Below are 57,671 nucleotides of genomic sequence, written 5' to 3' on the forward strand. Positions count from 1 at the left end.
AGGCTGGCAACGCCCGGATTCTCGGCGATCGCACGCATCGCGCGGCCCAGCCTGGTCTTGTGAACCAGCAGCAGCAGGCCGCCCATCACGAGGAACGCCACCACGATGATCACGATTTCAGTCATCGATATCACGGCGCCTGGCGTCGTGTCGGTGGCCTTGATCACGTTGATCGGGTCGGTGGGCAACAGCTGCGGGAACGGCAGCGGGTTGCGCGACCAGATCATCATCGCGAGCGTTTGCAGCAGGATCGACACGCCGATCGCGGTGATCAGCGGGGCGAGGCGCGGCGCTTTACGCAACGGCCGGTAGGCCACGCGCTCGATCGTGTAGCCGACCAGCGAGCAAACCACTGCCGCGATGATCAACGCGATGATGAGCGTCGGCACATTGCCGAGGCCGGGGAAGTGGTTCTGCAGCACGCCTATGGCCGAGAGCGCAACCATCGCGCCCACCATCAACACATCGCCGTGCGCGAAGTTGATGATGCCCAGGATGCCGTAAACCATCGTGTAGCCCAGTGCGATGATGGCGTAAACGCTGCCAAGCACTAGCCCGTTGAGGACCTGCTGGATAAAAGTGTCCATGGCTCCTTCTCCTTATATCTACTTGAGCCTTCGTTCCTGTGACGCCGAAGCGCTGCAAACGTGTCCGAAATGCCCATTGAAATCGCCGCGTCATAAAAAAGCGGCACAGGGATCACGCTCCCGTGCCGCTCAGCAACGACAAGACTGGAAACAGGTTGAAACGGGTACAACAACTACCGCCAGGACCTGTCTATTTCTCCACGACGTCGACCAGCGCCTGCTTGCCGCCGACGTACTTGTACAACGAAATCACGCCGTGCCGCAGATCGCCCTTCGAATCGAACTGCGTTTCGCCGAGCACCCCCTGATGATTGGTCGCAGGCATCGCGGCGAGGATTTTCGCTGGCTCGGTTGATTGCGCGCGCTTCATCGCATCGACGATGACACCCACCGCGTCGTACGCAAACGGTGAGTTCAGAACCGGTGCGTAACCGAAGCGTTTCTTGTAGCGCTCGACGAACGCCGGACCTTCGGCCATCTTCAGCAGGGGCGCGCCCGCGATCGAGCAGATTACGTTATCGGCTGCATCGCCGGCGAGTTTCGCGAGGTCGTCGGCGCACAAGCCGTCTCCGGCCAGCACTTTCACCGCGATACCCAGCTGCTTGGCCTGTTTCGCGAACGGGCCACCCGTGCCATCGAGGCCGCCATACATGATCACGTCCGGCCTTTCGCCCTTGATCTTGGTGAGAATCGCGCGGAAATCGACGGCCTTGTCGGTGCTCGCGTCGTGCGACAGGACCGTGATGCCGTTGGCTTTTGCCTGCTTTTCGAATTCGACCGCAAGGCCCTGGCCGTATGCGGTCGAGTCGTCGACGATGGCGACCGTCTTTGCTTTCAGCGTTTTCGCTGCGTAGTCGGCGAGCGTCGGCCCTTGCTGTGCATCGGTGGCGACTACGCGATACGCAGTCTTGAAGCCCTGCTGCGTATAGGCTGGATTCGTCGCGGACGGTGACACTTGCGCGATGCCTGCGTCGCTGTAGATCTTCGACGCCGGAATAGTCGAGCCGGATTGCATGTGGCCGACCACCGCGACGACCTTGTCATCCACCAGCTTCTGCGCCACCTGGGTGGCCTGACGCGGGTCGCCCGCATCATCCTGTGCGTCAAAGACCAGCGTCACCTTCTTTCCGCCGATTACCAGGCCCTTCTGGTTGATCTCCTCAATCGCGAGGCGGGCGCCGTTCTCGGTGTCTTTGCCGAGATATGAGGCCGGCCCCGTCACGGGCGCCGCCTCGCCGATCTTCACCATCTCGTCGGCACGGGCGACGCCGACTGCAGCGGCCGCCAATGTCCCCAGAATGCCGACGGTCGCCATGCCGCGACCCAAGGTTGTGCTTTTGCTCATGCTTTCACCCCAAAAAAAGAGTTGTGGTTGGCCGGGGGTGGACAGCCATGGCCGTCCACCGATCGGAAACACTCGGCCGTCTGCCGCTGAAATGCCGGCAGTGTTCCTGCCATCGCCGGATCGTTTGTGTCTCACAATGCGGCGCCGGTCGTTAGCGGGTTGAATTTATGCAGCCACAATACGTTGGGATTGCATCGATCTGCCGGAAAATAGAAGAATTGCGGCAAGGCCGCAGGGCAGCGATTCGCAATGCGCCACCGTATAATCCATGCTATCCGCCCACGAGTTTGCGCATGCCGACTGCCGCCGATCCCACCCGAGTGACCGATACTGCTCACGATCTGGTCGAACAACTGGATGCATTGCCGCGTAGCCTTGAGGCTCGGGCGAGCCGTTCGGGCGCGGAACTGAGTGTCGGCATCCTGTTGTGGCCGCGCTTTCCGATGCTGTCGCTGGGCGGCCTGTGTGATGCGCTGCGTCACGCAGCCGATCGTGGCGATCAGAGCCGCCAGCTGCGCTGTCTCTGGACGATTGTCGGCACACAGGGCGAATTGATCGAAGCGAGCTGCGGCATTGTGGTAAAGGCGCAGTCCACGTTTCCAGAGGTCGCGCAATTCGACTATCTCATCGTGATCGGCGGCCTGCTGCCGCATCTCGATCAGGTCGACCGGCGCTACTGGGACTACCTGAAACAGGCTGCCGACGCGGGCATTCCGCTCGTCGGCGTGTGCACCGGTAGTTTCGTGCTGGCGCGCGCGGGTCTGATGGAAGACCACGTTGCCTGCGTGCACAGCTTCCACCTCGACGATTACCGGGGTATGTTTCCCGCGCTGCGCGTAATGACGCATGCTGATTACCTCATGGACGGCGCCCGCATCACCTGCGCGGGCGGCATTTCCGTGGTGGAAATGGCCGCGCGCCTGATCAGCCTGCACTGTGGGCCCGACCGTGCATCGAAAGTGATTCATCAGATGACGGTAAGCCGCCAGGGCGGGTCGTCGTTCGTCGAGCGGCGCGCGGCGCTCGGTTACCTGTCGGTCGAAGATGCAACCGTGCGCCACGCGGTGCTGCTGATGGAAGAAAACCTCGAAGCGCCGCTAAATATCACCGTCATCGCAAAGATGATCGGCACCAGCGTGCGCAATCTCGAGCGCGCGTTCATGGCCGAGATGAACGCATCACCGAACGAATTCTACCGGCGCACGCGCCTGCGCTACGCGCGCTGGATGCTCGTCAATACAACCCGCAAGATCACCGACATCGCCTACGAATGCGGATTCGCGGACGCCGCGCATTTCATCCGCGTGTTTCGCGAGGCGTACGGCGTGACACCCGGCAAGCTGCGCACATCGCGAGGCGCTGCCGCAGCATGATCCATCGGGTTGGCTCAACGCCGACCCTCAACGCCGACCGTCATGTTTCGCACGTGCCTGTCGCGATTCTTCTACTTTCCGGCAGATCGATGCAATCCGGCACGTCGGCGGCCCCGTACAGTCCGATCGACGGGCTGATGACGCGTCTGCGGCAAACGGCCTCCATGCAAACACACGACGAAAAGCGGGTACGGCAGTATGCGGATATTGATCCTCGGTGCAGGCGTCATTGGTCTGTCGAGCGCGTATTACCTGAGCCGGGCCGGCCACGAAGTCACGATCGCGGACCGGCATGCGGAGGTGGCGAGCGAGACCAGCTCCGGCAACGGCGGCCAGTTGTCGTACAGCTACGTTGCGCCGCTGGCCGGCCCTGGTGTGGTCTCGAAGCTGCCGCGCTGGCTCACGCGCGGCGACTCGCCGGTGCGCTTTCGCCCGAAACTGAGCACCGAACAGTGGCGCTGGTGCTTTCAGTTTCTGTCGGCATGCACGCGCGAACAGAGCGAACTCACGACGCGCAAGCTGCTGTCTCTGTCGTTCCTGAGCCGGGCACTGCTTCACGAACTGATCGCCGCCGAACCCTCACTCGACTTCGATTTCGTCCGCTCCGGAAAGCTCGTGCTGCATCGTGACGCGGGTGCGATGCAGAGCGCGGTCAAACTGCTTGAATTCCAGCGTACGCTCGGCTGCGAACAGCAGGCCTTGAGCGCCGACGCGAGCGTCGAACTCGAACCGACGCTCGCGCACCTGCGGCCTTCTCTCGCGGGCGGCATTCATACGCCAAGCGAGGACACGGCCGATTGCCAACGGTTCTGCAAGAGCCTCGAAGCGTTACTGCGCGCTCGCGGCGTGCAGTTCCTGATGAACACATCGATCGATTGTCTGAGGCCTGAATCGGGCGGCCGTGTCGAAGCCTGGAGCGGCGGTGCGCCGCTCTCATCCGATCATGTCGTCGTCGCCTCAGGCGCGGCTGCGGCCCGGTTACTGAGGTCTGTCGGCATCCGTGTGCCGGTCTATCCGCTCAAAGGCTACAGCCTGACGTTCGACCTGCAACCGCAAACGGCTGCGCCACACATAAGCATCACCGACTTCAGCCGCAAGGTAGTGTATGCGCGGCTCGGCAAGCGGCTGCGAATCGCGGGCATCGCCGATATCGACGGTTATTCGCTCGAACCCGATCCCACACGCCTTGCGACGCTGAAAGCAGAGGCGGCTGCAATGTATCCCGACATCGTCAGATCCTGTACGGGTAGTGAATGGATCGGGTTGCGCCCCGCGACGCCGCGTGGCACACCGATCGTCGGACCGACACCCTACGGCAATCTGTGGCTCAACGTAGGCCATGGCGCGCTCGGCTTCACGCTTGCCATGGGTTCAGCTGCACTGCTGGCACAGTGGCTGGCAAGCAGCAACGGCGAGGAACTGCGGAGCATATTTGCTCTTTCGCATTGAACCCGCGCGGCGATACGCTTCGTGACGTGCTCACTTTCCCAACATCATCGACATCGCATGACAGAAAAGGCCAACATCATCGTTATCGGCACAGGCGGCACGATTGCCGGTCAGGGCAAGGCCGCCAACAACATATCCGCATACGAGTGTTCGGTGCGTGGCATCGATGAAATTCTCAGCACGATTCCCCATGCCTGCGCGCTGGCGAATCTGCGCACGGAGCAGTTGCTGCAAAACGGCTCCGAGAATTTCAGTAACGAGCATCTGCTCACGATCGGTAAGCGCGTGTCCACACTGCTCGCGCAAGACGACGTCGATGGCGCTGTGATCGCGCATGGAACCGACACGATCGAGGAGACCGCGTACTTCCTTCATCTCACGCTCAAGAGCGCCAAGCCCGTGGTGGTGGTTGGCTCGATGCGTCCGCCGTCGGCGATGAGTTCCGACGCGGCGCTGAACCTCTACGATGCAATCGCGGTCGCTGCGCACCCATCGTCGGTTGGCCTCGGCACACTCGTGTTCGCCAACGACGAAATCCACACCGCGCGAGACGTTGCGAAGAGCAACAGCTTCAAGATCGAGGCGTTCCGCTCACCGTACGGCCCGCTAGGTTGCGTGATCGAAGGTCAGCCACGCTACTACCGTCATCCATCGCGTGCCCATACGCTCGCGACACCGTGGTCGATCGAGACGCTCGGGCCATTGCCCCAGGTCGACATCGTCTACGCCTACGGCGCGCTTGAAGCGGAGGTAGTGAGCGCGATCACCGCCCGTGCGCAAGGGTTGGTCTATGCGGGCACCGGCAACGGCAACGTCGCAGCGCATCTCATTGAGCCGCTGCGCGATGCTGCCCGGCGAGGCGTTCATGTCGTTCGCGCATCGCGCACTGGCAGCGGAATCGTGTTGCGTAACGGCGCGCAACCCGACGACACCTATGGCTGGCTCACCGTCGAGGATCAGATTCCCTCAAAAGCCCGCATCCTTCTGACGCTCGCACTGACACAAACTTACGACTTGCAAGCGTTGCAAGCTGTCTTCGAGCGCTACTGAAGCGCGCGCTCCTTTACAACCGCCCCCATCAGAAGCACACATCATGTACTTCATTGCCGACGACGATGTGCGCCGCCTCATCACGATGCGCGACGCGATTGAGGAACTGCGGCTCGCGCTGGAAGAACATGGCAGGGGCCAGGCACGGATTCAGCCACGTGTCAGAACCAGGGGCGACGACAGTAGCGGTGACGGTAGTCTTCTTTGCGCTTGGCTGACGCAGCGGCGGGAGCCTCGACGCCGAGCAGTTGCCGACAGGTAGCGAGCCTGTCAGACCGGTGGCAGTTGGCCGTCCATCCGTAGCTGCGGATGCGCTTGACGCCCTCGGGCAGCACATGCAGCAGGAAGCGGCGAATGAACTCATCGGCCGTGAGCGTCATAGTCCTTTGTCTGGCCTCCTGCCGGTAGTCTTTCCAGCGGAACTGCACGGTGTGCTCGTCGAAGGCAAGCAGCCGGTTATTGGAGATGGCGACGCGATGGTGTAGCGGCCCAGGTAGTCGAGCATGTGTTCGGCGCCACCAAATGGTGGTTTCACGTAGACGACCCACTCCGCGTGAGCAGCGGGCGCGAGCCAGGCGGCGAACGCTCGCGGGTCACGCAACGGCTCAAGCTGGCCATGGAAGTGCAGCGCGCCGGCGTGAAACGCGCGGCGGACATGGAAGTACTCGACCGATGAGAGGAGTTCCGCGCGCCGACGGTCGAGCCATTGCGCAGTGGCGAGCGACTGGCACTTCGGGCAGGCGCGATGCGGGCACGAGTAGTAGGTGATACGTTGATGTGAGCACGTATTGCACTGCTCGAGATGGGCGCCGAGCGCGGCGGTACGACACAGTTCGATGGCGCTCATCACGCGACGCTGGGCACGACTGGGCCCCTCGGCATGGGTTTGCCGATACTGAGTTCCGCAGTGGCGGAAGATGTCTGCCACTTCGATCGCCGGCCGCATGACTGCGTTCAGACGTCCTCTGGCACAGCCGGCGCAGACGGATGGGTGCGGGATGCGGAAGCAGGTTCGAAGGGGCTGGTGGTAGAGCACACGGTGCTCGTGGCCACCGTCAAGTACCGGGAAGCGGTGGCAAGGGACTAATGGCCCATGAGCAGCTGGATCTTGCGCACATCAGTACCGGCTTCGAGCAGATGAGTGGCGAACGCGTGCCTCAGGACATGCGGCGTAATCGGCTTCTGGATGCCGGTGCGCTGCCGTGCCCTGTTGCATGGCTGCCAGATCGCGGCAGTGGAAAGCGGGTGTCCGGGGATCTCGCCGGGAAAAAGCCAGTCGCGAGGTGAGCATTGAGCCAGTACGTTCGCAGGATCTCGAGCAGCCGTGTTGAGAGCATGACGAAGCGACCCCTACGGTTCTTCCCCTGGTTCACGCGGATGACCATGCGCTGGCTGTCGATATCGGTGGTCTTCAGGTGCGCCACTTCTGAAATTCGAAGACAGGCGGCATATGCGGTCATCAGAATGGCGCGGTACTAGGCCCGTATCTCCTCGGGACCCCCGTAACTCGGGCGAACAACGGAAGTGCCGGGCGAAGCTTGAACCTTGAAGAAGATAGGACCGCTGAGTATTTTCCGCGAGATTACGGATCTGCATGTCGTGTAACATCCGTTGACGCAGTGGCGTCATAGCGTACCTCCCGGAAGCAATGATGAAAGAAGGACCGGATGGTCTGTCACGTCAGCTATGCATTCAATCTGGCAGCGGCCCCTGGCAAATTCATCGGGCAGGTGGCCTCACTGCATGCCAGTGAGGACCCATGGGCGCTCCCCGAGCGGTGGTGCGGGGCGCCCCTGATCTCATCCTGCAGCGCTCGCCGACCATCGGGTGCATTCGTAATCTGGAAATTCCCGGATGGACGGTCGACTGACGATCGCAGCGCCGCAAGTTCGATGGCGCGGCGCTCCGACGTGCGTAACCGGGATTGTTTCGTTCTTATAATCCATCTGCAGGAACAGGAGAAACGACTACACGGCGTGTGGTTGTCCGGCAGTCGCCGGTGCATGGAAAGGGAGTGTTGGCGCTGCGCACGCTGAAAACCGGTGAACGGATCCTCGAATACAAGGGCGAAACCGTTCATGGCGCAAGGCGACCGCGCAGCACAGGCGCGCGGATGTTGAGGTACACACGTCTTTTCTTCTGGCTGGAAGACGGCCGCGTCATCGACAGAGTCGTGGCGGCAACAGCGCACGCTGGGTGAACCACGCGTGCGAGCCAAACTGTGCTGCCACTGAAGACGCAGGGCGGGTTTTCATTCACGGCCTCCGCGAAATCAGGACGCGCGAAGAACTTTCATTGACTACTGCTGCAAGCCGACGCGGCTGTCGATGACGCCGTGCCGGCTGAATATGCCTGCCGGTCCGGGGATCGCCCGATTGCCGTCAGACCATGCTGGGGGACGAATGACAGGAAATGACGTCACAGCCGGAAAGCAACGTCAGAATTCCCTGACCGGTCGGCAGTCACCGACGTCCCTGAATGGTTTATTCGGATTGGCGACCATGTCGTGTTTCACCTGGAGAGGATCAGGGCGTCATTGCCTCCGGCCGCAACATCGGATCGCGCCGGAGGCGCGGGGAGGCGACAGATGTCGCCAGGTCTCGACGACGGATCAGCACGTCGGCGCCGGTGCTCGTCGTTGGCGCAGTGTGAACGGTTCCATGCAGAAGCAGGCGATTGAACATCCAACTCAGCGAAACGCGGTAGGCGGAAATTTGGTGGCGTTGCTGGACCGGCTCGAACTGCCCTTGAGCGGCATGCCAGCCCGCAGATCCCTCTGCCGGGCCCTGTCGGACCTGAACCGGTGCCTCGGCTCGACCCCCGCGCGCATGCCGGCGCGCGAACCCGGCGACCATTCCCCTTCACATCCGAAGCAAGGTTCTCACGTTCCCTACCGAAGCCTGTATTGAGCTCGTGCCACCTATACACCGACTGCCGACGGGCCCGTAAGCAGCTGTGTCCCGACTGATGCCGGAGGTACCTGACGCCCCCGGTTTTGACAGCACTTCAGAAACTAACGATGCGCCATCGGACGATTTGCTTTCGCTCAACTTCTCAACACGTACCTGACATCTTATCGACGCCTTTTTCCACAGTCGCTCACGACCGAGTCTTTCGGGCGCAGCCCCAATGGGCGGTTTGAAAATCTCCTCCTGCAAGCGGATGTCGGGAGGCCGACTCCCATCTTCGGTACAGCATCGCAGACTTCCGTCTGCGTTCGTGACGCACTCAGATACGTCTCGTCAACCGATAACCGGTCATCGATGGTTGCGCGATGCTGGGAGGAAACACGCACCAGCAGCCGTCATCGTGCCGAAAGAAAAAGATGGCACGCGAGCCGCTCGGAGCCCACGCCTCGACATGCACGTAGCGCCTCCGGTCATCTCGCATACGACCAAGCTGAACCACACGGATCCGCACGAACGGAGCGGGTGCAAGCCACTTTTCGACCACGTAATGCAGGGACTTCTCGGCGGTGTTCATGACCCTCTCCTTCGACTTCGCCCCGGTCACGCTGCCGGCAGCTCGAGCGCGGCGAGCGAGGCGCGACGTGAGGGGACGATTAAAGAATAGGACCATCTACAAATTTACGATAGTTAATGATCTTCATGACGACGATAAGCAATAACGTATCTTGACCCGGCGAGCTTAGGGTTAGCGCTAACCGATCGGGCCACGCATGCATCTCAGATGCACGAAGATGTTCAAACCGGGCCGCCTGCGACGACGTCAGAGTCGCGCGAGTCGATCATCCTCCGGCGGGGTTCCGGCCAGGAACGGTCCATCGCAATCGATTTGCGATCGGCCGCTCTTGCGGGACAGGCCGCCCTCTGTACCCCGCAACGCTACCGACACGCGGAAACGGTGAATTGAAATGTCATTCCCGAGCCGGTATTGCGGGACGCCCACACCCGCCCTCCGTGAGCGTCGATGATCGAACGACAGATGGAGAGTCCCATTCCCATGCCATCGGGCTTCGTGGTGTAAAACGCGCTGAAAAGCCGGTCCGGATCTCCGGGCTCCGTGCCGGTGCCGACGTCCTGTACGGCCACGAGCACCCGATCGGATTCGCGCTGTTCGGTTCGGATGGTGAGCACACGCGCGCGATCGTTGACTGTCGCCATGGCCTGGACCCCGTTGATTGCAAGATTGATGATCACCTGCTGCAGCTGGATCCGGTCGCCACGCACCAGGGGCAATTCCGGCGCAAGCTGCACCCGCACGGTCACCCGATGGTTGAGCGCCTCCTGCTTGACGAGAGCGATCGTCTCATCGATCACCGCATTGATGTCGAGTGGGACCACTTCCGGATCGGCCCTCCTGGCAAGATCGCGAACGCTCCGGATCACGTTGGCCGCCCGATTGGCTTCTTCGACTATGTGACTCACGCAGGCTCGCGCCTCGTCTACTTCCGGAACTTCGCGGGTCAGCCAGCGCAAGCCAGCCGCGGCGGTAGTGGCGATGGCAGCGAGGGGCTGGTTCACTTCATGAGCAATCGAGGCACTCATCTGTCCGAGTGCCGTTAAGCGCGTCACGCGGGCAAGTTCCGCCTGTGCCATGTGCAACGCCTGCTGCGCTTCCCGGGTTGCCGTGACGTCCATCAGGGCACCAACGATTTCCTCCTCGCCCGATTGGTATTTCACGCGATGGGCCCGGACATGCAGGTGTTTGAACGCTCCATCCGGCATCAGAAGACGGTGTTCGTAGTCGTAGTCCTGTCCGCCTTGCGCCGCATGATCTATTTCATGTTGTACAAGTTGCTGGTCATCCGGGTGAACACGTTGGAGAACGCGGTCGATCGTCGGCTCGACCGTTTCGCCCACTCCAAATATCCGATATGTCTCTTTCGACCAGACCATGTCGCCGCTGGCTATCTTCCAGCCAAAGCTCCCCGTATGACTTAGCCGTTGAGCTTCAGCCAGATAGGCCTCACTGCGCCGCAACGCGCCTTGCGCACCTCTTCGCGCGACGTTCAGCCACACTACAAACAGGGCGGTTACCGCAAGCAGGGCAATGCGGGGCAAGTCCGTTGGCGCAACCGCGAACGAATAGACCGGCGCGGCAAAATAATAAGTGAAACCCGCAATGGACAGTGCGGTCGCGAGCAAACCCGGGCCGAGGCCACCGAGCCAGGCACTAAACATGATCGCACAAAGAGACAGCGATACGAACGGACTATTTTGCAGGTGCGTTTCTAGTAGCAGCGCGGCGATGAGCGCCGCACCAATCGACAGAACTGCAGCTGCATAGCTAGCAAAAGGCGACCGCCTGGACCGCTGTAAGGGACTGGACTGCGACATATTTCCTGCCTGTACAAATCAGCAAAACCTCCCGTAATCTGAGTGCCGAAGCCATTCGGCTCGACATCTTTCGGGGCCGCGACCTCCTCTTCGGGGGAATTCGCAATGCAGATGCCGTCGACGGCGGCCTCGATCTCCTCCCCCTCGTGCGCCAAACTACAGTCGGGCGACGCCGCGGCGACCGTCCCGCCCTGCGGGGCGAGGCGCACCGCGACTCGGTCCTTCCTGATCCGATCGTCGCGCGGGATGCCGACGATCATACAGGTATCGATCTGTCGCAACCCATGGTGGGTCAGTGCGGCCACGGCGCCTGCGAAAGCTTGCTCGGTGCCAGACGAAGTCTGTTCCGGCTCAAATGGCCGCTGCGGTTCAGTGCGACGACGCAGCCGGTTCAAGCGCTTCGCATTGCGCGACGATCCATCCCACGCGTCGAACGGCGGCGACTTCGTCCAACCTTTGGCGCTTCGGGATAGCAGTCACGCCACCGTGCGCACGGGCGCCTACCGCACCTGCGGCGCATGGCGTTTGCGCGGCCGAATTCGGCACGCTCGGAGATACCGCGCGATGCGTCATTGGCTAGTGCCTGTGTACGCTCAGTTCCTTCACGCGCGTGATCTCTTCGATAAGCTGCGCGCCCTCTTCCATCAGGAAGCGCCTGAAGGCCACAGCAACAGGCGGCAAGCGCTTGTTCTTGCGATGCACGACGTACCAATTGAGCATTACCGGAAAGTCCTCGACATCGAGCACGACGAGGTTGCCCACCTGCAGTTCGAGGCTGATCGTATGCGCAGACAGGAATGCGATCCCCAAGCCGGCGATGACCGCCTGCTTGATCGTCTCGGTGCTCTTGATCTCCATTGCGATCTTGAGATTGGTGAGCCGCCCGCCGAATAGTTCCTCCATCGAGTTCCAGGTGTCGGACCCGCGCTCGCGCACCACGAACGCTTCGTCTTCCAACTCGCTCATCATGATGAGCCGCCTGTTCGCAAGCGGATGGGTTGGCGCCGCGACAATCACATAGGGATGCGGCGCAATTGGCTCGCAGACAGCATCCGTATCGCGCGGCGGACGAACCATTACCGCGAGATCGGTCTGGTTGGTCGCAAGCTGATGCAGCAACTCCTCCCGGTTGTGCACCGCCAGATTGAGCACGACGCCCGGGTAACGGTGCGCGAATTCGGCGAGCAGGCGCGGGAAGAAATAGTCGCCTGCGCTGATGACGGCGACGTTCAGCTTGCCGCCTGACACGCCCTTCAGCTGGCTCATCGCCTCGCCCGCTTCGTGAAACTGCTGGATGATCGCGCGGCTGTAGTGAAGCATTTCAGTGCCTGCGGCCGTCAGGTAAATCTTCTTGCCAAGCTGTTCGAAGAGCGGCAGGCCCGCATGTTCTTCGAGCTGCCGGACCTGAATGGAGACGGCGGGCTGGGTCAAATGAAGTTCCTCCGCAGCACGTGAAAAGCTCAGGTGTCGGGCCACCGTCTCAAACACCTTCAGCTGGCGGAGTGTCGCGTTTCTCATCGTCATGACGATGTATAAGCGAGTACGATCCTCATGGTAACAAACTTTAATTAGTAATTCAGCACCGACCCTGGCACGGCTCTGTGGCAGAGGGCCGTGGGCGGTGCGCACATTGGAAGCCAGGAGGCAGTTTTAGCCGGGTGTCGTGCTGCAGCGCTCGATCGCTTCCGGATCTCGCTGGTAAGCGCGCTGCAACGGCTTTGTGGCGGCAGGTTCAAGCGCACGAGCCTGGCGCCGATCGACGCCAGGCTCAATGTCACATCGAACTGCCGCTGCACGAGCTCGCGTACCACATTGCGCATCCACGGGCCGAAGTCAAATCCATACTGCATTGGATTCTTGCCATTGACCCAGCGCAGCACCTGCCGTTCCTGTGCCTGCGTAAGCTTTCGAGGGCGGCCCGTGCCTTTGGTCGTGAGCAGCATACGCAGGCCCCGGCCGCGACCGCGTGCCTGAGCCCGGATCTTGTATGCCCAGGATCGATGCATTCCAAACCAGGCTGCAACATCGTCCGGCTGTTCTCCCTCAACCATGCGTTGAACTGCCAAGGATGCGCATGTCTTCCAGAGTGTCGTGAGCCACGGTCCGGCCGTCTCGTTTCATGAGCGATCCCGTCGGTTGCCCTCGCGCAAGCAAGACTGAGGCTCACAAAAATGCCGATGACGCATGTTCGGCATGACGTTGCCGTTGCGGACGGCGACGCTGTGATCAACAACATCTGCAATGGCCTTATCCGGCCGCTTTGCGGGTTCCTTTCGGACAAGATCCGCCGTGAAAACACGATGTCCTGATCTTCATCGGCGAAGGACTTGCATTGCTCGGGCTCATGCAATACGGCACCATCCCCTATGCGTTCATGACGTTCGCGGCGCTGATTTTTCTGTTCTGGGACGAGGTCTTATCGATTTTCCCCGCAATCTGCGCGGACACCTTCGGCGGCAAGTATGCTGCTCCAAATGCAGGCACGCTGTGCACCGCTAAAGGTACCGCTTCGCTGCTCGTCCCGCTGGCGCCGGTGCTGTCCGCGACGGGCGGCGCAACAACAAAATCGACGCTTCGCCACTGAGTTCATTGGCTGGCGCAGATGAGTGAATAGCCTCCATCCAGCGGCGTCATGAACGTCACGTTACACCAGCTGAAGGTTTTCGTTGCCGCCGCGCGCCATCGGGACTTTATGCGCGCGGCGCGCGAATTCGATTTGACGCAGTCCGCCGTCAGCCGTCAGCCGCTGCGCGCGCGAACTCGAAGAGGCGGTCCAACTGAAACTCTTCGACGCCGCCCGCTATGTGACGGCAGACGCGGCGACCACCGGGCACTGGGCAAGGTCAAGAGGAGAGCGGCTCCCCTCTTGCACTCAGGAAACGCTGGAAACTTCGTGCGTCGACCCCGAAACGGGCAGCGGCGGCTGCTGCGCAATCCGTTCGCGGAGCTTGATCAGCGCCAGCACCGTATCGATCGTCGGCGTAGCCTTTCCAATGAGCCGGCCCATTTCCTGGACGACAGTAAGCAGCGGGTCGATCTCCATCGGGCGGTTAGCTTCGAGGTCCTGCAACATGGACGTCTTGTGAGCGCCGACCGCACCCGCGCCATCGATACGCCTTTCAACGTCGACACGGAAATGCACGCCGAAGCGATCGGCGATCGACTTGGCTTCCAGCATCATGGCCTTGGACACGGCTCGTGTCGCGGGGGTGCTCGTAATGACGTCGAGCGTCGCATGGGTCAAGGCGCTGATCGGATTGAAGCAAAGGTTGCCCCAAAGCTTCAGCCAGATCTCGTCGCGGATATTGTCGCGGATTGGCGAATCCAGACCCGCCTCATTCATGATGTCGTGCAGTTTCAGAATTCGATCGGTGCGTTCGCCGCTGGGCTCGCCCACAGGGAATTTCTTGCCGTACACGTGGCGAATCACGCCGGGTTCAACAACTTCGGCTGCGGGGTACACCACGCAGCCGATCGCACGTTCCGGTCCAAGCACATCCCACTGCTTGCCGGCCGGGTCGACGCTTGCGAGCCTGGTGCCGGCGAATTCGCCGCCATGCTTGTAGAAGTACCAATAGGGAATGCCGTTGACTGCCGTGACAATCGCCGTGTCAGGTCCCAGTAAAGGCCGCATCAGGTCAACCACGCCCGGCACGGAATGCGCTTTCAGCGCAACGATCACATAATCCTGCGGGCCGAGCTCACGCGGATCCGACGCACAACGCACCTTGACGACGCGTTCGCCGCCGTCGATCTGCAGGCGTACGCCGTTTGCTTCCATGGCGGCCAGATGGGGGCCACGCGCCACGAAACTCACATCGGCGCCAGCAGACGCAAGCTGCGCACCCATGTACGCGCCGATCGCACCGGCGCCATAAATACAGATTTTCACGTGTCGCTCCTTGTTCCGAAGTTACGAATCTTGTGCGGCTATGTTTGAGCGGGCATCAACTCAGTGCGGTGACTCGCAAGCGCCTGTCGTAGGAAGAGGGTGCACCAGCAATGCCAGCGGGAGGATGCAGACATCTTGAACACGCCGAAGAACACAAATGCATGCTCGTACCTGCGCTCTGGATCATGTTGGAGATCGGGATCACCGTGAGCGCCGCGCCGGCGCCGAAGGCCGCCGCAGTCAGACCGGCGGCCAACCCGCGCTTGTCGGGAAACCATTTGAGCGCCGTGCCCATACAGTTGCCGTAGACCCATCCTGCTCCGGTACCGGCAATGACTGCGGCGGCGTCGAGCACCGGCAGACTCGGCGGATAAGCACCGAGAATCCAGCCCAAAACCGCGCAGATCGACCCGCCGATGACGACAGGGCGAGGACCGAACTTGTCGACGAGCCAACCCTCGACCGGTAGCAGCCAGGTCCCGGTGATGACGAAAATCAAAAACGGCAGCTGGATGGCGGCTTGCCCCCCAGTGGTGTTTGGCGTCCATCGGGATCACAAAGAGGGTCCGTGCGTATCGAAGGTTCGCTATAAGACCCATGCAGGCGATGCCGGCTGCCAGCTGGAGCCGGCGGTTATGCCGCTGCTGTTTGCTTGCCTGACCAGAACACCTGCATGTCAAGCCTGAACTGTCATGGCGCTTGGACCATGATGGACGGCTTCCACGATTAACAAAAGTTAAAATTGCTTCTGCATCTTATTACCTATCTTTAATACATCGCCGAAACTTTGCGGTCACTGCGAGCGCGCCCGCGCACGATCGCAAGCGCTCCGGCCATTTGTCTGCCGTCCACGCGTCTCGCGTGCGTGCGGCGTCGCCTAGACTCTGGCGATTCGCAGCAAGTTGGTGGTGCCGGATTCGCCGAACGGCATGCCCGCCGCGATCGCCACCGGGTCGCCTGAATTTGCAAAGCCCTGTCTCACGGCGATGCTGCACGCGGCACTCACCATCTCGTCGACCGTTTCGACGTCAGGGCTGACTGTGGAATGCACGCCCCACACCAGCGCAAGACGCCGCGCCGTCGACAGCTTCGGCGTGATGCTGAGAATCGGCGCGACCGGACGCTGACGGGCGGCCCGCAGGCTGGTGTGTCCGGACGTCGTGTACGTCACCGTCGCAACCGCAGCGATGGTCTGCGCGACATCGCGCAGTGCCGCGCAGATTGCGTCTCCCGGTGTGCCCAGCGGAAGTTCATGCTGGGCATCGAGCAGACTCCGGTAGAGCGGATCATGTTCGACCTCCCTGATGATCCGCTCCATCATCGCCACGGCCTGCACGGGAAAGCCGCCGCTGGCCGACTCTGCGGACAGCATGACGGCATCCGCGCTATCGTACATCGCCGTCGCGACGTCCGACGCCTCGGCGCGCGTGGGCACCGGTGCTGAAATCATCGATTCGAGCATCTGCGTCGCGATGATCACCGGCTTGCCGTGGCTGCGGCAGGATCGAAGAATGCGCTTCTGCGCGCCCGGCACGCGTTCGGGCGGAAGCTCGACGCCGAGGTCGCCGCGAGCGACCATCACTGCATCGGCCGCATTCACGATCTCATCGAGCCGATCCAGCGCTGCGGGCTTTTCCAGCTTGACCATCAGCCCGGCGCGCGCTCCAATGAGTTCGCGCGCGTCGATCAAATCCTCCGGACGCTGTACGAACGACAGCGCAATCCAGTCGGCGCCGAGCGACAACGCAAATTCCAGATCGATCAGGTCTTTCTGGGTCAGCACGGGAATCGGCAGTATCGCGTCGGGAACATTCACTCCTTTTCGATCCGACAGCGTTCCTCCGTGCAACACGTGTGTGCGGATCCGCTCCCCGTCGTTGTCGAGCACTTCCAGGCGCAGTTTGCCGTCATCGAGCAGCAGCGACTGGCCGGCTGCGACGACGTCGAAGAGTTCCGGATGGGGCAGGTATACGCGCTTGACGTCGCCGTCCGCCGGGTTCCGGTCGAGCGCGAATTCGGCGCCCGTCACGAGCATCACCTTGCCGTCGGCGAACGGGCCGACGCGCAGCTTCGGTCCCTGCATGTCTGCCAGAATCGAAATGGGCCGGCCCGAAGCACGCTCGACCTCGCGAACCAGCTCATAGCGCCGCCGATGGTCCTCGTGCGAGCCGTGACTGAAATTCAGCCGGAATACGTCGGCGCCGGCGTGAAAGAGTTGGGTAATCGTTTCGAGATCGGAGGTCGCGGGGCCGAGGGTCGCGACGATCTTTGCTTTGCGTAGGCGGATCATAATCGGTCAGTAAGGTGAAGTTACAGGCGGGCGAGCGCGGCAACAGCCGGTCAAACGTCGAGTTGTCTGAGCAATGCGTCGACGCTGCCCTTCGCGTCGCCGAACAGCATCCGCGTGTTGTCCTTGTAGAAGAGCGGGTTGTCCACGCCTGCATATCCGGTCGCCATGCTGCGTTTCGACACGACCACCGTGCGCGCCTTCCATACTTCGAGCACCGGCATCCCGGCGATCGGACTACCCGGATCTTCGAGCGCACCCGGATTCACGATGTCGTTTGCGCCGATCACGAGCACGACGTCCGTGTTGGTGAAGTCTTCGTTGATCTCATCCATTTCGAGCACGATGTCATACGGCACCTTCGCTTCGGCAAGCAGCACGTTCATGTGGCCAGGCAAGCGTCCGGCGACCGGATGGATGCCGAAACGGACCCGCACACCGAGAGCGTCGAGCTTGCGCGTGATTTCGCTGATCGTCGTCTGCGCTTGCGCCACGGCCATCCCGTAGCCCGGCACGATGATGACCTCGGACGCGTCGCGCAAAATTGCGCTGACTTCGTCGACGCTGGTCGCCACCACCTCCCCCGCGATACCCGCCGAACTCGTGCCGCTCGCCGCGCCGAAACCGCCGAGAATCACCGAGATGAAACTGCGGTTCATCGCGCGGCACATGATGTAGCTAAGGATCGCGCCGCTCGAACCGACCAGCGCACCGGTCGTGATCAACAGGTCGTTGCTCAGCATGAAGCCCGTGGCCGCGGCGGCCCATCCTGAGTAACTGTTCAGCATCGACACGACAACAGGCATGTCCGCGCCGCCGATGGCCATCACCAGATGCACGCCGAGCGCCGCGGCGAGCACGATCATCACGAGCAATGTGACGATGCCGTCCGCGCCCACCGGCGCCGTGAGGAACCGGTAGCCAATCGCGACGCACAGCACCAGCGTGAGCAGATTCAGCCCATGCCGGCCCGGTATCACAAGCGGTCTGCCGCTGATCGTGCCCTGCAGCTTCAGGAACGCGACGATGGAGCCGGTGAACGTGATCGTGCCGATAAACACGCCAAGATAAATCTCGGACAGGTGAATCACGCGCTCCGCGCCGCCAAACTCGCCGACCGGCATCAGATAGTTGGTAGAACCGATCAGCACCGCGGCCAGCCCGACAAAGCTATGCAGTATCGCGACCAGCTGCGGCATCTGGGTCATCTCGACCCGCCGTGCCAGCAGTGCGCCGACCGCTGCTCCGATCACGGCCGCCGCCAGTACGACAGCGATTCCCCCTCCCTGTGCGATCAGGAGCGTCGCGACGACCGCGATCAGCATGCCCGCCACGCCATACAGATTGCCGCGGCGCGCGCTCGTCGGATGACTCAGCCCGCGCAGACTCAGGATAAACAGCGTGCTCGCGCCCAAATACGCGATGTTGCCGATTCCGTTCAGCATGGCTTCTCCCTAGTTGCGCTGGAACATCTTCAACATGCGCTGGGTCACGAGAAACCCGCCCGCGATGTTGATCGTGGCAACCAGCAAGGCCACACCGCCCAGCACCGTCACCAGCACGTTCGGCGTGCCGAGTTGCAGCAGCGCGCCGATCACGATAATTCCGCTGATCGCGTTGGTCACGCTCATCAGCGGCGTGTGCAGCGCCGGTGTCACATTCCAGACCACCTGGTAGCCGACGAAAACCGCCAGCACGAACACCGTCAGATGCGCGACGAACGCGGGTGGTGCGACCGCGCCGAGCGCCAGCAGCGCCAACGCCGCTATCGCCAGCAAAACGAGCGACGTGTACCGCGAACGACGCACAGCGCCAGCTTGTTGCCCGGCATCGACGGGGCCCGCGGCGGGCTTGTCGGGCGGCGGCCGGTGCGCAGCGATCGCGGCCTGTTTCGGTGGGGGTGGCGGCCAGCTAACGGCGCCTTGAAACACGACGGTCGCGCCGCGCATCACGTCGTCATCCATGTCGATGCGGGCTACGCCGTCTTTCTGCGGCGTCAGATCGGTCAAGAGATGGCGGATGTTGGTGCCATAGAGCTGACTCGATTGCGTCGCCATCCGGCTCGGCAAGTCGGTGTAGCCGATGATCGTCACGCCCTTGACGGACACCACCTCGCCGGGCTGCGTCAGTTCGCAGTTGCCGCCCTGCTCCGCGGCCATGTCGACGATCACGCTGCCAGGCCGCATGCCCTCCACCATCGCCGCAGTGATCAACTTGGGCGCAGGCTTGCCTGGAACCAGCGCGGTCGTGATGACGATGTCGACCTCCTTTGCCTGCGAAGCGAACAGTGCCATCTCCGCTTCGATGAACTTCGCGCTCATCTGCTTGGCGTAGCCGCCCGAGCCGCTGCCTTCCTCTTCGACGTCGAGCTTGAGGAATTGGGCGCCCATGCTCTCGACCTGCTGCTCGACTTCCGGACGTGTGTCGAACGCACGCACGATCGCGCCCAGGCCGCGCGCCGCACCAATTGCCGCGAGCCCGGCGACACCCGCGCCGATCACCATTACTTTCGCCGGCGGCATCTTGCCTGCGGCGGTGATCTGTCCAGTGAAGACACGCCCAAAGTGCTGCGCGGCCTCGATCACCGCGCGGTAACCGGCCATGTTCGCCATCGAGCTGAGCGCGTCGAGCTTCTGCGCGCGCGAAATGCGCGGCACGCAGTCCATCGCCAGCGCGCTCGTGCCGCCGTCGGCGAGCTGCGTGAGCAGCGCCGGGTTTTGCGCGGGCCAGATGAAGCTGATCAGCGTCGCGCCTTTTTTCAGCAAGGTCGCTTCATCCAGCCCGAGCTCCGGATTCAGTTCGGGCGCGCGCACCTTGATCACAATACCGGCATCGGCCCACAACGCACGGGTGTCGCAGACCACCTGCGCGCCGGCCGCGCGATACGCGTCATCGTCGAATGATGCCCTAAGGCCCGCGTCCGTTTCGACGTTCACCGCAAAGCCGAGCTTCAGCAACTGGCCGACGGTTTCGGGCGTGGCCGCGACGCGGCGTTCGCCGGCGCGGACTTCGCGTGGCACTGCAATCGTCATCGCCATGTCAGGCCCCTGAGGAAAGCGTGTTCGACAGCACGCCGATCCCTTCGATCGACACCTCGACCGTCGAGCCGTCCTTGATTGAGCCGATGCCAATCGAGGTGCCGACAGCAATGACGTCGCCGGGCAACAGCGTCATATCGTGCGAGATCAGGCTGACCTGTTCGGCGGGCGAGAAGATCATGTCCGACAGCGGATAGTTCTGCCGCTCGACGTCGTCGAGCCGCGTCACGACGTGCGCATTACGCCAGTCAAAATGACGCTGGATCCCAGGACCAATGCAGCTAAATGTATCGAAGCCCTTCGAGCGGCACCATTGCGCAAAGTTGGGGTCTTCGCTCAGGAGTTCGGCCGCGGTCACGTCGTTCATGCACGTGTAACCGAAAATGTAATCATTCGCCTCGTCTACCGGGACGTGGCGGCACCGCTTGCCGATCACGATCGCGAGCTCCCCTTCGTACGCGATCTTGCCCCCGTAGGCTTGCGGCCGCTGGATGGGTTCGCCCGGGCCGATTACGGAGGTGGAGGGCTTGATCAGAAATAGCGGATGGGAAGGCGCGGCCTTGCCGAGTTTCTCCGACAGCGCGCGGAAGTTGTTCCATAGCGCAACCACCTTCGTTGGAACACACGGATTGAGCAGCGTCACGTCATCGAAGTTCAGTACGTTGGCGCTTGGGACCGCGTCACCGAACATGTCTCCTTCGTATTCAGTGACGCGATGGTTTTCCAGCACCCCGAAACCAATCCTGCCATGGGCGAGCCGAAAACGTATCCACGATTTCATCGAAATGTCTCCTGCGATTATTTTGCTGCAATGACGCGACTCGTCGTACCGGTCGCGCGGCGATGTCTTGTAAGGTGTGCGGTGCGTCGGATGCGCGGCGAGGTTTCGTCTATGCGCTCATATCGCGCCGATGGCACGCAAATGCGCGATCTGGTCCGGGTGGTAGCCGAGTTCGGCCATCACCTCGTCGGTGTGTTCGCCCAGCAGCGGCGAGCGTGTGACCTCGGTCGGACTGTCCGACAGCTTGATCGGATTGCCGACCGTCAGATACTTGCCGCGTACCGGATGATCGACCTCGACGATCGTGCCGGTCTTGCGCAGCGACGGCTCCTCGGCGATCTCCTTCATCGACAGGATGGGGCCGCACGGAATGTCGTATTTATTAAGGATTTCCATCGCCTCGAACTTCGTCCTCGTCATCGTCCAGCGCTCAATCTCGGCGAAGATCTCCTTCAGATGCGGCAGGCGCGCAGCGGGCGTCGCGTAGTTCGGATCGGTGGCCCATTGCTCCTTGCCGATCACCTTGCAGATCTTTGCCCACACCGGCGCCTGCGTGATGAAGTAGATGTACGCGTTGGGGTCCGCTTCCCAGCCCTTGCACTTCAGGATCCAGCCCGGCTGGCCGCCGCCCGACGCATTGCCCGCGCGCGGCACTGCTTCGCCGAAGGTGCCGTTCGGATGTTGCGGATACTCGCGCATCACCCCGGTGCGCTCCAGGCGCTGCTGATCACGCAACTTCACGCGGCACAGGTTGAGCACACCGTCCTGCATCGCCGCGAGCACGTGTTGACCACGACCCGTCGTTTTTCGCTGATACAGCGCGGTGACAATGCCCAGCGCAAGATGCAGCCCGGTGCCGCTGTCGCCGATCTGGGCGCCGGTGACAACCGGCGGACCGTCGTCGAAGCCAGTGGTCGACGCCGCGCCGCCCACGCATTGCGCGACATTCTCGTAGACCTTGCAGTCTTCATAAGGGCCGGGGCCGAAGCCTTTGACCGACGCGACGATCATGCGCGGATTGAGCGCCTGGATGCGCTCCCACGTGAAGCCCATCCGGTCAAGTGCGCCCGGGGCGAAGTTCTCCACCAGCACGTCGCATGTCTGGATCAGCGCTTCGAGAACCTGCTTGCCTTCGGCGTTCTTCGTATCGATCGTGATGGAGCGCTTGTTGTGATTCAGCATCGTGAAGTACAGGCTGTCCGCATCAGGGATATCGCGCAGTTGCTCCCGCGTGACGTCGCCCGCACCGGCGCGCTCCACCTTGATCACATCCGCGCCGAACCACGCCAGCAACTGTGTGCACGTCGGCCCCGATTGCACGTGCGTGAAGTCGAGGATCCTCACATCCTTTAATGCTTTGCTCATCTCTCGTTTTCCTGAATTGATCTGTACCGCCCCTGCACGCCTGGGCTACCGGGTCGCCGGACTGAGCAGCGCCAGCGCCATGCGACGCGCACCGGCGATGGCGGCTTCTTCGCTTTCAAAGACCGCTTCGTCGACGACCTGCTGGTACGGCAGAAGGCTGGGCTGCGTTTGACCATCTTCTTCAACCGTGCGAATTGCCGCATACCCCGCCCATCCGCCGTTGTGGATCAATTGCATTGCGGACAACTCAAGCCGATATCGTCCAAATACTTCTACCTGCATGGATGCCTCCTGATAGATCGTCCAAGAGAAAGTCAACCGGATCCACACGGCCGGGCTGCGTTACGCTCCTGCCTGGGCTTCCAGTTCGGCCAGGCGTTTGCGCAGACTGCGCTCCTCCTGAAAGCGGCTGGTTTCGTCGCGGATCACGGCGACGATGCCGGTGAGTTCGTTTTGCGGCGAATGCAGCAGCGCCACGGTAAAGGCAATCGACAGCGAGTGCCCCGCTTTATCCACCGCGGGAACTCGCAGCACATCGTTGCCGTAACGGGTTTGCCCGGTCGCCATGGTCCGGTGATAGCCGTCCCAATGGCGGCCGCGCAGACGTTCCGGAATGATCAGATCCAGCGACTTTTCCAGTGCCTCGCTTTGCGTGAAGCCGAACATGCGTTCAGCGGCAGGGTTCCACAACGTGATGCTGCCGCCGGCATCGGACATGATGATCGCGTCGCCGATTGCGTTGACGAGTTGCTCGAAGTCGATAGCTGTTTGCATGGCAGTCCCTGAATGTAAAACTAGAACGCAAATCCTTGGATGGGATACGGCGCCGCGAAGGACGCCGTGTCCGCAGGCCCAGGCATACCCATGGGCCTGCGGCGTAACACCGTTAAACCGCTTTGATTTCGTGCAGGTTGAAGATGTCCTGCCTGCTATAGCCAAGGCTCGCCAGCACTTCATCCGTATGCTCGCCGAGCAGCGGCGACGCGGTGACCTCCGGCTTCATGTCCGAGAACTTGATCGGACTACCGACCGTCAGATACGTGCCGCGCTTCTTGTGCGGCACTTCGACGATCGTGCCGCTCGCGCGCAACGAAGGATCGTTGGCCAATTCCTTCATCGTCAGCACCGGTGCGCACGGAATGTCGAACTTGCGCAAGATGTCGACCGCTTCGAATTTGGTCTTGTCGGCGAGCCAGCCTTCGATGGTGCCGAAGATCTCGAAGATATGCGGTTGACGCGCTTCCGCGGTTTTGTAGGCGGGGTCGTCGATCCACTCGGGTTTGCCGAGCGCCTTGCAGATCGGCTCCCATGCATGGCCCTGGATCGTGAAGTAGATGTACGCGTTCGGATCCGTCTCCCAGCCCTTGCACTTGAGCACCCAGCCCGGCTGACCGCCGCCGCCCGCATTGCCGCCGCGCGGCACCACATCGCTGAATTCGCCGTGCGGATACTGCGGATATTCCTCGAGATAACCCACGCGCTCCAGCCGCTGCTGATCGCGCAGCTTCACGCGGCACAGGTTCAGCACGCTGTCCTGCATCGACACGGCGACCTTCTGGCCCTTGCCGGTTTTGTCGCGTCCTATCAGTGCGGTCAGAATGCCGATGGCCAGATGCATGCCGGTGTTGCTATCGCCGAGCGCCGCGGCGCTGATGGTCGGCGGACCGTCCCAGAAGCCCGTGGTGGAGGCCGCGCCGCCAGCGCATTGCGCGACGTTTTCATAGACCTTAAGGTCGTCGTAGTGATGGCCGTCGCTGAAGCCCTTCACCGAGGCGACGATCATCTTCGGATTGAGTTCGTTCAGGCGTTCCCATGAAAAGCCCATCCGGTCCAGCGCGCCCGGGCCGAAATTCTCGACTAGCACATCGGATTCGCGAATCAGCTTTTCGAGGACTTCCTTGCCTTCGGGCTTTTTCGTGTCCAACGTCAGCGACTTCTTGTTGCTGTTGAGCATCGTGAAGTACAGCGCGTCGGCGTCGGGAATGTCGCGCAACTGGTTGCGCGTGACGTCGCCTGAACCCGGTCGTTCGACCTTGATCACGTCGGCGCCGAACCACGCGAGCAACTGGGTGCACGCCGGACCGGCCTGAACGTGGGTGAAGTCGATGATCTTGATGCCTTCGAGCGGTTTGGTCATTTGATATCTCCGTGGTTGCTCTGGATTACTTTTTCATTGCCGCGCTTTGCGGATTCAGATTGGTCAGGCGGCCGCTTTCGGTACCGGCCGCTTCATCGATGACGGCATTGATCAAGGTCGGCTTGCCCGATGCGATGGCTTCCAGCAGCGCCTTCGTCAGCTCTTCCGGGGTGGTGGCGTGGTGGCCGACGCCGCCGAATGCCTCGATCATCTTGTCGTAGCGCGCGCCCTTCACGAACACGGTCGGCGCAACGTCCTTGCCGCCCGTCGGGTTCACATCGGTGCCGCGATACACGCCGTTGTTGTTGAACACGATCGTGCAAACCGGCAAGTCGTAACGGCAGATGGTTTCGAGTTCCATGCCGCTGAAGCCGAACGCGCTGTCACCTTCGATCGCGACGACCGGTTTGCCGCTCGTCACCGCCGCGCCGATCGCGAAGCCCATGCCGATGCCCATGATTCCCCACGTGCCGGAATCGAAGCGTTTGCGCGGCTCGTACATGTCGATGATGCTGCGCGCGTAGTCGAGCGTGTTCGCACCTTCGTTGACGACGTTGATGTCCGGGCGCGTCTTCAGTACATCGCGAATCGCACGCAATGCGCTGTGGAAATTCATCGGCGACGGGTTCTTGTCGAGCGTGGCGGCCATCTTCTCGAGGTTCTTGCTCTTGCGCTCGGCGATCGCGCCGGTCCACTCGGTGCCCGGTTTCGCGAAGCCCGCATCGAGACCGGCACGCAGTGCCGCCACGCACGAGCCGATATCGCCGATCACCGGCGCCGCGATCGCGACGTTGCTGTCGATCTCGGTCGGCGAAATATCGACCTGCACGAAGCGCTTGGGCGCCGCGCCCCACGTTTTGCCTTTGCCGTGCGACAGCAGCCAGTTCAACCGCGCGCCGATCAGCACGACGACATCGGCTTCCTGCAGCACGTACGAGCGCGCCGCCGACGCCGATTGCGCGTGCGTGTCGGGCAACAGGCCCTTGGCCATCGACATCGGCAGATACGGAATGCCGCTTTGTTCGACGAACGCGCGAATTTCCGCATCGGCCTGCGCATACGCCGCGCCCTTGCCGAGCAAGATCAGCGGACGCCTGGCACTCTTCAGCACGTCGATTGCACGCTTGACCGATTCCGGCGCCGGCAGCTGACGCGGCGCGGCGTCGACCACTTTGATCAGCGACTGCTGCGCCTTTACGGCATCCAGCGTTTGCGCGAGCAGCTTGGCCGGCAAGTCCAGATACACGCCGCCCGGACGACCCGACACCGCGGCACGAATCGCACGCGCCACGCCGATGCCAATGTCTTCCGCATGCAGCACGCGATACGCAGCCTTCGCGTACGGCTTGGCCGCATTCAGCTGATCCATTTCTTCGTAATCGCCCTGCTGCAGATCGACGATCTCGCGCTCGCTGGAGCCGCTGATCAGGATCATCGGGAAGCAGTTGGTGGTCGCGTTGGCGAGCGCGGTCAAGCCGTTCAGAAAGCCGGGCGCCGACACCGTCAGGCAGATACCCGGCTTTTGCGTCATAAAGCCGGCGATAGCCGCTGCGTTGCCCGCATGCTGTTCATGACGAAAGCCGATGAAGCGCATCCCTTCCGCTTGTGCCAGGCGCGCCAGGTCCGTGATGGGAATCCCGACCAGTCCGAAGATGGTGTCGATGTCGTTCAGTTTCAGCGCATCGATGACGAGATGGAATCCGTCGGTCGTCTCGGTTGCCTGTTGCTTCAGCTTATTTTCTGTTGTGGGGCTGTCGGCTTCTGCCATGATGTCTCTCCTTGGTCGCGGGACGTTATGGGGTTTGTCGTGAGCTGCGCGCTCGCGTTGTCATTTATTCAGATGGGGTGCCGGACGACGGCTGCAGCCGCACTTCGGCGAGGACCGCGCCGGCTGGGGCGCCCGAGTTCTCGATCCAGCGCTTTCTCATGGGGGCGAGGATGAATTTCGCGGACACGGCGGCCGCGATCGACACCACCGCCGCCGAGATAAACACGGTGCTCCATCCGCCGTTCGCGGACAGCACCGACGCGATCGGCACCAGCATCGACGCCGTACCCTTCGCGGTATAAAGCGTCCCCGCATTGGCCGCGGCGTATTTGCTGCCGAACGTGTCCGCGCAGGTGGCCGGGAAGATCGAGAAGATCTCGCCCCAGCACAGGAACACGGCGGCTGCGAAGAACATGAAGGCGTACGGGTTGTGGCCGAACTGCATCAGCCCGAGCAGCGCGATGCCTTCGCCGAGAAAGATGATGAACATGGTGTTTTCGCGGCCGATGCGGTCCGACAGAAAACCACACAACGGACGCGTGAAGCCGTTGCTGAGGTTGTCGATCGAGAGCGTCATCGTGAGCAGCGGCAACGTGACGCCCAGCAGACTCACCGGCATCCTGGCAAAGCCGTATTCCTTCGCGATCGGCCCGAGCTGGGCGGTCGCAATGATGCCGCCGGCCGCGACGAACACGAACATCAGGTACAGCACCCAGAACAGCGGCGAACGGATCATCTCGCCGGGCGTGTAGTCGATCTTGCTCGAGACCACGCGTTTGGCCGCGACGGCGGTAGCGGGCGGCTGCGGCCGTACCAGCATGGTGGCGAGCAACAGAATGCAGACGCCCTGAAAAATGCCGAAGAACATGAACGTGTACTCGTAGCCCGAGCGCTGAATCATGTTGGCGATCGGAATCACGGTAACGGCCGCGCCGGCGCCGAAACCCGCCGCGGTCAAACCGGCCGCGAGACCGCGCTTGTCCGGAAACCATTTGAGCGCCGTGCCGACGCAGGTGCCATACACGCAACCCGCGCCGATGCCGGCGATTACCGCCGCGATGTAGAGCTCGGCGAGACTGCTCGCATGCGCGTCGATGATCCAGCCGAGCGCCGCGCACACCGAACCGCCGATCACAACCGGGCGCGGCCCGAACTTGTCGACGAGCCAGCCTTCAACGGGTACGAGCCAGGTTTCCGTGATGACGAAGACCGTGAATGCGGTCTGGATGACCGCCTGGCCCCAATGGTGGGCGTTGTCCATCGGTACGACGAACAGCGTCCATGCATACTGCAGATTCGCGACCAGCCCCATGCATACGATGCCGATCGCCAGTTGCACCCAGCGGTTTTGCCTGAACGCTGTACTGCCTGTTCCGGGTACGGTGGAATGTCCCATGTCTTTCGTCTCCTGTAGATTCCGTCGTGCTCGAACGGCACGTTGGACTTCCGTGATCGAATCGCTCTATCGCCGTTTTTTCTGTGGGCAACGAAGCGCCATTGGCCAGCCAGCGGGGCTTGCACTAACGAAAACCCTTAGTCGTTGCTCGCCCAACGACCGGGTAAGAATATGCTTCGCGTGGAGCGCGTCTGGGAGGATGCTGCGCGAGAACAGCTATAAGTGACAGTTAAAACATTTTATGATTTGCATTAGGCATACCTAATAGACAGGTTGCCGCTTCTCGCGAGGTTATGACGAAGGCAACGAGGATCAGGCCAGCTTTCGTTGCTGGGGTCGGCGGGATGGATCTATAAGTAAAAAATTATCGTTTGTCTAAATATCTTTAAATATTATTTATCGATGCGCCGGCCTATTCTTGGTCATGCCATTTTCCTCAGGGAGACGACCATGAATCCGTCCCACTTAGATGTTTGCGATAGCGCGCATGATGCGGAAGTCGAGGCGCAGCTGTGCGCCTATAACAGCGCATTCGATGAACTCGGCCTGCGCTTCCGTTGGGATGCGAGCACGCTGGCGTTACTGGCCAGGATCGACGGTGAGGAGGCGCAGATTGCCGCGTATATCGAAGCGCACCAGCCGCACTTGCTGAAAGCGTATAGCGCCGGGTTTCTGAGCCGGGCCATTCTCGAGAAAAAAAACGCACGCTATCCAGCGCGCGTACCGATGCGCGTGGAAAGCGCGCCGCCTCTGAACCACGTGGAGCGTCAGCGGCAGATGAGCAGCCGGCGCGAGCGCGTGTCGCACGAGGTAGAGCTGCCGGCGCTGGCTGGTATTTAGACGCGGCGCGCGCCGTGCGCGCGTTGCCGGGTTATCCGAGGTTTGGATAATCATATAGCCGGCCTGCCTCCGTTCGGGTCGAACGGCCGGCGTCGAGTCATGCCCCGCGCACGATCTCGCAGCTGACGCGGATCATCTACCTGCCTGGAAGCGACACGATGATTCTCACGCGAGGGGCAACCGGCAGCGCGGACTGGACCGCGGTCGGATCGCGCGTCGAGGTGTATTCACGGCTGGCTGTCCGGCAACAGGACCACGCCGAACCCGGTGATCAACATCTCTGGCGCGAATCCCAAATCAATTGTGGCCGCCGGCGATTACCTGTTTGTGGGCTCCGTGCATACCGTGTCGAATATCGATGCCTTCAACCTCACGACCGGACGGCTCGACACCAGTTCGTCAATAGCAATCCGAACAAGGTCGATGTGGGCAACGACGTGGACTCGATGTATGGACTTCGGGCGTATCGGCGTTCAACCGGCGAATACGAGGTGACGAATGACAACTACATTGACTCGAGCATTGTGGCGTATCGCTGGACGCCGCCTGCATTGACGGGGCCGGGGCGAGTGCGACGGAGACGATGGTGGCGTCGCAATTCAGCGTGAGTTGATGATGCGCCCGCGTCGCCGCGATTGGGGCGGCGGCTCAGGGCATCGGTCCGTGACCGGGCAGCGTTCCGCCAGGAACGGTCCATCGCCTGCGGCGGGAACGCAGCCATTCGCGAGCATCTGGCCACGCTGGTCGCGGAAGCCAATCACGCGCAATTCGAGGCAGGATGGCATGCCTGCGTTGTCGCCGGGCATGCGTGTCCTGCTCGATCTCGCCGTGCCTCTGGTAGGTTCGGTGATTCGCACATTCGACCTGGGTGGCGGCATGGCGGCCGCCCATCACACGCTGGTCTCCGGTTCGCCACTACTGCTGTGTATCGCCACCGGAGCGGACGATGCCGCCGCGTGGCTGGCAGCGGGTCAAGCGCTCGAACGGGTGCTGCTTCCCCGCAGCGGACAAGGGCATCACGGCGTCCTATCTGAATCAGCCGATCGAAGTGACTTCACTGCGCGACACATCGCGTGGCGCTCTGAATCTGGACGGTATGCCGCAATCGCCGCTGCGTATCGGCCGCGGCCGGCAGGTTCCGCGTTCGCCGCGGCGTCCGCTTGCCGAGGTCGTATCGTAGGGACAAAGCGGCCCGCCGAGGGCCGCTTCAGTCGCAAAAACGGAAGTAGCCGCTGTGCAGCATGACCGGCCTGGCACCCACTTCGTCCAGCAAGCGTCGCGCAGCCTGATCGATTGGATAACGGTGAGTATCGCACGCGGCGATCAGGTCGTCTTCACGTAATGACGCTGCACCAAAGGGATCTTCGAGCGCCTCCGCGGTAATCGCGCACTGAACCCGCACGCCGTCGGTCTCTGCCGGAATGGCGATGACCAGATCGCGAGCGCAATATTCCGGACGTTCCTGGAGGAAGCGAATATTCGTGACCGCAGCCTGAAGATAGGCGTGGCTCTTAAGGCGCGAGCATGCGAGCGACTGCAATGCTCACACGGCAAACAGCAGAGACTGCCGCCACGCGTGGCGCTCTCCTGTGAACAGGATAGGCCTCGTTTGCCAGTTGCCGAATTTTCACTGCGATCAGGGTTGACTCAAGTCAAGTGAGCTCGTGGACTGCGTGTAACGCAACGAGGGACATTGGCTTGATATGGGTCAATTGCGGTACGGCGTTGCCCGTACACTGAAATCGAAACCTCTCGTGGAGTGTGTCTCGCGAATGCCGCGCCCCTGCACTGTCTCGGTGTAAACGCATTTGCGCTGTCGCTGGCCGCAAGCGGCACAGCGCTCGCCCAGTCCGAGCCAACGGCACCCGTCGATCAACAGCATTGCATGTTCTCCCATACCCGGGATGCGCCTTTTGTCGCGCCTTCGTTGAGCAGATCGCAGAGCGCTATCGCGGCCTGCCCAACGCCAGCGCCACGCTTGAGCACAAGCTGCGACTCGGCGGCAAGGCCCACTCGGGGTGACATGTCAATGCCGCTGCCGGCGGATCGCGGCGGCCCATTGACACCCGGAGACGCTCACACGCCGATCCAGTGGGTTCTGATCCAATAGCGACCCAGTTCGTTTGCCCATGTTCATCGAAATGTACGGAGAACCTCATGCGCCTCCCCATCCACCTCGACACGTTCGACCGTGTCAATTCGGTGGCATTCGCCATCCTGTGGCTCGACAATAAAACACGGGCGCGTGCGCCAGTCATGCGGAACCCCGGCCTTCCTGTGATGGGTCGGGCGCACCTCGCCGGCCTGCCAGGCTGTGCCCAGGCTTGCCAGGAAGTCCGCCATCGGTACCTCGTCGTTCGGTCCGGCGCCGGTTGCGGCGCTGCCCGTAGCAGGGCATTCGGCCACGCGCCGCTGGGCCTCACGCATGCGGCGTAAAAGGTCCACCGGATCGCGCGCACGAAACTGTTCGCGCAGGCCCTGCTTGGTGGCCTCCGGCACCGAGGCCGCACGCAGGACTTGCTCAAGCGGCGTCAGGGGCGCTTCATAGTGCTTCGTGACCCGCGCCCCGTGGCGGGTCTTCGACTTCAGCTTGAACGACGGCTGGAAATAGTTGATGTACAGCCGCGAGACCCGGTACAGCGACGCCAGCGTTTCCGGGTCATCCAGGCCCCGCAGCTTGCCATAGCCCACCAGCCGCCGCATGATCGAACCGTTCTTCTGCTCGACCCAGGCCTGGTCGTTCTTCTTGTAGGGACGCGAGCGGGTCAGTTCGATACGCGCGTTCTTGCAGAAGTCGAACACGGCTTCGTTCATGAAGGCGGTGTCGTTATCGCTGTCGAGGCCGCGCAGGGGAAATGGCAGTGCGCTACGGACGCGCTCGATGTGCTCAATGACGAACGCATGGTTGCGGAACGGCATCGCCAGACATTCGGTCCAGCCAGTCGCGATGTCGGTCATCACCAGGCTGTGCACAAAGTCACCATCGATCTTGGTGCCGCCGCAATGCTCGACGAAGTCGATCTCCAGATAGCCGGGCAGCGGATCGTTCCAGTCGGCAAAGGTCCGGACCGGGACCGCGCGGCGGATCGCATTCCCCACGCCTCCGGCACGCCTGCGTTGCCCTCCGAAGGCCTGTTCACGAACATCCCTGAGCAACCGGTCGATCGTGGCCGCGCTGATGCCGGCGAGCCTCTCACGCAGGGCGTCGGTCAGCGACAGATAACCATACCGGGTCATCGACTCGACCAGCGTCGGAATCACCGCCTTCAGCCGCTTGCCGCAGATCCGGTCCGCGGCCTCCCACAGCGTGATCAGCGCTGCAAGAACCTCATCGTTGTAGCGCCGCTGTGGACCAGGCTTCGCTTTCGGCGCCGGACTTCACGGCACAGCACACGGATTGCGTGCTTGCGGTGATAGCCGGTCAGTTTTAAAAACTCGTCCAGGATCTGGCGTTTGCCATCCCGGTTGGCACGCCGGTATCGCTCTCCGACTGCCTCAATCAGTTCCCGTCGTGTCGTCATGCTGAGCTGCCTCGTCATAAGTCGCCCCCGCCAGCCATCTGACAGGTAGCAAATTACATGAGGCAACGACCCCGGCCTGGTAACAAATAACCTGAGTCAATGCGCAAGGGAGCATGTTTGGCAACGACGATCGGATCGAGCCGGGAATACAGATTGCGTGAGTATCGGTTTAAATTCTTGAATCATGGAGCGCACGGTGAATAGTCGAGTACAGCAGATCTACGGGCCGGAGTTCAGTTTTGGCGTTGGCGGCGTGCCTTTGGGCAATGAATTCGAGGTTGTCACGGACGCCGGTGCGCAGAGGACAATGGAAGCCTCGTGGGAGGCAGGCATCCGCTACTACGACGTCTCTCCCTGGTACGGGCTGGGAGAGGCCGAGCGGCGCTTCGGTCGGTTTCTGCACAACCAGCCTCGCGACAGTTATGTGATTTCAACGAAAGTCGGAAAATTGCTGAAGGCCTCACCGGCGAACGACAGCAACAAGCTATTTCCGTTGGGTAAGTCGCCAAACAGCGTAGTCTTCGACTACACGTCCGACGGAGTGCGACGCTCCGTCGAGGACAGCCTCCAGCGTCTCGGCATCGACCGTATCGACGTCCTGTTTGTCCATGATGTGTCGCCGGACAACGGTTTCTTGCCCAGGCCCTGGACAGAAGAATTCTCGACCGCACTCGAAGGCGCATTCCCGGCACTATGTCGTATGCGTGACGAGGGCATAATCAGGGCATGGGGAGTCGGCGTGAACTCACCCGAACCTATCCTGCGCGTTATACGGGAGTCGGACCCGGATGTCTGTCTGCTTGCTTCTCAGTACTCGCTGGTCGAGCATACCAATGCGCTGAACAACATATTTCCCGTAGCTCGTCAGCACGAGGTCAGTTTCGTCATGGGCTCCGCACTGAACGCCGGTTTTATCTCGGGCAGTGCGCGCTTCAACTACGGTGACAGTCGATGGAATATCTCGCAGGCTCACATAGCGAAGCGCGACAGGCTTCGTTCGGTGGCGCAGCAGTTCGGTGTCGATCTGCGCACAGCGGCACTTCAGTTCGCCGCCGCTCCTGATGTGGCGGCTGCCTTGATTGTCGGGGCCCATACGGAAGCTCAGGTACTTGCAAACGTAAGTTCGATGAAAGACAAGATTCCGCCACTGTTCTGGGAAGAACTGAAACGACAGGCGCTTATTGAGGAGAATGCCCCGGTTCCGGGCGGCGATGTCGCGGGCTGACACGTCGCCATTCGGGGCGTCCTTGGGCGCGCAATCGAAGCGAGCGAAAAACAAACATTGTCCCGCTGCCGCGTGCATGCCCCGTCTTGACTGGCAGCGAGCTGCAGTCCCCAAAGTATCGACGAAAGCGGGACGGACTATCTATAGTGGGTCGAACTGAGGCCTCAGTGGCAAATCGCGACTTATCGATTGCGGCACGACAAACGTCAATTCGGCGCCGGACGTGATAACCCGCTTCATGTTGTAGGCGAGTACGTGCAAGCTCATCTCGGTGCTCACCCGCTCGATAGTGCGCGTCAGGAAATGCGTCGCGCCCATCCATGCCTTGATCGTACCGAAGGGATGCTCGACGGTCTGTCGTCGGATACGCATCATGTCTGGGGCGAGATCAAGCCGGACCTGCATCTCTTCGAGCAATCCTGCGTGCTCCCAGCGCGTTACGCGGCGTTCGGTACTTGGAGTGCATTTGTCTTTCAACGAGCACTGTTGGCACTGCGAGCTCCAGTAGCGATCTAACTTCAGGCTACGTTCGGTTGTCTTGTAGCGCCATATGAGATGCTCGCCCGCCGGACATCGATACTCGTTCTTCTCAGCATCGTAGATAAAGTCCTCTTTGCTGAAGCGACCATCGGCGGTCGTGCCCGAGGTCTTCGTCTTGGGAACAAACACCGTAATGCCGGCCTCATGGCATGCGAGTATCTCCTCGCTCTTGTAATAGCCTCGGTCGGCAACTGCCGTGAGTTTATCGATACCCGTTTATCGACACCCATTTCCGTACGCGCCAGCTTGGCCATCGACGTGAGTTGGTCTCGATCAATGCCGTTGTTGGTGACCTCGTGCGTAACAATCAGATGGTGCTTTGCATCGACCGCTACCTGAACGTTGTAGCCGACGACTCCGGTTCCCCGCGTCTTCATCGAACGCGCGTCCGGGTCCGTGAGCGACACTTGCTTGTCCGGTGCCGCGTTGAGTTTAACTTCGACTTGCTTGAGGATTTGCATCTGCTCCTTGAGAGCCGCGATCTTGTCTTGCAGCCGTTCTGTCTTCGCCTTCGCGATCGCAGGCTCCTGACGATCTGCGGTGTCCATTTCCACTAGATAACGGCTGACGCTTGCCTCGATATCCCGCATGCGCCGTTCTAGTTTTGCGCTGGTGAAATTGCGGTCGCGATGGTTCACTGCCTTAAACTTGCTCCCGTCTATCGCAACGAGCGCATTGGAGAACAGGTCCAGGCGTTGGCACAGCACAACGAACTGACGACAGACGCTGCGGATCGCCTTGCCATTATCTTTGCGGAACCTCGCAATGGTCTTGAAGTCGGGCATTAGACGGCCCCGTGAGCCACATCAATTCGACGTTGCGCTGCGCCTCGCACTCAAGGCGTCGACTGGATTGAATTCGGTTCAGGTAACCGTAGATGTAGATTTTGAGCATCACCTCCGGGTGATACGAAGGTCGTCCGGTAAGCGCTGGTTCGACGCCCTCGAATCCAAGCTGCTGAAGATCTAGCTCATCGACAAAGACGTCGGCTACGCGTACGGGATTCGTATCCGTTACATAGTCGTCGAGCGATTCAGGAAGAAGGATTGTTTGCGTACGATTGTCGCCTTGAACGAACCGCTTCATCTCACTCACCTCCGCTATCGGACGAGATATTTTAGCAATTCAAAAAGGTGTTTTGACACAGTCTGGGCCATCTACAGCCGTTGGCCCTCGTTGTCGCATGGACGTTCGAACGTCGCCTCCCCCTTGGCAACGGACATTCGCGCGCGATCGTGGTCGTCGTGTTCGGGGCGTGTCCATCAATGGTTTTGCACAATTACTATCTTTGCATCGTCGACCAATGAAGCGGCCGTATGTCCTGCGCCGATGCGCCGACAACAGTCATCCACGAACAACGCGCGAATGCGTACTCGACGCAAAAAAAACGACACCAACGAGTATCGACGGCCGGAGGTTATCCCTGCGGCAGGGCGCGCAGAGTACTACACCAGCCTGAGGCGGACCGGAGCGACGCTGGCCGCTCAGCCGATGGTGTCGGCCGCCGGAAGCGTGAAGCAGACGCGGGCGCCGCCATGGACGGATGAGTTGTCCGCCGCGATGCGCCCGCGGTGGGCTTCAATGATCGAACGGCAGATGGGCAAGCCCAAGCCCATGCCGTTTTCCTTGGTCGTGAAGAAGTTCTTGAAGATGCGGTCGAGATGCTCGGGGGCGATGCCCGGGCCGCTGTCCTCGACAGCGCAGCACACTGTGGCGGCATCCGGCATGGCCATCCGGATGGTAATCTTGCGGCCCGGGCTTTCCGCATGCTCCATCGCCTGCATGGCGTTGACGGTGAGGTTGACAATCACTTGTTCGACCTGGATGCGGTCAGCAAGCACCCGAGGTGCTCCCGGAGCGAGCTGGTGCGATACCGTGACGCCGCGCTGTTGGAGTTCAGGACGTAGAATCGCAAGGGCCTCATCGATGAGCTCGTCAAGCGACACCAGCGTATGCTCGGGCGCTCGCGGGACCGCCATCGCGCGGATGCTGTCAATAATGTCCGTGCAACGCTGCGCATCGGCTATGATGCGCGTGCTCGCTTCGCGCGCCTCCGCTACGTTGGGCACTTCGTGGTCGAGCCAGCGGAGACCGGCTTCGCCATTCGTGATAACAGCGGCGAGGGGCTGCTTCAGCTCGTGGGCGATCGAGGCGGTCAGTTCGCCCAGCGTCGAGATGCGCGCAACATGCGAAAAGTCCGCCTGCATCCGGCGAAGCGATTCTTCGGCACGCTGGCGGGCGGCGACTTCTGCCAGCAGCTGTTCACTCGCCTCGAGGTGCCTGCTCACGCGAATTCCAACGTGGACAAAGCCTGCGGTCACTATCAGCATGCCGGCGGTGATACAGCGGTTGATCCAGTCCACCCAGTTTAACTCTGGGTGCCCTACCGGTTCACTTCCCAGAGGCATACCGACAACCGCCAGCACCGCCAGCGCCGCAGTACCACCCCACAACCATTGAACGGACCGAGTCCAGGCCAGGGTCACAACTACAAATGCATAGAGAATCGAAAGATTGATGTCGCCTGGCGTGTAATAGTCCAAACCAAAGATGAGCACGGTTAACACGCTGGCCAGAATCTTGGCGAGCGCAGGAGACAGCCCCCTGAACATGCTCAATTTTGTTTTGAATTCGTCCAAGGAATTGAGTTCGGGCCGGATGATTTCTTCCGTTCCCGGGTAAACGCGGGATCCGGTCGTGTCCTTGACCACGGTTGTCGCTCCTTCGGCTTAGGGTGCGCGATTGCCGCACCTCGATGACTTCATCATAGGTCCTCTGCTTGCCGGATTTCGGTTGAAGTCGCGGTGGACGTACGCTGCTTGCTGCGCTCTGCGAATCCTGAAATGCGAGGTGAGCTGAACCGCAATGGCAGTGGGGTGATCCTGCACCTGTCGCGCTGTGGCCGCCGGCGCTGCACTGCACTTCTGTGATGACCGGCCGGAATGGCCGAAACATGCGGCAGTTGCAAGACCGCAGACGGCCGTTCAACCTCAAAAAGCTGCCGTCCGCCTGATCAGGCATCCACCAGCCGCAGTGGGTCGGTCCATGCCTTTCGCATATCTGCTGCGATCAGCGATCCTGCGAGGTTTGCGTCGGCCCGGGTTCGGCCATGAAGCGTCATTCGCCCGCACCGTCGCTGGGACATTCAGACGTCGTTTCCACCCAGGAAGCGGCCATTCACTTCAAGACGGTGAACGTTGCTGGATCGGCCATAACAGCCGCTCGTGGCAGCAAGACGATGTCGACGAATGATGTCTGCCGTTCGACGCGTTGACGGGCCGCTTATGGATCGGCGGTCGGTCTCGACCTTCCCGGTCGGCGAGGAGCAGACAACCCCAATGCATTCTTGCGCAGCGGGAACGCGCTCCTTGAAGCCCCAGGCTTCAAGGAGCGCTACCGGCGAGGATCGTGCAGCAACCTCCACGCCGGCAGCGGTTCATACCTCTTCAATGCGTAGTGACGACATGAATCCCGCCGTTCGGGAAAGCCGCGACCCCCGGCTGGAAGGGCACGTACGCCTGGCCGGAAGCGCCATCCACCGCGACCGAATGTACGCCGGTCCCCACTGCCAGTTTGTCGATGAGCGTGCGCGTCGACGCGTCGACTATGCCCAGTATCGGCGTGAAGCCGGAGCTGGCCGCGATGCCGGACGTGGTTTCATGACGGGCCGGAAGAAAATAGCGGTTTGACACTGCGTCGTATGCGACCTGATCGACTCCGCCGAACGGAATACTCGCAAGCGTGGCCCCCGTCGTGCGATCGAGGATCAACGTGATAAGCGGCTTCCCGGCGGCCGAATCGCAGCCCACCAGCATGTCGTTGTTCGGACCGAGTTCGAGTCCCGTTGGCCCGCATGCGCCAAGCGGGAATACCTTGCTCACCACCGGTGCGTTAGCGACCACCGTACTCGCGGCAATCACGTTCACCTCACCTGCCGGATTGCTCGGCGTACCATCGTTGTTGACGAGGAAGCTTTTCGACTTCGAGTCGTAGACGCACGCCTCGAGGCCGGACGACGTCGTAAACTGATGCGTCGCGACGATCGAGTTTGTCTTCGTCGAAATGAAAGTCGCAGTCGGAGGCGTCTCGCCCGGACTCGAAAACATCACCAGCTTGTCGTCCGGGTCGTAGCAGCCTTCGTCGACGCGGTGCGGGGCGGTCTTGAGTGGTGGGACTGCGATGGTGCTGACGACTTGCTGCGCGGAGATGTCGATTACCTTGATCGAATTTACATCGCCGGCATAAAGGGTGTTCGTGCCGGGAATCCCGACGAGTCCATCAGGCCCGGCGAGATCGGTGTTCGAATTAACGCCGGTGAAGGCGGAGGCGCCGGTGCCCTTGATCTGCGCGATGAGGGTGTTGCTCTTCGTGTCGACCACGTCGACCGCCGCGTTGTTGCGGTCCGCAAGGAAGTACTTACCGCTATCAGCGTAACTGATGTCGAAACTGAACGGCGGGGTGGCCGAATTGGGTACCGCGATGGCAGTCTTGATCGTCGGCGAAGTGGAGTTGACGTCCGAGCCTCCCCCGCACGCGGTGAGCAGAACGGATGCGCCAAGCGTTAACGCGAACCAAAGCTGTCTTTTCATTGTTGTCTCCGGAATAGGTCTGCATGTTCGGTCAGGAACGGGGACGATTTTTGGTTGCAAGGTTGCGAGACCACGCCACGAATGGACGCGGCCTCCACAAGCACAATAAGACGAGCAATGCGTAAAGTCGAAGACGTAATCTTGCTGCAGCGCAAAAAAGTGTGCCGTTTGGCGTGTCAGGCGGACTATTTCACTGCCAATTCAACCAGTTATGCGATTACCTTCGGATTAGTAGATTCAGACGATACTTTTTATTTGCAATCCGGCCTGTGCGCGACCTGCCGGTGAGTGGACGGCAGCGCGTCGGAAAATGTGTATACAGGGTGGTGTGGCGCAGACCTTGGCCGGCACCTATCTCCCGCGCGCAAAACCCGCCAGGACTAAAACCCAATGCGTGACGCCCGGCTTCATGATTTCGCCGCATCCGAAGCGTTGACACACCGCAAATTCATCGGCTCGGCGTTGCCCTGATGTCCGCCGACGGGTTCTCGAACTTTGTCTGATGAAGGCAGCAACGCGCAATTACCGTCAGCGGAACGCAACGCGAGCCGCGCCGGTCAATTGACGCGAAATACCTGCAGCCCGGCTTCGGTGGCTTGAGGCCCCTTCGTATGCACGACATATAGCCGGTGCAGCGAAGGAATGTAAGCAGAGGTCTTGCCCCCTAGGGTGTCGATATGCTGTTCGATCCGATAGTGGTCAGGGTCCGTTTGCTGCACGACGTCCAATCCGCCTGCGCCCGTGACATAAAGCCGATGATGGTTTGCGTCGAAGTGCATGTCGTCGGATACGTCAACGATATTAAGCGACTGGACGACAGATCCGGTATCGGAGTCGAGCACGTAAAGCTTCCCCGGCGCCCTCGAACCAATGAACAGGCGCTTGTGCTCGCTGTCGAATGCCATCGCAGAGTTACGGCTCGGGCCGGGAACGGTCCAGACGCCAACTAACTTGCGTGCTTTGAGATCGATCACGCCGACTTGGTTTTTGTCTCGAAGATTTACAAAAAGGCGGCTTGAGGCATGATCAATGACCATTCCCTTCAACTGAGCGGCGGGCACGTGGACTTTTCCGAGAACCGCGCCATCCGAAAGCGAGAGCAGAGTGATATAGGCGTCGTCTTGATGGGATTGCACGCCTCCATTTCCCACATAAAGTATTCCGTTCTTCCTGTCAGCGACCCCGGAGTCGGGTTGGGGTTCAAGGGAGACCGTCTTCTCCACCTGGAAATTCGACGTATCGACGATCTTGACATTTGCATCGCCAGCATCCGCGATGAACATGGTTTTGCCGTCGTTCGTCAGGAGGATTTTGTGCGGCGACTTTGCCACGGCTCGTTTGCTTGACAGATGCTCGCCGTCTGGCAGGCTGAACACCTCGATTGACCCGTACTCCTCTGCCGAAACGTACAACCGACGATGGGGCAAGTCGACAGCGAAATGATCAAAGTCTCCGCCCGTGACAGCCGGTAACGGTATCGTTTTCAACCAGGTCAACGGTGCTGGGCTCGCCGTCGCTATCAATGGAAAAATGGTCAGGCACGCCGAAAACAGACGGAGGAGAGTCGGAAGTACGTTCATGATGTTTTGATCGTCCGTGCGACGAGCGGCCTTGTTTGAGGAACCCGCATTATGTGCCGCGCAGGTTAACGGGCGCAGACGCAATGATTACAGATCTGTCATGTGCGATCGCGAAAGGTGGGTCGAGTTATGCCTTTCCCATATTTGCTGCGATCGGCGATCTTGTGAGGCATGCGTCGGGCCGGGTTCGGCCACGAACGATCGGTCGGCATCGACTTCCGGATCGCTGATAATCGATGCGCACCCCTATTTGGACGGAGCGTTCCATAAGAATTCTCGTTGCTGCCCTGCTCTCGTTGGTCAGCGAGCTTTGCTGTTACTGCCTACGATATACATATCAATCGTAAAGCGTTTTGGGCCGAAGAGTCCGAGTTCCAATTCACCTCGCAGAGTGACAGAGCGACCCCCGGCGGTGACAAACAGGTCCAGCTTGTCCCACGCGACGACGAGTAGGGCAACCGTTTGGAGACAGCCATGCATTTCGACTACCAACAATTCTACATCGACGCGTCACCTCTTGATGAAGGCGGCCACTATTACGGCCGCGCTAAGATCTATCGGCGCGCCCCGGTGGGTGGCGATGCCGTTGAGGTGAAGTATTCGGGCGACCTCGGCGACTATTCGTCCGACGCGGATGCTATTGAGGCGGCGCAGCGCTGGGCGATTCAGTGGCGCGAGGAGAACTCGGCCTAGGTCGCGTGCAATGATTCCTCGAGAATCACGCTGGAGACAGATATGGCCGAAGGGAAAGAGCAATTTGAAGAGTACAAAGGTTTCACTATCCGGGTCCCTGGCTGTCCCGAGCATTGGCCGCACCCACCAGACATCCAGTTCGGGTATGCCGGATACGTCTGTCGGCCCAGCGACGATATTCGCTATTCACCTAGCAGGGTGAATTTCTCCCACGCGATACCTGACCTCCCAAATGCAGAGGCCGCAGAGCAAGCCGGGTTCGCCGAAGGGCGGTCGATCGTCGACCGGACGTGTATCCGGACTTATCAGTTGATGTTCTGTAATTCCGGGCGTCGCCTCCAGGAGCTCGACTACCCCGCGACTTATGCCTGACGCAGGCAGACCTGCAGCGGACCGTTTATCCATTCAGCATCGGACCGTGTCCGGCCAATGGAAGAGGCATCGTGAAAAGACATACGATATTCAACCTGTTATGCCCGTGCGGACACCGTGGCTGCATTTTCGAAAGCGCAGACAGCTGTGCCAGCCTGGCATTTCAACTTTGTGAGGAGCCTTTCTCACGCTGGCGATTACGACGGGCTAGACCCGGTATTCGCCGATGTAAAGCCCGCTGGCCCGGCTTGCGGAGCATCGCTGAGCCCCGAGCATGTCGTAGCGCGGGAGAGCTACCCGTTACCCGCGGCAACATGCACGGTGCCACCGCAGATGGCATGGTCCCGTCAATCGATCTTCAGAAATACTGCGAACCGGGGTAAGCGATGTCGTTGCAGGCTGGGTGACACTGACGAAAGGAGGCATCGCTATGGCCGACCGATATGATCTGCAACCGCACCCAGCCGACGCTTGCGAGCATGCCGACGACACAGATTACGACTGCCGACGTTCCGCAAGTGAGGCCTGCGACGCTGCCGTAACAAGCAGATCGCGTACCCAGTCGTCGGCGCGGGCGTGTGGATTGCTGCGTTGCTGCTGTCAGTTTTCAACGGAGGCCGTATGGCCGATCAACACAAGCCGGGCGAGACGGTCAGAACGTCCGGAATCTACAAGGTGGTGAGGGAGGGCGGTGGCGGACCGGAATTCGAGGTTACGTGCGTGGAAGGAGAGCACTTCCCGCCAACCCGTTCCGGTAAAGGTGCGCACTACGAGCTGGTTCACGGCGCAGCGCATTCGCACAAGCACAGCGAGCTGGGCAGCGGCGACAGGTAGCTCTCTGCCAGCGCGGACCAGAGTGTTGCCTCAAAGGTTGCCCATCGGGGCGACACGCTAGCAGCGGCAGCATGCAGTTGCCTGAGGCATTGGTAGCGAGAGGTAGGTATCGTGGGTAGACCGCAGACGGGCTGGATGGCAATTTCCGCTTTGCTACTCTTTCTAGCTGGCTGTGCGATGGGCAGCATGCCGTACACCGGGCGGCACCTCAGCCCAACGGAGTGCCGCGACCTCGCGGCGCTCAGAACCAATGCGCCGCCGACGATGGGGGAGCACCAAAGCGAACTGAGCGCCTTGAGGAAGGCAGGCTATGACCCCTCGCCATGGTATGACGACCCGTACTATCCAGACGATCTGCAAGCGGCACAGCGGCTCGTCGACTACTGGTACCAGTCGGAATGTCAGCAGCCGTAGCTATCGGCGCGGGTGCGTGCGTATCGGACCGGCGTGAGCTATAACGGTAAGGTCACGTCCGCAGGTCGCCATGTGGATGTGCAACGGGTATCAAATTCTGACGACGCTGCAAGTGGCGGAGCCAAATATGGACGACGAAGGGCTCTCCTTCACCTGCCCGGTTTCTCACCGTCGCAACCGGCTGGTAGCCCTGCCACGCAAAGATCCCGACGATCCCCTGGAGCTGGAGCAGGTCCGCGCATAGGTCAAATTGACGCCTCGCGCCTAATCTGCCGTCTCGCTGCTAGTTCACATCCCGTGCGGGGTCGCATGCTGCCGAAGGCCGACGCCCCGAGGCGCAGGCGGCGTACTTCATTGCGTTTGGCTCTGGTCGGCCAGTTGCCGTCATTCGCCATCGCCACGACGCGGTCATACGTGGGTCCGCAGCACTCCGTTGCCGGTCGCTGCGGCGGTCGCTCGAGCGCATCGGACCGCCGGGCCAAACGACCACGTGGAAGTCGGTCGGAGGGGTAAAAACGGCGTGGAGCGTGGGCCCGTTGGCAAGTCAGGCGTCCTGGGTCTATCGATCCACTGCCGCTTGAGTTTGCTCGGCGAGCTTCAGATGTTCGCGCAGCGTCGGCAATGCACCGGAGGCCAAGGTGCGTATGTCAGCATCGCTGCCCTGCTGCGCCTGTTTACTGAACTGCTCGATGTCCTCCTTATGGTCCGACACATTGTGCTTCATAAACCGCTTGTCGAAGGCGTGCCCTATCAATGGCTTCAGAGCCATGTAAGTCGCATGCTGCCCAATAGATTCTCCGTCCGGCAAACTGTAGCCTTTGCGCTTAGCCAGCTCTCCGATGCGCGCGTCCAGCGCCGTATGGTCGGCGATCATTCGCCTTGCAAACGCCTTCACTGATGGATTCGATGAAGTGTGTAGCGCCAGCTGGCAGGCTTCGATTTCCGCTCGGCCGTCCTGAATCGCGTAACCCAGAAACTTTCTCGGGCTGTCTACACTGTCGGCGAAGGCGACCGCGCTGGAGATAGTTACCGCAACGCAGGCGATGGCCTGCGCCAGGTTGCGCCGCGTTTGAAGGAACGTTGAAACTCGCTCGGGGCGAGGCGGAGAAGTCGACCTCGCGCTATCGTCAGGCAGACGACGGTCCTTAACCTGGAATCGCTGCATCGCTCGCTCCTTAAGAAGTAGGTATCGCCGGGGAGCATTGCGCGTGCCTGCAGCACATTGATGTGGCGTTTCGAAGGTCGACTTTATCTTTCTCGGCGGACTATCATCTGCTCGAGGTGGCGCAGACTCAGCGGATACGCAACATACCAGCGCACGCAGAGGACGATTAAGAGGGTAGCCGCGGCCACTCTCAGGAACGCGGCCCCCGAAGAACGCAGGATGCGACTTTCACCGCACTGCGCTCGCGCACCGCGTTAAGCGTCACGAAGACGCCGGTTGCCAAGCACGTCCGACAACCTTCGCACGCGTCGCATCGTCGATTCACTTCGTTACCGAAGCAAAGGGCGCTGAACCGTAGAAATACCGGTCTCTCACAAGCTGCCCTTCATCGGATCCCAGATGCCACGATGCCGAGTGCGATCAGCACCGTTCGCCGGGTGGGACGCCTGGTGCTCGATGCCGGTGAATCTTCGGCGGGTATCGGGCGGGAGGGAGAGCCTGCGGTCGCTGACATCGTATCGGTCCAATTATTCCCAGTTGGCACAATTATTCCAGTCGCTAAAATTGTGTCAAGTGATAATATTTCTGCGGATGCAATGAAAAGAAACGCGGAGAGAAATGCATGAACACCGCAAAGAGGCTGCGCCGTTCGCCGGAGGGCGGCTATGCACGCGGCGACGAGACGCGTCACCGGATCATCGAAGCGGCAGTCGAACTGTTTGGCGAACACGGTTTTGAGGGTGCGTCGACTCGCGACATCGCGGCCCGTGCCGGCGTCAACGCGCCTGCGCTGCAGTACTACTTCGAGAATAAGGAAGGCGTGTATCGCGCGTGCGTCGAAGCGCTCGCCGACGATGCATGGAAGACATTCGGACCGGCCATCGAGCATGCGCAAGAAGCGCTGCGTGAGAACGCCGACACCTTGGCTCTGATCGATGCTTTCATCCGCATTCAGGAAGCGAGCGCGGACAGCGCCTTCGCGAAAGAGAGCAATCCCGGCCGGCGGCTTTTCTTCGCGCGCGAGCAGGCCGGACACGAACCCGAAAGTGCGACGCGGATTCTTGCCTGCCGGATCCGCCAGCCGCTGAACGATGCGAGCGCCGCGCTCGTGGCGCGGATTTCCGGGCGTGCCGCCGACGATCCCGTCACACTGATCCGCACGTTGAGCCTGCATGGGCAACTGGTGATTTTTCACGTCGCGCATCGCGCGACGCTGGCGTTGCTCGGCTGGGAAAGCATCGATGCAGAGAAGGCCGAACAGCTCAAGTCGACAATACGCGATCAAACTCGCACGCTACTTGAACAATGGAGTCGGGAACGTGACGCGGAGCGCACACCCGCTGTGCAGGCGACGGGCAGAGGAAAGTCACGCAAGCAGCCATGATTTCGCCGTGACGACAAAGCGCTCACAGAGACGCGAGCCTGGCCTTACCTCGTCGCGAGCGATGCGCCCGCAACCGCCTCGATCAGCGACGCCGGCTTCTTCCTCTCACGTTCGCCGATCGGCATCGATGTCAGCTTGGGGTCGACGCGGTTGACCATAACGAGGTCAAGTGACGGGACGATGATCTCGTATTGTCCGAGAGTCCGTCGGCCAGTAGCTTCCGATCGGACGCGCTGCGGCGGATTCGCCTGCGGCACTTGCCGGCGAACTCGTCCACCACATGTAACCGTAGCCCCCCCACGCAGTGTCCGAGTGGGGGCACGACGACTCCTTGACCCAATCGGCCGGCACAATCTGGCGATCGTTCCATCGGCCTTCGGGCAGGAACAGCAATGCGAAGCGCGCCAGATCTCGTGCGCCCATCCGCCCTTTCGCGTTTCCGAAAAGCAGACATTCAATCGGGGGATTGGGCCATGACCGTGCCTTATCGAATCAAGCCTCGCGTCGAGCTAGCGAGAAAATCGTAAAAAGGCTGAACTTTGGAACTATGTTTTTCTGAATTAGAGGGTTTTCACTTAGACGTGTTAGGCCTAGACTTGCCCTTAACGCTAACAGATCAACTTTGGCCGCCCGTAAAACCCGCGGGCACGATCGCGCACTGGGAAATCATCATGAACGAATCCATACACATCGAAGACTTTTCCGCCCTCGACGATTGGGCGCCTGTAATTCCCGACTGGCAAGCCTTCAGGCCCGAAGCCTTTGAGCCCTGCTCGATCAATGAGGACTGCACCGACTGACTCGGCCCAAGCCAATAGATAGAGCCCAGAAGCGCACCGCCACCGGCCTCAAGTTACTGTTGATACCTGTTTTATCAATAGTATCGGGAACCCTAAAAGCGTGGCGCACCAGTCGACAGAAACCGGTACACCGCGCTTTTCTGGATGCGTCCGCCGTTCATTGAACCAGCTTGCTCATGACGGGGCGTCTGAGGATCCCGGAAATTTGCGCTCGTCAAGCGTTCGCGCACTGCGATGTTCGAATGGTGCTGATCGACCCTCTATAGGCCGTTGGAGCTAGCGCGACGTCCACGGTCCGAGGCACAACGGCCATTCATGTCTTCGAGCCAGTCGACAAGTTCTCGGCCGAAGTGGTCGTCGGTCCATCAACAGGTCAACGGCCATACAGGTTTCAGGTTTTTCAATTGGGACCAGGTCGCATCCCAGCCTGGCGAGACGAAACCCCTCGGGGTAACGCTGAAAAGCCGGTCCGAGGCTGAACCCGAGGTAGCCACAGGCATGCGCGGAAGCGCCGTTCACCCCGTGCTGCATGCTGATTCAGGGTGCGGCACAGTTCCAAACAAAAAAGATTGCGATCGGTAACGTAGGCTGAGTTCGAAAGCACACACAACAGACGCGTGGCGGCCTGCAATTCCGGATCCTGCATCAGCGGCAGATCAATCAGATCCTCGATCGGGCGGCCTTCCAGGTTGCGCCAGACTGTCTCGTATTCGGCCTGAACCTGTTCCCAGCTCGGATGCGCCGGGACGTCGATACCGAACAGCTTCAGGCACGTGAGCGCGTTGTCGACGGCTTGCACGTTCTCCGACTTCACGATATGGAGCAGGACCTTTAGTTCATAGACCGCTGCCACGTCGACTTTCGACACCCCCCGCTGCAGTAGCTCCGCAAACAGTTCCTCCGCTCGGTCGAGTTCACCGGTCAGAAACTCGCATTCCGCGCATTCGAGCCGCAGGCTGAACATCAACTCGTACTGGCTGGCCCAATACGTCTCATCGAGCAGCGCCATACCGGCGGCGAGGTACAGGCGCGCCGACGCATAGGCCGCCGAGGCCTTGGCCCGGCGCCCGGCACGCAGATCGATCGCCGCCACCCGCGCCTTTTCGTCCCGGTCTACCAGCCGTGCAGCGCCCCGATTGAACTGGTTTGCGACATCGAACACATGCTCGGCGAGCTCGTGCGCCGTCATGCTCGCCAACAGCGCGCGGCCGATGCGCACGTGGACTCCGGCACGGTCCGCTTCGGGTATCAGCGAATAAGCGGCCTGCTGGATCCGGTCGTGCAGGAACTTGCCAGTGCCGTCGGTGCGCGCAATCAAGCTTTCGCGCGTAGCCGCCGCAAGACCTTGCTCGGCCTCGACCGTTGAATGTCCGCTGACCAGAGCCAGATGGCGCAGGTCGAATGTGTTGCCCAGGCAAGCGGCCAACTGCAGCGCTTTCTGCGCAGGGGTCGGCAGTTGACGCAACTTTCCCACCATCAGGTCGACGACGTTGTCGGCGAAGTCCTTCGCCTTGATCTGATCCAGGTCCCACTGCCAGACCCGGTGTTGCGCATCATGCCGCAGCAACCCCTCCTTGTTCAACGCGTCCAGGAACTGGATAAAGAAGAACGGGTTGCCCTCGGTGCGCTCACAGACCAGCCGCGTTAGCGGCTCGCAGGTGGCGGATGACGCATGGAGCGTGTCGGCCACTAGCTGGTTCAGATGCACGACCGACAGCGGCGCGAGTTTGAGGTCCGTCACCGGCGTGCCACTGTGGCGGATCGTCTCGAGGGTGCTCACGAGCGGATGCGATGCGTCGACTTCGTTATCGCGATAGGCGCCGATCAGCAGCAGAAAGCTCGTGTCCGGGTGAGTGAGCAGGTGCTCGATCAACGTCAGACTGGCCGCATCGATCCACTGCAGGTCGTCCAGGAAGAGGACCAGCGGATGGTCCTCGCTCGTGAACGCCGTCACGAAGTGACGGAATACCATGCGGAACCGGTTTTGCGCCTCTGTCGGCGGCAGCGCCGGCACCGGCGGTTGGGGCCCGATGATGATCTCGACCTGGGGCAACACATCGACGATGAGTTGGCCATTGACTCCGACCGCGGTCCGGATCTGTTGCCGCCAGCTGCCGATGCGCGCCTCGCTTTCGGCCAGCAGTTGCCGCACCAGTTCGCCAAACGCCTGCGCGAGGGTGGCGTAGGGAACGTCGCGCTGGTTCTGATCGAACTTGCCGGCAATAAAATAGCCGTGCCTAGCGACAATCGGCTCGCGCAACGCATCGACCAGCGACGACTTGCCGATGCCCGAGTACCCGGAAACGGTCGCCAGCGCCGCTTGGCCGGTTTCCATCATCCGTTCGAAGGCGCCGAGAAGCCTATTCGCGTCTTCGTCTCGCCCGTATAGTTTGTGCGGGATCTGGAAGCGCTCCGACAGATCGTCCATGCCGGGCGGGAACGGCTCGATCCGGCCCGACGCCAGCCATTGCGCGAGACACCGGTCGAGATCGGCGCGGACTCCGTGTGCACTCTGGTAGCGGTCTTCCGGTAGCTTGGCCAACAGCTTCATCACGATATCCGACACCGCTTGCGGCACCTCCGGCACGATCTCATGAGGCGGCGCCGGCATACGGGCGATATGGCAATGCGTCCATTCGAGCGGATCGTTCGCCTCGAACGGCAACTGGCCGCTCAGCATGCGATAGAGCAAGACGCCCATCGAATAGCAATCGGTCCGGTAATCCACCGGACGATTCATGCGGCCGGTTTGTTCGGGGGACACGTACGCCCAATCGCCCACGGGGACAACGACGCCCTCCGGCGAGACGGTGTTGGCTTCCTGGGCCGTGGTGAGAGTGAAATCCACCAGGAGGACCTGCCCAGTCGCTGGCGCGACCAGAATATTCGCGGGCGTGATATCCCGATGGATGACCTTCGCGCGGTCGATACCCGCCAATGCATCGGCCAGATGGTGGCCAATGCGCAGGCAAAGAGCCACGTCCGTGCGCCGCTCACGATCCAAAACGGCTTCGAGCGACTCGCCGGCGAAGTCTTCCAGGACCAGCGCCAAATCGCCGCGCTCATCGATCAGCGCGAGCGGTTTGGCGATGCCCACGACATTCAATGATTGAAGCATCAGGTATTCGCGCTTCAGACGAGCGGATTGGGCTGCTTCCGCGGGTTCCGGAGGGCGCTTCAACAGCACCGGCATCCCATCCGTTGTGCGGCGCGCACGGTAGAGATCCGCGCCCGCTGTCGCGCAGATCCGCTCAAGGGTCTCAACTGGTTGCGGGTTTCACTCGAGCGCAAACGGGATGTGAAGAAGCGGTACAGCGTGGGCGCGGAGGAGCGGTTCGAGGGTTTTGAAAAGGGCGACGGTTATGCATTTCGTCGATAGCTTTTCAGGATTGCATATTAAAATGACGTGACTTCTCATGGCGCGGAGCGCCATCGTCATGGTGTTCGGATCAACGCCGATCGTCAGCAGTAGTGCCGCAGGTTGATCATCGTGTAAGCGAGGGTCTTGAATGCATAGTGGACCGGGCTTAGACGCTCGAAGCGAAGCAGCAGGCGCCGGAACTTGTCCTCCCAGGCGAAGACCCGCTCGATGGTCCTGAAGCGCTCCTCGAAAATGGCCGGATTAAAGCCCAGTTTGCGGCCCCGCTTCGGCGTTTTACGTCCACGCGGGTTTTCGGGGATGTTGGGAATCATGTCGCGGTTGAAAATCGCCTTGCGGTTGGCCCGGCAGTCGTAGACGCCGTCCAGGCTCACCGTTGAGCCTTGCAGGTCCATGCCAATGGCGCGGGCCATGTGGTTCAGTCCGGGCAGCGCGTCACGCAGCAGCGGCGATTCGTTGCGGTTGCCCGGGGCAGAAACGAATGGCGCGATCACGTTGCAGCGGCGATCGCAGAAGGCAACCACCTTGTCGCCCTTGAGGTGCTTGTGTCCGCTGTATCCCAGGTTGTCGCCGCCCTTCTTCGCGGCAGTGGTCGTGCCGTCGCCGTGAATGACCGTGAGGTCGAGCAGCCCGTCCTGGTGAAGCTTGCGCACCGAGCTGGCAAAAATCCGGTCGATGCAGCCATCGGCCTGCCACCGCCGCAGTGCCCGATAGATGCGCGTGTAGTGGATTTCAGGACGACCTTCGGCATTCTTTTCGATCGGCAGCATCTTCCACTGACAGCCCATGTACAGCAGCTGAAGGATGTAGTTGAAGATCTTGTGCAACGCCAGCGTCGGTGTCGGTCCGCGCCGGCCACGGCTCAGATGCGGCAAGACAAATTGCTCGAACTGTTCAACGCTCAATTTCGTTGGAATCGCTTGCCAGCATTGACTTCCAGCCATCCGTAACATCCGCAAATCTGGACTTTAACCGATCCGGCCTCCCGCATCATCCAATCCAGTCCTGATGCGGCTCGCAGACAAATTTAGCCGCCTCGGAAAACCCGCAACGAGTTGTAATAAAGGGACCGTTTGCGGCCCGAGCGAAACGCGTCCCACAGTTCAGTCCACGCAATTGCTGTGCATCAGTACGCGACTCACTGCCAATTCCCTCCAGACGTGTGCGTCTCGCCGCCTGCTGCCTCTCGCGAAGGGCGGCACCCGATCCGTTCGAAAACGACTCGTGAGCGCAGCTTCCGGCCCGACATGAACCAATCGTTTCACGTCAACTGCAGTAGCCCGCACGTTGTCGCCAACCGTTCCCGCGTGGCGCGTGCCTTCCCGCAGGATTCCGTGAACCAATGTGCAAGGCTACCCTGGCTTGCCTTCGTGTTCGTCAACCGCCGCGCGAAGCCGATTGAACCCGTCTGCGAATGCAGCCGACGCGTCACGGAATCGAGCAATCGGCATCGGAACGCTGCGTGCGCCGCCGATCGCCGCGAGTTGTATCGTCTGCGCGGCGATATAGAACCCGGTAAGTGCGTCACCATCGACTGCGACGTCCAGTGTACATTCCCTATATAGCTCGTTGCGTCGCAGCATGCCTGTCTCCGTCTTGATTTTCGAAGCACCGCTCGTCACACCTGCTGGGGCGAATCTAGCTGGTGCTCGCTCATCACCCACTCGTCGGGAGGGGTGACATCAGCTGTATTTGGGTACAGCCAGCTTCCGCAGACCGTGCAATTCCAGTTGCTGCTGGTTTTCGTCATGTGGATCGGCGGCCCGATTGCACTGACGCCGGAACCGGCAAGATCGCCATGCTGCGGGAACGCTGGATGGCTTACCGACTAATTCGCGGCAGGCATTGCAAGGCTGCATAACTGTCTGCAATGATCGGATTCGAGGAGTCAAATCGCTCGGCCTATGCCGAGTTCTCGTCGCACCACTGGATCGCCCACCGCCGCGCCGCTTCGATAGCGTCTGCGTCGGAGGGATAGTCGCCGAGGTTGCCCGACCATTTGACCTCGACGGTGTCGCCCCCCATCGAGGCGCGCTGGTAGATCTTTGCACGGGCGTAGTAATGGTCGCCTTCATCAAGAGGCGACGCATCGATATGGAAGTCCTTGTAGTCGAACTGCATCGTCGCCTCCCAATGAGTGGGGAAATCCTACAGTGCGACTCTGCGCACAGCAACCGGTTGGGATACCAATCCGTAACTGTAGGCTGTGGAATTCAGATGCGTGGAGGCGTGCCTGCGTAGTCGACCCGAAGCCGCCCGTCGCCGCATCCTGGCGAATGTCCGTTGGCAGCCACGTACAGGACACACACAGACGGCAGGCCACGGTCAGAGCCGATACCCGCCGAATGAGACTGAAATTCGGCCCCGGTTACCCAACTATGACTGGCTCGCGTCAAGCACCGCAACCGGAACATAGCTGAAATATAATAGTGAACAACATGGGTAGCAGCGAGGCGAAGCTTGGCGCGCTGGCACATACAGTTGCAAGCCATCCGCCCACCGGTACTGCGTTACGGCTTTGTAGTCGTATGCGTTGGAATCGCGCTTGGGCTGGCGCTAGCATGCCAACATTACGGCTTTCACGATGCCCAAATGCCGCTTTTTGACCTGGCCATCGTCCTCGTTACCTGGCATGCCGGTATAGGACCATCCGCGCTGGCGGTTTTCCTCGCGGGGGCCAGCAACACCTACTTCTTTACCCCGCCGCTTTACTCCTTCGAAATCACTTCGGAAGACCTGCCGTACCTTGTTCTTTTCACGATATGGTCAGCAATTATTGCTTCTTTCGTAGCGATTCGACGTCGAATTGAGGACCAGCTTTTCGACGCGCGGAACCGCCTCCAAATTGAGCTTGAAGTAAGCCGGCAACGCGAGGACGAAATCCTTGGGCTCAATCAAACACTCGCCAGGCGCGCAGCAGAGCTTGAGGCGAGTAACAAGGAACTGGAGTCTTTTTCCTATTCCGTCTCCCACGATCTACGCGCGCCAATTCGGCACATAGTGGGGTTCTCAGAGCTGCTTCAAAAACACACGTTTTCTTCCCTTGACGATAAGAGTCGTCGGTACATACAAACCATTCTCGAGTCGGCAAAAAGAATGGGGGATCTGATCGATGATCTGCTGGCCTTTTCCAGGATCGGGCGAATTGAGACCAAAATGACCTTTGTGAGCCTTGAGCTGCTCGTTAAGGAAGTCATCGCGGATGTCGGGCAAGACGTGAGGGACAGAGACATATTCTGGGATATCAAGCCCCTTCCGGTCTGTTACGGAGATCGGTCCATGCTGAGGGTGGTTATCGTCAACCTTGTATCGAACGCGGTCAAATTCACGAGCAAGCGAGCAGGTGCCAAAATAGAAATTGGTTGTGTGAACGTGAATGAAAATGAAGTGGAAATGTTCGTAAGGGATAATGGTGCGGGCTTTGACATGGAGTATGTAGATAAATTATTCGGCGTATTTCAACGTCTGCACCTTGCGGAACAGTTTGAAGGCACGGGCATAGGACTAGCTATTGTTCAGCGCATTATCGTGCGCCATGGCGGAAAGGTCCGGGCCGAGGGAATGCTTGACCGCGGTGCCACTTTCTATTTCTCCCTGCCTAAAGCACGGGATGCGACGACCAATAGGATTGCGAGCACACTATGAACGACTTGGGACGCATTTTGCTCGTTGAGGACGACCCGAGAGACGTCGAACTCACTTTGGCCGCGCTGGCGGAATACAACTTGGCAAACGACGTAGTGGTCACCCGTGACGGAAAAGAGGCTCTGGATTACCTATATTGCAGGGGACAGTTTTCTGCGCGCTCGAGCGAAAATCCGGCGGTCTTGCTGCTCGACCTGAAACTTCCCAGGGTCGATGGTTTGCAAGTGCTGGAGAAAATTAAATCGGACGAGCACCTGAAGATAATACCGGTGGTGGTGTTGACATCGTCCCACGAGGAAAAAGACATGGTGAGAAGCTACAAGCTCGGGGTTAACGCATATGTAGTAAAGCCGGTCGATTTTCACGAGTTTATCAATGCCGTCAAGGAACTAGGCGTCTTCTGGGCACTCATCAATGAGCCGCCGCCGGGCAGCGTCAAAAAGGTACGCTAATGTCTCCGCTCCGCATTCTGTTGCTAGAGGATAATACGTATGACGCGGAGCTCATTCAAGAGCTCCTCGAAGAAGCTCATCGCGTCTGCCAGGTAGTCCGCGTCCAGTCTCGTGCGGAATTTCTGACGGCTCTAAAAACGGTTGAAATTGAACTGATTCTCGCTGATTATAAACTTCCTTCATTCGATGGTCTCTCGGCTTTAAAACTCGCGCTGACTGTCCGTCCAGAACTGCCGTTTATCTTTGTTTCCGGCACGCTTGGCGAAGAAGTGGCGATCGAAGCACTTAAGATTGGGGCGACGGATTATGTTCTGAAAACGCGACTATCAAGGCTAGTGCCTTCAGTTGAACGAGCATTGCGCGAAGCCCAGGAACGAGCCGAACGCAAGAAGGCGGAAGAGGCGCTACGCCGAAGCGAAATGTATCTGGCGGAGGCGCAGCGACTCAGCAACACGGGAAGTTTCGGCTGGAACGTTACGAGCGGGGAAATCTACTGGTCCGAAGAGACTTATCGAATATTCGCCTGCGACCCTGCGATAAAGCCCACCCTTCAGATGGTGATCGACCTAACTCATCCGGACGACCGAACGCGTTTGCGGAAAATCCTCGACCGCGCCTCGATCGAAAGGCGCGCCTTTACGGCCGAGCATCGCCTGGTGCTGACCGATGGTTCTGTTAAATACGTTCGGGCTGTGTCTCATGGCTTCATCGGCGAAAATCCGGATAGTTTCCTCTTCGTAGGAGCGGTAACGGATATCACGGAGCGCAAGTGCACTGAAGAAACCCTACGGGAGCAGGCTAATTTGCTTAATTTGACGCATGACGCTATTTTCGTTTATGACATGAACGGAGTTGTCACGTACTGGAATCGTGGCGCGGAGGCGTTGTACGGATGGTCGGCAGAGGAGGCCAAAGGCAAGCTTGTTCCCGAGTTGCTGGAGACGATCTTTCCAGTACCGGTTGAGCGAACCACAGCGGAGCTGAGCAGTAGCGACCACTCGGAAGGCGAGGTTGTGCGTACCAGGAAAGACGGAACACAGGTAACAGTGGCGAGCCGTTGGTCATTGCAACGAAATGTAAGGGGCATGCCGGTTGCCGCTTTGGAGTCGAGCAACGATATCACCCCTCGAAAACTTGCCGAAGTAGAGCGCGGGCGTTTGAGCCAGTTAGAGGCGGATCTCGCGCACATTAACCGCGTCAGTATGATGGGCGAACTGGCCGCTGCGCTGGCTCACGACATCAAGCAGCCGATGGCTGCCGCGGTCACGGGCGCGGGCGCGTGCATTAATTGGCTCTGTCGGGATGCACCCGATATCAAAGAAGCATGCGCCGCTGCCTCGGCAATGGGCGCGGAAGTCATGCGCGCCGCTGGCATCATTGACGGAATTGGCTCACTCTACAGGCGAAGCACACCAGAGCGGGAATTGGTGGACTTGAACGAAATCGTTCAGGAGATGGCGGTTTTGCTGCGGGATACCGCCGATCGGAAGTCCATTTCGATCCGAACGGAACTCGACACGGGGCTTCCGAAGACAACAGCACACCGTGTACAGCTCCAGCAGGTCTTGATGAACCTCATGCTCAACGGCATCGAGGCGATGCAACACACGGGTGGTGAACTGATCGTCTCATCGAAGAGGATCGAGCATCGTCAGTTGTTGATCTCGGTGAGCGATTCGGGCATCGGGCTTCCTACCGATGAACCCGAGCGCATTTTCGAGGCATTTTTCACGACGAAACCGAAAGGCACCGGCATGGGACTGTCCATCAGTCGGCGGATCATCGAGTCGCATGACGGCCGGCTGTGCGCCAGTCCGAAAACAGGAGGGGGTGCGACGTTTCAGTTCACCCTGCCCGGCGAGGAGATGCGCCCAGAACGTGTCGTGCCGCTATAACCCAAGCCAGTGCAGAAGGCCAACACGCGATCCCGATGACGGACAAAGCGGGGGCGAGGTCGACGCCAACCTGCTGGACCTTCTCGCACATGCCGTTAAGGCGTTGTCAGGTTGTTGGGCCGGTGACGTAAGATGGGGTGATGAAAAAATCGAAATCGCTCTATCATGGTCATCGCTTCCCAGCCGAGGTCATCAGTTGCGCTGTTCGCTGGTATTGATATGACTTTGCGTGTCAATCGCGAAATTGGTTTCCAGGTTGCATCGACGCATGAATTTCCTGAGGGCGGCGCAGCAGTAAGTCTCGACGGTGGATCACACTGACATCCGCGGGTTGGATACCGCATTACAGAGGTCCGCCTCATGAGCCTGCCGCTAACTTCCGCCGCAAGTTGGTGATGCCCGTTGCGTAATACCATCGCGGGTTGCTCGGATGCCGGGCTGCGCCGCCTTCAGGAAACTCCTTCCGTTGTTCGGGAAATCACACACAGGCCGCGGGCGGTTTGCTGCGAGGTATTGCAAGCGCCATGGCCAGTCGACTGATGTCCCAGATGAACGCCGCCAGTTCGCGGGCAATAGCCACGACCGTGATGTTGATGGGCTTGCCTCGCGCGGTCAGCCGGCGGAATCGTCGGCACAGCCGCACCTGGGCGTCCCAGGCGCGGTCGATGATGGCCTTGGGCAGACCTTCGAGACGGGCCTGGATTTCCGGACTGACGCGGGCAGGATGGCGGTAACTCCAGGCCGCTTCGACCAGCAGTCTTCGGGCGTAGCTGTTGCCGGTTTTGGTAATGCTGCCCTGGCGGCGTTTGCCTCCCGATGAATGCTCGGATGGCGTTACGCCGAGCCAGGCCATCAGCTGACGCGGGTGTTCGAAGCGGGACAGGTCGCCCACTTCTGAAATCATCCCGACGGCGGTAACGAACTGGACGCCCCGCATGGCCTGCAGGGCCAGCACTACCGGATAGAAGCGCCAGGAGATCACCGCTTCGCGTACGGCTGTTTCGAGACGGGCGCACTGCGCAAGCCGGTCCTCGATCGTGCGCCGGTGTTCGTCAAAGGCAAGGTGCTGCCAGGCGCTGGGAAACGAACAGCGGCCCAGCCAGCGACGGTGCGCCTCGCCCCAGTTTGCGCTACCGGTATAACGGACGCCATGCGCGAGCAGGAACGACTTCAGTCGATGCCGTGCACGTCGCAGATCCTCGCGGGCAGCCGCCCACGCGCGGGCGAGATCCCGGAATGCCTCGTCTTCAATGCCGGGCACGTACACGGCCGACAGGTCGTCGGCGCGCAGCGAGCGCGCCAGCTTGATGGCATCACGCCGGTCGGTCTTTACGCGCTCGCCCGGCTTGCGCGGGATCAGTGAAGGTGCGCAGACCATGCAGTCGAAGCCCTTCTGGACGAGAGCTGACGGTACAGCCCGTAACCACATGGACCTGCCTCGTACACGACGCGCACGTGCGGCGCCTTGGATTGCAGGCGTGTGCACAGGCGATCGATGTCGGCCCCGGTCGTACCGGTCTTGCCCAGCAGCTCGATCTCGCCCGCGTCGATCGCGTAGGCGACCGTGATCGAGTCCTTGTGAAGATCCAGTCCAACGTACACCGTGCTATCGTTTCGCATGCTGGCCTCCGTGGAGGAAATCGCCGGGGCATGGCCCAGTCCACGCCCGTGCGGCTCTGACAGCAATGCTAACCCGCGTTCAGTTTCCCCACGGCGGGCCAGCCCTTGCCTCACGCAAAGTCATACTGCCTTCCGCTTTCAGTTGAGCTTGCGCGACATCGAGGAACTGCTCTTCGAGCGCGGTGTGACCGTGACATACGAGACGATCCGATGCTGGTGCGACAAATTTGGCAAGGGCTTTGCTCACCGCGTAAAAGCGGCGCGACGCAATCCGGGCAGCACGTGGCACCTTGACGAGATGTTCGTTACGCTGCGCGGCGAACCGTACCTGCTGTGGCGTGCGGTCGACGAGCATGGCATCGAACTCGACATCCTGGTGCAAAAGCGGCGCGACAAGGCCGCGGCCAAACGTTTCTTCAAGCGGGTGCTGCGCTCGAATCCCGTGCCGCGCAAGATCGTCACTGATCAGTTGCGCAGCTATCCGGCGGCAAAAGCGGAGATCGCGGAGCTTGCGAAAGTGAAACACGTGTTCGTCAAAGCGGCGGCCCGACTGAACAACCGCGCAGAGAACAGCCACCAACCGACACGCGAACGCGAGCGGCGCATGCGTGGCTTTCGCGAGCCGAAACGCACACAGAAATTTCTCTCGTGCTTCGGGCCGATCCGGCAGCATTTCGCGCTCAAGCGGCATCTACTGCGCGCTTCACTCTTTCGCAAACAACTCGCAGCACGGTTCGTTGCGTGGTGCAAAATCACAGAAGTCACCCGAGATCCGTCCTACGCTTTCTGAGGGGTGCTCTTTGCTGCGGTCTTTCCGCCTCAACCTCGACAAGTTGACAAAGCCTTGACGGGCACTGTACGACGCGCACGTCCCGCAGACCCGCCTTGATCAGCCCAACGGTTCCATCCATGGAGGCATTGTCGGCAACGAACACCTCAGGCTGCTCCGGCAACG

General features: G+C 60.7%; 43 protein-coding genes and 14 pseudogenes (2 of these 57 cut by a window edge). 23 read left to right on the plus strand and 34 right to left on the minus strand.

Annotation, left to right across the window (positions count from 1 at the left end; genetic code table 11):
• Together P0D84_RS43835 and P0D84_RS43840 are read right to left on the minus strand one after the other, a co-directional pair.
• Positions 1-587 carry the 5' portion of a branched-chain amino acid ABC transporter permease gene (locus P0D84_RS43835; protein ID WP_408349137.1) on the minus strand. Its footprint begins 364 nt before the window's first position, so only the first 587 of its 951 coding nucleotides appear in the window; it begins with the start codon at positions 585-587; its stop codon lies beyond the left edge, outside the window.
• Positions 588-777: 190 nt separating this feature from the next.
• Positions 778-1,902, minus strand: a complete 1,125-nt coding sequence (locus P0D84_RS43840) for a branched-chain amino acid ABC transporter substrate-binding protein (protein ID WP_408349838.1) — start codon at positions 1,900-1,902, stop codon at positions 778-780.
• A gap of 323 nt (positions 1,903-2,225) precedes the next feature.
• Here P0D84_RS43840 and P0D84_RS43845 point away from each other — a divergent pair, with 323 nt between their 5' ends.
• The 3 genes from P0D84_RS43845 to P0D84_RS43855 all read left to right on the plus strand — a co-directional run bounded on the left by P0D84_RS43845 (position 2,226) and on the right by P0D84_RS43855 (position 5,804).
• Entirely contained in the window at positions 2,226-3,305 is a 1,080-nt protein-coding gene (locus P0D84_RS43845) for a GlxA family transcriptional regulator (RefSeq protein WP_408349140.1), read from the plus strand.
• 198 nt (positions 3,306-3,503) lie between these two features.
• Positions 3,504-4,754: a D-amino acid dehydrogenase gene (locus P0D84_RS43850; RefSeq protein ID WP_408349143.1), complete on the plus strand. Its 1,251-nt coding sequence runs from the start codon at positions 3,504-3,506 to the stop codon at positions 4,752-4,754.
• Positions 4,755-4,811: 57 nt separating this feature from the next.
• The gene (locus P0D84_RS43855) at positions 4,812-5,804 is read left to right on the plus strand and encodes an asparaginase (protein WP_408349146.1); all 993 of its coding nucleotides are present in this window, start codon (positions 4,812-4,814) and stop codon (positions 5,802-5,804) included.
• 176 nt (positions 5,805-5,980) lie between these two features.
• On the opposite strand, the pseudogene P0D84_RS43860 reads toward P0D84_RS43855, so the two are convergent.
• Positions 5,981-6,750, minus strand: a pseudogene (locus P0D84_RS43860) (IS91 family transposase); the annotation flags it as partial.
• Positions 6,751-6,887: 137 nt separating this feature from the next.
• Positions 6,888-7,264 (minus strand): annotated as a pseudogene (locus P0D84_RS43865) (tyrosine-type recombinase/integrase).
• Between the two features lie 557 nt (positions 7,265-7,821).
• On the opposite strand from P0D84_RS43865, the gene P0D84_RS43870 reads away from it, so the two are divergent.
• Complete coding sequence (locus tag P0D84_RS43870; RefSeq protein ID WP_408349149.1) at positions 7,822-8,004, plus strand: hypothetical protein; 183 nt, start codon at positions 7,822-7,824, stop codon at positions 8,002-8,004.
• A complete protein-coding gene (locus P0D84_RS43875) occupies positions 8,001-8,135 on the plus strand; it encodes an SET domain-containing protein-lysine N-methyltransferase (RefSeq protein WP_408349152.1) in 135 nt (44 codons plus the stop codon). The genes P0D84_RS43870 and P0D84_RS43875 overlap by 4 nt, the downstream gene beginning before the upstream one ends.
• A gap of 897 nt (positions 8,136-9,032) precedes the next feature.
• Here P0D84_RS43875 and P0D84_RS43880 read toward each other — a convergent pair.
• From P0D84_RS43880 to P0D84_RS43900, 5 genes and pseudogenes are all read right to left on the minus strand, one after another.
• The gene (locus tag P0D84_RS43880; RefSeq protein WP_408349155.1) at positions 9,033-9,287 is read right to left on the minus strand and encodes a hypothetical protein; all 255 of its coding nucleotides are present in this window, start codon (positions 9,285-9,287) and stop codon (positions 9,033-9,035) included.
• Between the two features lie 362 nt (positions 9,288-9,649).
• Positions 9,650-11,104 (minus strand): ATP-binding protein, encoded by a 1,455-nt coding sequence (locus tag P0D84_RS43885; RefSeq protein ID WP_408349158.1) that lies wholly within the window; start codon positions 11,102-11,104, stop codon positions 9,650-9,652.
• Positions 10,999-11,499, minus strand: a complete 501-nt coding sequence (locus P0D84_RS43890; protein WP_408349902.1) for a hypothetical protein — start codon at positions 11,497-11,499, stop codon at positions 10,999-11,001. The genes P0D84_RS43885 and P0D84_RS43890 overlap by 106 nt, the downstream gene beginning before the upstream one ends.
• Positions 11,500-11,680: 181 nt before the next feature.
• A complete protein-coding gene (locus tag P0D84_RS43895; protein ID WP_408349841.1) occupies positions 11,681-12,628 on the minus strand; it encodes a LysR family transcriptional regulator in 948 nt (315 codons plus the stop codon).
• Between the two features lie 147 nt (positions 12,629-12,775).
• Positions 12,776-13,225: pseudogene (locus P0D84_RS43900) on the minus strand (winged helix-turn-helix domain-containing protein); the annotation flags it as partial.
• A 41-nt stretch (positions 13,226-13,266) separates the two neighbouring features.
• On the opposite strand from P0D84_RS43900, the pseudogene P0D84_RS43905 reads away from it, so the two are divergent.
• Both P0D84_RS43905 and P0D84_RS43910 read left to right on the plus strand, forming a co-directional pair.
• Positions 13,267-13,658: pseudogene (locus tag P0D84_RS43905) on the plus strand (oxalate/formate MFS antiporter); the annotation flags it as partial.
• 78 nt (positions 13,659-13,736) lie between these two features.
• Positions 13,737-13,896 (plus strand): annotated as a pseudogene (locus P0D84_RS43910) (helix-turn-helix domain-containing protein); the annotation flags it as partial.
• Between the two features lie 80 nt (positions 13,897-13,976).
• Here the strand turns inward: P0D84_RS43910 and P0D84_RS43915 are convergent.
• The 12 genes and pseudogenes from P0D84_RS43915 to oxlT all read right to left on the minus strand — a co-directional run bounded on the left by P0D84_RS43915 (position 13,977) and on the right by oxlT (position 27,768).
• The gene (locus tag P0D84_RS43915; protein WP_408349161.1) at positions 13,977-14,996 is read right to left on the minus strand and encodes a 2-dehydropantoate 2-reductase; all 1,020 of its coding nucleotides are present in this window, start codon (positions 14,994-14,996) and stop codon (positions 13,977-13,979) included.
• 78 nt (positions 14,997-15,074) lie between these two features.
• Positions 15,075-15,676: pseudogene (locus P0D84_RS43920) on the minus strand (MFS transporter); the annotation flags it as partial.
• A gap of 197 nt (positions 15,677-15,873) precedes the next feature.
• Positions 15,874-17,286 (minus strand): pyruvate kinase, encoded by a 1,413-nt coding sequence (gene pyk, locus P0D84_RS43925; protein ID WP_408349164.1) that lies wholly within the window; start codon positions 17,284-17,286, stop codon positions 15,874-15,876.
• A gap of 50 nt (positions 17,287-17,336) precedes the next feature.
• Entirely contained in the window at positions 17,337-18,728 is a 1,392-nt protein-coding gene (gene pntB, locus P0D84_RS43930; RefSeq protein ID WP_408349167.1) for a Re/Si-specific NAD(P)(+) transhydrogenase subunit beta, read from the minus strand.
• Positions 18,729-18,737: 9 nt separating this feature from the next.
• Positions 18,738-20,321: a Re/Si-specific NAD(P)(+) transhydrogenase subunit alpha gene (locus tag P0D84_RS43935; RefSeq protein ID WP_408349170.1), complete on the minus strand. Its 1,584-nt coding sequence runs from the start codon at positions 20,319-20,321 to the stop codon at positions 18,738-18,740.
• A 1-nt stretch (position 20,322) separates the two neighbouring features.
• Positions 20,323-21,102 carry a fumarylacetoacetate hydrolase family protein gene (locus P0D84_RS43940; protein ID WP_408349173.1) on the minus strand — a complete coding sequence of 260 codons (780 nt, stop codon included), beginning with the start codon at positions 21,100-21,102 and terminating at the stop codon, positions 20,323-20,325.
• A 117-nt stretch (positions 21,103-21,219) separates the two neighbouring features.
• Positions 21,220-22,467 (minus strand): formyl-CoA transferase, encoded by a 1,248-nt coding sequence (gene frc, locus P0D84_RS43945; RefSeq protein WP_408349176.1) that lies wholly within the window; start codon positions 22,465-22,467, stop codon positions 21,220-21,222.
• 45 nt (positions 22,468-22,512) lie between these two features.
• Entirely contained in the window at positions 22,513-22,797 is a 285-nt protein-coding gene (locus P0D84_RS43950; protein ID WP_408349179.1) for a hypothetical protein, read from the minus strand.
• Positions 22,798-22,809: 12 nt separating this feature from the next.
• On the minus strand, positions 22,810-23,241 hold the full coding sequence (locus P0D84_RS43955; protein ID WP_408349182.1) for a PAS domain-containing protein: 432 nt from the start codon (positions 23,239-23,241) through the stop codon (positions 22,810-22,812).
• Positions 23,242-23,353: 112 nt separating this feature from the next.
• On the minus strand, positions 23,354-24,604 hold the full coding sequence (gene frc / locus P0D84_RS43960; protein WP_200650793.1) for a formyl-CoA transferase: 1,251 nt from the start codon (positions 24,602-24,604) through the stop codon (positions 23,354-23,356).
• Positions 24,605-24,629: 25 nt separating this feature from the next.
• Positions 24,630-26,372: an oxalyl-CoA decarboxylase gene (gene oxc, locus P0D84_RS43965; RefSeq protein ID WP_408349186.1), complete on the minus strand. Its 1,743-nt coding sequence runs from the start codon at positions 26,370-26,372 to the stop codon at positions 24,630-24,632.
• Positions 26,373-26,436: 64 nt separating this feature from the next.
• Complete coding sequence (gene oxlT, locus P0D84_RS43970; protein ID WP_408349189.1) at positions 26,437-27,768, minus strand: oxalate/formate MFS antiporter; 1,332 nt, start codon at positions 27,766-27,768, stop codon at positions 26,437-26,439.
• 450 nt (positions 27,769-28,218) lie between these two features.
• On the opposite strand from oxlT, the gene P0D84_RS43975 reads away from it, so the two are divergent.
• The 3 genes and pseudogenes from P0D84_RS43975 to P0D84_RS43985 form a co-directional block, all read left to right on the plus strand.
• Positions 28,219-28,608, plus strand: a complete 390-nt coding sequence (locus tag P0D84_RS43975) for a hypothetical protein (protein WP_408349192.1) — start codon at positions 28,219-28,221, stop codon at positions 28,606-28,608.
• 104 nt (positions 28,609-28,712) lie between these two features.
• Positions 28,713-29,216: pseudogene (locus P0D84_RS43980) on the plus strand (SMP-30/gluconolaconase/LRE-like region family protein); the annotation flags it as partial.
• 87 nt (positions 29,217-29,303) lie between these two features.
• Positions 29,304-29,788 (plus strand): annotated as a pseudogene (locus tag P0D84_RS43985) (Acg family FMN-binding oxidoreductase); the annotation flags it as partial.
• A 27-nt stretch (positions 29,789-29,815) separates the two neighbouring features.
• Here the strand turns inward: P0D84_RS43985 and P0D84_RS43990 are convergent.
• Positions 29,816-30,085: a DUF1488 family protein gene (locus P0D84_RS43990; RefSeq protein WP_408349843.1), complete on the minus strand. Its 270-nt coding sequence runs from the start codon at positions 30,083-30,085 to the stop codon at positions 29,816-29,818.
• A 342-nt stretch (positions 30,086-30,427) separates the two neighbouring features.
• On the opposite strand from P0D84_RS43990, the pseudogene P0D84_RS43995 reads away from it, so the two are divergent.
• Together P0D84_RS43995 and P0D84_RS44000 are read left to right on the plus strand one after the other, a co-directional pair.
• Positions 30,428-30,718, plus strand: a pseudogene (locus tag P0D84_RS43995) (c-type cytochrome).
• A gap of 47 nt (positions 30,719-30,765) precedes the next feature.
• Entirely contained in the window at positions 30,766-31,044 is a 279-nt protein-coding gene (locus tag P0D84_RS44000; protein ID WP_408349195.1) for a DUF3564 family protein, read from the plus strand.
• Positions 31,045-31,413: 369 nt separating this feature from the next.
• Here P0D84_RS44000 and P0D84_RS49205 read toward each other — a convergent pair.
• Positions 31,414-31,845 (minus strand): annotated as a pseudogene (locus P0D84_RS49205) (transposase); the annotation flags it as partial.
• Between the two features lie 480 nt (positions 31,846-32,325).
• Between P0D84_RS49205 and P0D84_RS44010 the strand changes: the two are divergent.
• On the plus strand, positions 32,326-33,354 hold the full coding sequence (locus P0D84_RS44010) for an aldo/keto reductase (RefSeq protein WP_408349201.1): 1,029 nt from the start codon (positions 32,326-32,328) through the stop codon (positions 33,352-33,354).
• Between the two features lie 141 nt (positions 33,355-33,495).
• Here P0D84_RS44010 and P0D84_RS44015 read toward each other — a convergent pair.
• The 4 genes and pseudogenes from P0D84_RS44015 to P0D84_RS44030 all read right to left on the minus strand — a co-directional run bounded on the left by P0D84_RS44015 (position 33,496) and on the right by P0D84_RS44030 (position 40,063).
• A pseudogene (locus P0D84_RS44015) lies at positions 33,496-34,980 on the minus strand (IS1182 family transposase).
• 398 nt (positions 34,981-35,378) lie between these two features.
• On the minus strand, positions 35,379-36,605 hold the full coding sequence (locus tag P0D84_RS44020; protein WP_408349204.1) for a sensor histidine kinase: 1,227 nt from the start codon (positions 36,603-36,605) through the stop codon (positions 35,379-35,381).
• A gap of 735 nt (positions 36,606-37,340) precedes the next feature.
• Positions 37,341-38,483, minus strand: coding sequence for a YncE family protein (locus tag P0D84_RS44025; protein WP_408349207.1), 1,143 nt, complete (start codon positions 38,481-38,483; stop codon positions 37,341-37,343).
• Positions 38,484-39,040: 557 nt separating this feature from the next.
• The gene (locus tag P0D84_RS44030) at positions 39,041-40,063 is read right to left on the minus strand and encodes a YncE family protein (RefSeq protein ID WP_408349210.1); all 1,023 of its coding nucleotides are present in this window, start codon (positions 40,061-40,063) and stop codon (positions 39,041-39,043) included.
• 474 nt (positions 40,064-40,537) lie between these two features.
• Here P0D84_RS44030 and P0D84_RS44035 point away from each other — a divergent pair, with 474 nt between their 5' ends.
• From P0D84_RS44035 to P0D84_RS44045, 3 genes are all read left to right on the plus strand, one after another.
• A complete protein-coding gene (locus tag P0D84_RS44035) occupies positions 40,538-40,756 on the plus strand; it encodes a hypothetical protein (RefSeq protein WP_408349213.1) in 219 nt (72 codons plus the stop codon).
• Positions 40,757-41,749: 993 nt separating this feature from the next.
• Positions 41,750-41,962 carry a hypothetical protein gene (locus P0D84_RS44040; protein ID WP_408349216.1) on the plus strand — a complete coding sequence of 71 codons (213 nt, stop codon included), beginning with the start codon at positions 41,750-41,752 and terminating at the stop codon, positions 41,960-41,962.
• Between the two features lie 135 nt (positions 41,963-42,097).
• Complete coding sequence (locus P0D84_RS44045; RefSeq protein WP_408349219.1) at positions 42,098-42,376, plus strand: DUF4148 domain-containing protein; 279 nt, start codon at positions 42,098-42,100, stop codon at positions 42,374-42,376.
• A gap of 559 nt (positions 42,377-42,935) precedes the next feature.
• Here the strand turns inward: P0D84_RS44045 and P0D84_RS44050 are convergent.
• Positions 42,936-43,541, minus strand: coding sequence for a DUF4142 domain-containing protein (locus P0D84_RS44050; RefSeq protein ID WP_408349222.1), 606 nt, complete (start codon positions 43,539-43,541; stop codon positions 42,936-42,938).
• A gap of 622 nt (positions 43,542-44,163) precedes the next feature.
• On the opposite strand from P0D84_RS44050, the gene P0D84_RS44055 reads away from it, so the two are divergent.
• Both P0D84_RS44055 and P0D84_RS44060 read left to right on the plus strand, forming a co-directional pair.
• Positions 44,164-44,925 (plus strand): CerR family C-terminal domain-containing protein, encoded by a 762-nt coding sequence (locus P0D84_RS44055; RefSeq protein ID WP_408349225.1) that lies wholly within the window; start codon positions 44,164-44,166, stop codon positions 44,923-44,925.
• 671 nt (positions 44,926-45,596) lie between these two features.
• Complete coding sequence (locus P0D84_RS44060; protein WP_408349228.1) at positions 45,597-45,725, plus strand: hypothetical protein; 129 nt, start codon at positions 45,597-45,599, stop codon at positions 45,723-45,725.
• Between the two features lie 400 nt (positions 45,726-46,125).
• Here P0D84_RS44060 and P0D84_RS44065 read toward each other — a convergent pair whose 3' ends face one another.
• The 4 genes from P0D84_RS44065 to P0D84_RS44080 all read right to left on the minus strand — a co-directional run bounded on the left by P0D84_RS44065 (position 46,126) and on the right by P0D84_RS44080 (position 51,225).
• Positions 46,126-48,972 (minus strand): ATP-binding protein, encoded by a 2,847-nt coding sequence (locus tag P0D84_RS44065; RefSeq protein ID WP_408349846.1) that lies wholly within the window; start codon positions 48,970-48,972, stop codon positions 46,126-46,128.
• 215 nt (positions 48,973-49,187) lie between these two features.
• Positions 49,188-50,009, minus strand: coding sequence for a transposase (locus P0D84_RS44070; protein ID WP_408349000.1), 822 nt, complete (start codon positions 50,007-50,009; stop codon positions 49,188-49,190).
• A 447-nt stretch (positions 50,010-50,456) separates the two neighbouring features.
• Positions 50,457-50,687, minus strand: a complete 231-nt coding sequence (locus P0D84_RS44075) for a hypothetical protein (RefSeq protein ID WP_408349231.1) — start codon at positions 50,685-50,687, stop codon at positions 50,457-50,459.
• Positions 50,688-51,006: 319 nt separating this feature from the next.
• Positions 51,007-51,225 (minus strand): hypothetical protein, encoded by a 219-nt coding sequence (locus tag P0D84_RS44080; RefSeq protein WP_408349234.1) that lies wholly within the window; start codon positions 51,223-51,225, stop codon positions 51,007-51,009.
• Positions 51,226-51,564: 339 nt separating this feature from the next.
• Between P0D84_RS44080 and P0D84_RS44085 the strand changes: the two genes are divergently transcribed.
• The 4 genes and pseudogenes from P0D84_RS44085 to P0D84_RS44100 all read left to right on the plus strand — a co-directional run.
• Entirely contained in the window at positions 51,565-52,749 is a 1,185-nt protein-coding gene (locus P0D84_RS44085) for a sensor histidine kinase (protein WP_408349237.1), read from the plus strand.
• Positions 52,746-53,201, plus strand: a complete 456-nt coding sequence (locus P0D84_RS44090; protein ID WP_408349240.1) for a response regulator — start codon at positions 52,746-52,748, stop codon at positions 53,199-53,201. The genes P0D84_RS44085 and P0D84_RS44090 overlap by 4 nt, the downstream gene beginning before the upstream one ends.
• Positions 53,201-55,096, plus strand: a complete 1,896-nt coding sequence (locus P0D84_RS44095; protein ID WP_408349243.1) for a hybrid sensor histidine kinase/response regulator — start codon at positions 53,201-53,203, stop codon at positions 55,094-55,096. The genes P0D84_RS44090 and P0D84_RS44095 overlap by 1 nt, the downstream gene beginning before the upstream one ends.
• Positions 55,097-55,236: 140 nt before the next feature.
• A pseudogene (locus P0D84_RS44100) lies at positions 55,237-55,311 on the plus strand (IS6 family transposase); the annotation flags it as partial.
• A 263-nt stretch (positions 55,312-55,574) separates the two neighbouring features.
• On the opposite strand, the pseudogene P0D84_RS44105 reads toward P0D84_RS44100, so the two are convergent.
• Positions 55,575-56,716: pseudogene (locus P0D84_RS44105) on the minus strand (IS110 family RNA-guided transposase).
• A 130-nt stretch (positions 56,717-56,846) separates the two neighbouring features.
• On the opposite strand from P0D84_RS44105, the pseudogene P0D84_RS44110 reads away from it, so the two are divergent.
• Positions 56,847-57,506, plus strand: a pseudogene (locus P0D84_RS44110) (IS6 family transposase); the annotation flags it as partial.
• Here P0D84_RS44110 and P0D84_RS44115 read toward each other — a convergent pair.
• Positions 57,478-57,671 carry the 3' portion of a glycosyltransferase family 2 protein gene (locus P0D84_RS44115; RefSeq protein ID WP_408349246.1) on the minus strand. It continues 112 nt past the right edge of the window, so only the last 194 of its 306 coding nucleotides appear in the window; the start codon falls outside the window, past its right edge — the gene reads right to left on this strand; the stop codon is at positions 57,478-57,480. The pseudogene P0D84_RS44110 and the gene P0D84_RS44115 sit on opposite strands and share 29 nt — an antisense overlap.

Source organism: Paraburkholderia sp. RL17-337-BIB-A (assembly GCF_046025895.1).
Taxonomy (GTDB): domain Bacteria; phylum Pseudomonadota; class Gammaproteobacteria; order Burkholderiales; family Burkholderiaceae; genus Paraburkholderia; species Paraburkholderia fungorum_C.

What these genes read in the sequence shown, in the direction of transcription:
- P0D84_RS43840 (WP_408349838.1), bottom strand. Translation starts at nt 1,902, where the DNA reads ATGGCGACCGTCGGCATTCTGGGGACATTGGCGGCCGCTGCAGTCGGC.
- P0D84_RS43845 (WP_408349140.1), top strand. Translation starts at nt 2,226, where the DNA reads ATGCCGACTGCCGCCGATCCCACCCGAGTGACCGATACTGCTCACGAT.
- P0D84_RS43850 (WP_408349143.1), top strand. Translation starts at nt 3,504, where the DNA reads ATGCGGATATTGATCCTCGGTGCAGGCGTCATTGGTCTGTCGAGCGCG.
- P0D84_RS43855 (WP_408349146.1), top strand. Translation starts at nt 4,812, where the DNA reads ATGACAGAAAAGGCCAACATCATCGTTATCGGCACAGGCGGCACGATT.
- P0D84_RS43880 (WP_408349155.1), bottom strand. Translation starts at nt 9,287, where the DNA reads ATGAACACCGCCGAGAAGTCCCTGCATTACGTGGTCGAAAAGTGGCTT.
- P0D84_RS43885 (WP_408349158.1), bottom strand. Translation starts at nt 11,104, where the DNA reads ATGTCGCAGTCCAGTCCCTTACAGCGGTCCAGGCGGTCGCCTTTTGCT.
- P0D84_RS43895 (WP_408349841.1), bottom strand. Translation starts at nt 12,628, where the DNA reads ATGACGATGAGAAACGCGACACTCCGCCAGCTGAAGGTGTTTGAGACG.
- pyk (WP_408349164.1), bottom strand. Translation starts at nt 17,286, where the DNA reads ATGATCCGCCTACGCAAAGCAAAGATCGTCGCGACCCTCGGCCCCGCG.
- pntB (WP_408349167.1), bottom strand. Translation starts at nt 18,728, where the DNA reads ATGCTGAACGGAATCGGCAACATCGCGTATTTGGGCGCGAGCACGCTG.
- P0D84_RS43935 (WP_408349170.1), bottom strand. Translation starts at nt 20,321, where the DNA reads ATGGCGATGACGATTGCAGTGCCACGCGAAGTCCGCGCCGGCGAACGC.
- P0D84_RS43940 (WP_408349173.1), bottom strand. Translation starts at nt 21,102, where the DNA reads ATGAAATCGTGGATACGTTTTCGGCTCGCCCATGGCAGGATTGGTTTC.
- frc (WP_408349176.1), bottom strand. Translation starts at nt 22,467, where the DNA reads ATGAGCAAAGCATTAAAGGATGTGAGGATCCTCGACTTCACGCACGTG.
- P0D84_RS43955 (WP_408349182.1), bottom strand. Translation starts at nt 23,241, where the DNA reads ATGCAAACAGCTATCGACTTCGAGCAACTCGTCAACGCAATCGGCGAC.
- frc (WP_200650793.1), bottom strand. Translation starts at nt 24,604, where the DNA reads ATGACCAAACCGCTCGAAGGCATCAAGATCATCGACTTCACCCACGTT.
- oxc (WP_408349186.1), bottom strand. Translation starts at nt 26,372, where the DNA reads ATGGCAGAAGCCGACAGCCCCACAACAGAAAATAAGCTGAAGCAACAG.
- oxlT (WP_408349189.1), bottom strand. Translation starts at nt 27,768, where the DNA reads ATGGGACATTCCACCGTACCCGGAACAGGCAGTACAGCGTTCAGGCAA.
- P0D84_RS43975 (WP_408349192.1), top strand. Translation starts at nt 28,219, where the DNA reads ATGAATCCGTCCCACTTAGATGTTTGCGATAGCGCGCATGATGCGGAA.
- P0D84_RS44000 (WP_408349195.1), top strand. Translation starts at nt 30,766, where the DNA reads ATGCGCCTCCCCATCCACCTCGACACGTTCGACCGTGTCAATTCGGTG.
- P0D84_RS44025 (WP_408349207.1), bottom strand. Translation starts at nt 38,483, where the DNA reads ATGAAAAGACAGCTTTGGTTCGCGTTAACGCTTGGCGCATCCGTTCTG.
- P0D84_RS44030 (WP_408349210.1), bottom strand. Translation starts at nt 40,063, where the DNA reads ATGAACGTACTTCCGACTCTCCTCCGTCTGTTTTCGGCGTGCCTGACC.
- P0D84_RS44035 (WP_408349213.1), top strand. Translation starts at nt 40,538, where the DNA reads ATGCATTTCGACTACCAACAATTCTACATCGACGCGTCACCTCTTGAT.
- P0D84_RS44040 (WP_408349216.1), top strand. Translation starts at nt 41,750, where the DNA reads ATGGCCGATCAACACAAGCCGGGCGAGACGGTCAGAACGTCCGGAATC.
- P0D84_RS44045 (WP_408349219.1), top strand. Translation starts at nt 42,098, where the DNA reads ATGGCAATTTCCGCTTTGCTACTCTTTCTAGCTGGCTGTGCGATGGGC.
- P0D84_RS44050 (WP_408349222.1), bottom strand. Translation starts at nt 43,541, where the DNA reads ATGCAGCGATTCCAGGTTAAGGACCGTCGTCTGCCTGACGATAGCGCG.
- P0D84_RS44055 (WP_408349225.1), top strand. Translation starts at nt 44,164, where the DNA reads ATGAACACCGCAAAGAGGCTGCGCCGTTCGCCGGAGGGCGGCTATGCA.
- P0D84_RS44060 (WP_408349228.1), top strand. Translation starts at nt 45,597, where the DNA reads ATGAACGAATCCATACACATCGAAGACTTTTCCGCCCTCGACGATTGG.
- P0D84_RS44075 (WP_408349231.1), bottom strand. Translation starts at nt 50,687, where the DNA reads ATGCTGCGACGCAACGAGCTATATAGGGAATGTACACTGGACGTCGCA.
- P0D84_RS44080 (WP_408349234.1), bottom strand. Translation starts at nt 51,225, where the DNA reads ATGCAGTTCGACTACAAGGACTTCCATATCGATGCGTCGCCTCTTGAT.
- P0D84_RS44090 (WP_408349240.1), top strand. Translation starts at nt 52,746, where the DNA reads ATGAACGACTTGGGACGCATTTTGCTCGTTGAGGACGACCCGAGAGAC.
- P0D84_RS44095 (WP_408349243.1), top strand. Translation starts at nt 53,201, where the DNA reads ATGTCTCCGCTCCGCATTCTGTTGCTAGAGGATAATACGTATGACGCG.